The sequence below is a fragment of the Syntrophomonas palmitatica JCM 14374 genome, from assembly GCF_001311885.1.
Classification (GTDB): Bacteria; Bacillota; Syntrophomonadia; order Syntrophomonadales; family Syntrophomonadaceae; genus Syntrophomonas_A; species Syntrophomonas_A palmitatica.
On sequence record NZ_BBCE01000021.1, the window covers coordinates 1 to 40,394 of the forward strand.

Here is a 40,394-nt window from a genome sequence, read left to right on the forward strand (position 1 = left end):
AACGAGAGCCTGCAAAGATTAAAAATGGCTATTACTCCGTACTATGCTATGCTTATGGACCCCGATGATGTGAACTGCCCTATAAGGAAGCAAGCCATACCCACCTTAAACGAGATTAGTGTTTCCGATTCTGACAGTGTGGACCCCTTGCATGAATCCAAGGATTCACCCGTTCCCGGGCTTACTCATCGCTATCCCGACCGGGTGCTGCTGCTGGTTACGGACCAGTGTTCCATGTATTGCCGCCATTGTACCCGCAGGCGTTTTTCCGGACAAAATGATAAGCTCTTCCAATTCGCAGCATCAAGAAAGCTATCGAGTATATAAAACAAAACCGTGAGATAAGAGATGTTTTAATATCGGGGGGCGATCCGTTGTGTCTTTCCGATCAAAGGCTGGAATATATCCTGCAGAATCTAAGAGCTATAGAACACATTGAAATTATCCGTATAGGCACACGTACTCCCGTAGTAATGCCCCAAAGAATAACACCGCAATTATGTGAAATGCTGCGTACTTATCATCCTTTATGGGTAAATACCCATTTTAATCACCCGAGGGAGATTACTCCTGAAGCCCAAACGGCATGTGCCATGTTAGTTGACGCGGGAATTCCTCTGGGTAATCAAACGGTGCTTTTAAAAAATGTCAACGACTGTCCTTATATTATGAGGGATCTGGTTCAGAAACTGGTTAAGATGAGAGTTCGTCCCTACTATTTATATCAATGCGACCTGTCAGAAGGTATTGAGCATTTTCGTACTCCGGTTTCGGCCGGCATAGAAATAATTGAAATGCTTAGAGGACATACTTCGGGACTTGCGGTTCCGACATTTGTTGTTGATGCACCGGGTGGCGGCGGCAAAATTCCTGTTAATCCTCAGTATGTTATTTCCAGTTCCCAGGATAAATTAATTCTCAGGAATTATGAGGGTGTTATCTGCACCTATACAGAGCCATCAGACAAGACCAGGAAATGCCATGAATGTGGTATCTGTAAGAAATACCTGCAGTATGAATATCGTGGCCTGGAAAAGTTGTATCAGAATTCGGAAGATTGTCTGGTCCCCTTGACCAATGTTCGTTTGAAGAGGAGGGAACAGTTTAATGGATTTCAAAGTCAGCCAAACTCCGCAAAATAGTTTGACTTTGCCCAGTTCGTATCTATGTTATCCGGAGCCTGCCAGTAATAGGCTAATCATAAATGATCATCGCGACCTTTCTATACAAATGCTGCAGCAAATTAAAGAGCATGCAAGCCGGCAGGGCATAGGAAAAATTATCAGTAAATGCAGAAATGATCATCTTGATTTATTTCTTGAAAACGGTTTTGTTCAGGAAGGAAAAATAACCTCTTATTTTGCTGGGGAGGATGCTTATTGCGTTTCTTGCTTCCTGCAATCTTCCCGCGCTTTTCCCAGACATGCGGACAAACAGGATAAAATTCTTTCTCAATGTCGAGTTATGGCGGAGATGAAAAGGACCGCTGAAAAGACCGGTTGTGAGTTCATAATAAGAAATGCCTCGACCCGCGATATTCCACAGATGATTAAAATATTTCGCCAGAATTTTGCTTCGTATCCCTCACCGGTTTTTGATGCCAAGTACTTAAGCAAGACCATGCAAGGTAAAATAATGTATAAACTGGCCCTGGCGGACACGCAAATTGTGAGTATTGCTTCTGCTGATATGAATCACATGTATCAAAATGCAGAAATAACCGACTGCGTGACTATTCCTCAATGGCGAGGAAAAGGATGTTTATCGGCATTGATTGGTGAGTTGGAAGAGGATTTACGGCGTTGGGATTTTCTAACTGCCTACAGCCTGGCCAGGGCTGGCAACCCGGGGATTAACCTGTCTCTTTCATCAAATGGTTATTGCTACGAAGGCAGACTGATAAATAATTGCAATATATGTGGAAATTACGAAGATATGAATATCTGGACCAAATGCCTGCTGGATTAATGTATGATATTACCTCCCAATTTATCAAGGGCTTCATCTATAGGCACATATAGCTCGTGAAGGTCTTCTTCATCCAAGAGCCCGTTACGATGAGCGTTTAGAAGAACGCCCTTTTCAGCTATCAGGCCATACGCCACGCTTCATTTTCTTGAGTCTGGTTTAATTGATCATCTTTTTCGTTCAGCAGATTTAATGAATATTCAAGATCGGCAAGACGTTTATTATATTCAGCGCTTATCTTTTCATAGCCTGAAACAGATAAGGCTTTTCTGTCTTTCAAACGGAGCAACTCCTTTTGAGCGGCTTCAATGGCCATTATTTCACTGGCTAACCGCCCGTGTTCAGACTGCGGATTCTTTACTCCGGTAAGCGACAGTTTCTTTAATAAAGGCCTGATGCTCAGACCCTGGGCAAGCAGGGAAAACAGGACTACACCGAAAGTAAGCAGAACTAAATCCGAACGGTTTGGAAAATCCTTACCCAAGCCAAGTACCAGGGCCATGGGAATTGCTCCCCGCAGTCCTCCCCAAAAAAGAACATGCTGCCAGGACAAAGGAATATTCCCGCCCAGCCTGTTGATTAAGGGAGACAACCCGTAGATTGATATTGCACGGCCTATTAGAACTACGAGCGCACCGCTTAGGATGATGCCGATTTTAGGGAAGAAATTTATCAGACTAACTTCAAAGCCTACCAGCAAAAATACGATAGAATTAACTAAAAAGGCAGCATATTCCCAAAATGAGTTTACAGATAATCTGGTGGTGGCTGACATGCCGGTTTGCATCCCATAGCTGCCTACCACCAGTCCGGCGGATACTACAGCTATGACACCGGAAACATGAAACCATTCCGCTAAAAGGTAAGACGCAAATGCCACTATAGTTGTCAACATTATTTCCAGCAGGTGATCATTGAATTCCCTGGTGAGGCGAGATGCCACGATGCCTATGCCGGCCCCCAATGCTGCTCCGCCGATAACCACCGTAAAAAAGGTTTTAACACCTGTTATTACTGAAAGATCACCTCCAGAAGCAGCAGCAACCAGCAGTGTAAACAATACGATAGCCACCCCGTCATTGAAAAGGCTTTCAGCTTCCATTATCAATGACAGGCGTTTACCTACCCCGAGTTGCTTAAATATTGCGATAACCGATATAGGATCTGTTGGAGCGATAAGAGCTCCGAAAACCAGACCCACTTCCAAAGGCAGGCCTAAAAAACGGTGGGCTAGATATCCTGTTACCAGCGCAGACACAGTCGTTCCCAACAAGGCGTAAATGCTGACTGATCGCCAGTTCATGCGTAAAAGGCTTATTCTCATATTTATTGCTGACTCAAATAGCAGCGGTGGCAAAAATATAGTAAATAATATTTGAGGTTCGAGATGAATTTGCGGCAATATGCCGGTTGGGGCAATTATCAGACCAGTTATAACCAGAGCCAAAGCATAAGGGACTCTAATGTAACGCCCGATCATGGCAACCATAGTGGCAATTACCATTAACCAAAAAAAAGCAGTAAAATCAAATCCGGTAACGACTGCGAACAATGGTGAACCTCCTTTACATGGGCATCTACTTATGATATAATACTACAATAAAATAATATATGAAAACGGTCAAAGCTAAACGGGTGAAAACCCGGTGTGTGGGATAGATTAGTCTAAGTTGCAGCAGGCAATATGAGAAATCTATCATGAGAAACCGGCTTACTGGGGTGGGTAGCCTTAATGGTTATACACCCTTTTTATGTTATGAAATAGTATCATAAATTTATTTGCGAGGTGATAATTAACTACATTAATACAACCAACAACATTTTTTGAAGAATTAGTTTAAATGTTACCCCTAATGCCGCTTAATCTCCATTACCCGGAGAGCGGGGGAACCGAGTTTTTGGGGTGAATCCGGAAGTTTTCCGGTAGGGATGTCCCTTGTCCCGAACCCGTCAGCTAACCTCGTAAGCGTGAAAAGGGAAACCGGGGAATATTAGAAATATGTTGGTTTTAACCTTAAATCCAACAAACCATACCCCGGGCCTTTTTCGCATGTTATCTTTCTCCAAATTTATTACAAAGGAGTGGAAAGCATGAAAGAAAAATTGGCCAAAGCTAAGGTGCCACTAAATTCTGCACTCAGAGAAGAGGAACTACGCCAGGATGCATGGGAATACCTTGATCGCGTAAAAGAGGTGTCTACAGGGTACAGAAACCATTCATTGGCACTACAGCAAAAACAAAGAATACTTGAATCGCTGGGTGGCAGCGAGAAAGACTGGCTGGACTGGAAATGGCAACTTAAACACCGTATTAAAGATGCTAATCAATTGGGGATGATACTTGAACTCAGACAAAAGGAAATACAGTTTATAGCTAAAGTCAGTAAACGTTATCGCTGGGCAATATCACCGTATTATTTAAGCCTGATAACCGATAATTTTAGAGATAGTCCAATTTACAAGCAGGCAGTTCCTGATATTCGCGAGCTTAAATCAGGTGGTTGCCTTGACCCTATGGATGAAGAAAATAGTTCTCCGGCACCATGTATTACGAGGCGCTATCCTGACAGATTAATCATAAACGTAACCAATCAGTGTGCTATGTTCTGCCGTCATTGCCAGCGGCGCCGGAACATAGGCGAGAATGACAGTCATTGCTCACGCGAAGATTTACAAAAGGCTTTACTGTACGTGGCAAGAAATCAAGAAATAAGAGATGTACTGGTTACGGGTGGGGATGCGCTGTTGTTAAATGACAACATAATAGCCGGGATATTATCCACCTTGCACGCTATTCCGCATGTGGAAATAATACGTTTGGGGACCAGGGTCCCAGTTACTCTTCCCCAGCGCATTACCCCCGAATTATGCGACATATTGCGTTCTTATCCACCGTTATATATTAATACACAATTTAATCACCCTTTAGAAATAACTCCCGAGGCTAAAGAGGCCTGTGATCGCCTGATTCAAGCCGGAGTAGTTCTGGGCAACCAGGCAGTACTTCTTAAAGGTATTAATGATGACCCTATAGTGATGCGCAAGTTAAACCAAGAATTGTTACGCATTCGAGTAAGACCTTATTATATTTTTCAGGCCAAGGATGTGGTTGGTACTCTTCACTGGCGCTGTAGTATAGAGACCGGTTTGGAGATAATGGAAAGCCTGCGCGGCCATACTTCTGGGTTAGCAATACCTACTTACGTAGTAAATGCTCCCGGTGGGCGAGGTAAGGTTCCGCTAATGCCAAATTATATCTTGTCAAAAGAAGAAGACGTGATTTATTTGCAAAATTGGGAAGGCCGTGCTATAAGCATTTTAAATTAACCCTTGAAAAACGTACTCAGCCCGATCATGCTTAATGATATGTGCATGATCGGGTATATTATTAGTAGATCTACAATGGAGGATTCGTCTTGGATTACTGGTTATCAATAGTCTTTTTTGCGGCAGCTTACGTTTTTATAATCGTGGATAAAGTTCATCGTACTATAGTAGTGTGGGTGGCTGCGGCCATGGTTTTGGCCTTAGGCGTTATTAGCAGGAACAAGCTGTGGAAGCGGTGGATTTCAATACTCTATTGCTCTTGATCGGTATGATGGTGATTGTAGGTATTACTCGCCGGAGTGGTGTGTTTGAATATCTGGCCATCAAATCAGCAAAAATGGCCGGGGGGGAACCCTGGAAAATACTTTTGGTGATTTCTCTGGTTACTGCCGTCCTCTCAGCTTTATTGGATAATGTCACCACAGCTTTGCTGGTCGTGCCGGTAACATTTGCCATAACTGACAGGCTGGAAATATCGCCTATGCCATTTCTCATTGCGGAAATATTGGCCTCCAATATCGGCGGTACCGCCACGTTAATAGGAGACCCTCCCAATATTATGATAGGCAGTGCCACGGGACTAGGCTTTATGGATTTTGTAACCAATTTGACTTTGCCTGTAATAGTGATTCTGCTACTGACACTTGCTATTTTACTTCTGATATATCGCCGTGATCTTGTGGCCAATGACGAAAATAAGGCCCGTATACTTGAATTAAATGAAATTGATTATATCAGGGAATGGTTACTATTAAAAAAATCACTGCTTGTACTGGGACTTACCATTATCGGTTTTTTTATTCACCAAACTTTGCATCTGGAATCTGCGACAATAGCCTTACTGGGTGCCGGCTTACTGTTGTTACTGGTGCGTGAGGACCCTGAGGAGGCTTTACTAAGTATTGAGTGGCCCACTTTATTTTTCTTTGGCGGTTTGTTTATTTTGGTGGGAGCCATGGAGGCCAATGGAGTTATTACAGACCTGTCACATACGGTATTAAAAATAACCGGAGACAGCCCGGTTAAAACAGGTATATTGGTTTTGTGGTTTTCCGCTCTGGGTTCGGCCTTTGTTGATAATATCCCTTTTGTTGCTACAATGATTCCTTTATTGCAAGATATGGGACAAGTTACAGGTATGTCAATGGATTCTGTATGGTGGGCGCTGGCTCTCGGTTCTTGCCTGGGGGGCAACGGTACATTGATTGGAGCATCTGCGAATGTTATTATAGCGGGCATCAGTGAACGTCACAACACCCAGATTCGTTTTATAGATTATTTAAAAGTAGGTTTCCCGTTGATGATTTTATCTATTTTAGTTTCTAATCTTTATTTGTATCTTTTCTACTGGAGATAAATCGTATCTGATTTTACTCTCCCATAACCTTGATGATAACCCGCTTTCTTCTGCGTCCGTCGAATTCAGCGTAGAAGATTTGCTGCCAGGGCCCCAGGTCGAGATCGCCATTGGTGACCGGCACAATAATCTGGTGGTGCACCAGTATGCTTTTAAGATGGGCATCACCATTATCTTCTCCGGTACGGTGATGATTATAATCCGGTCCGAAAGGGGCCAGTCCGTCCAGCATATTATCAATATCCTGCAATATACCTCGTTCATTGTCATTTACAAAAACACCCGCGCTTATATGCATAGCACTGACCAGAATCATGCCTTCGCTTATGCCGCTTTTTTTACATGCTTCTCTCACCTTATCAGTAATGCGGACATACTCACGCCGTTTTTCAGTATTAAACCATAAGTATTCAGTATAAAACCGCATGCGATATACCTCCTGAGTATATTAGTACATATAGTATATTTTTAAAGAAAAAACAAAAAGAATACAACTATTACTTCTCTAATCAGGTAAAATAAATAAAAATAACCTTATTGAGCGGGGGGAAAAACTGTGCCTCTAGACTTTGATGTTGAAGAAGGAGCATATGCCAAAATAAAGGTGGTTGGCGTAGGCGGCGGGGGAAATAATGCAGTTAATCGCATGATTGAAACCGGGGTTAAGGCGGTTGAGTTTATAGCCATGAACACCGATGCACACGTACTTTCTCTATCCAAGGCTTCCCAAACCATGCAGCTGGGAGAAAGATTGACTCGCGGACTTGGAGCGGGCGGCAACCCGGAAGTCGGAGCAGCCTCAGCCGAAGAAAGTGAAAAGGAGATATACAGAAGTCTGCAGGGGACAGATATGGTTTTTATCACAGCTGGTATGGGCGGAGGAACCGGTACCGGTGCGGCCCCGGTTGTAGCCAGAATAGCCAAGCAGCTCGGTATATTGACCGTGGGCGTTGTAACCCGGCCCTTTGGATTTGAAGGCCGCCGCAGGGCTCAGCAGGCTGATGCCGGGATAAAAACCCTTGAACCTGAAGTAGACAGTCTCATCGTAATACCCAATGATAGTTTAATGAAAATAGCCAAAAAGGATACTACATTTACTGAGGCATTTAAGATAGCAGATGATGTATTGCGCCAGGCGGTTCAAGGTATCAGTTCTATTATAGCTCGTCCCGCTTTAATTAATTGCGACTTCGCTGACGTTAAGACAATAATGGGCAACAAAGGTTCAGCATTAATGGGAATCGGACGAGCCCAGGGTGACAACCGTGCCGCGGAAGCCGCCAAGCAGGCTATTTCCAGTCCATTGCTGGAGACCAGTGTTGAGGGTGCACGGGGTCTGTTATTCACAATTTCCGGCGGCAGCAATCTTACCATTAACGAAGTGCAAGAAGCCGCACAGATTGTTTCAGGAATAGCGCATGATGACGCGGATATTATCTTTGGAGCTTCCATAGACGATTCTATGGGGGATGAAGTGGAAATTACCGTAATAGCTACTGGTTTTGGCAGTATTGAGCCGGCAAAACCGGTGCGGGAACCTCGATTAATCAGAGGGGCAGCAACTCCGGTTCAGGATAAACCTGCCACTGCACCAGTACCACCTCCCTTCCTGGAACGCGGCAACATTATAGATGATACGGATATGTCTATTCCTACATATGTGAGGAACACCGAACATAAAAACTCAATTTTGGATGTATTTAAAAAAAGATAGTTGACACGGATAGCGGCTGAATATTGCCTTGAGTCAAGCTGTCACGAAAGTTCAGATATAATTTGGCGCAGTTAACAATAATTCAGCCTTATAAGCGTATATTGTTTATTTATTATCATGGGCAGATTTTTGCCCATGATTTTTATCGCCAGGCAATATTATAAATATCGGTGCGGCGTTGTTTTAATACCGGGAGTTCCTGGCGTACCTTATCAACTATGGCCGTATCCAGCTTAGCCATAATGATTTCTTCTTTATTACCGGCCTGTGCAATAATATTGCCCCATGGATCAATGATTAAAGAATGTCCCCAGGCCTGGTAAACTGCCTTGGGATTAAGGGCTGGAGAGGCTGCCGCTAAATATACCTGGTTGTCAACCGCCCTGGTGCGCATTAACAGTTCCCAGTGCAGAGGTCCGGTAGTGGAATTAAAAGCGGCTGGGACCACCAAAAGTTTAGCTCCTTTTAAACTTGCCATTCTGGCCAGTTCGGGAAACCGTATATCAAAACATATCATAACCGCAAACGGGAATTCTTTAAATGACAGGATGCTTAACTGATCACCGGCGGACAGGGTGGCAGATTCCTGAAAATTGATTCCGCCGGAGATATTTACGTCAAAAAGGTGCATCTTGCGGTGCCGCCCCATAAGTTTTCCCGCCGAATCGAAAACAAAGCTGGTGTTGTAAAGCCTGCCGGAATCATCTCTTTCGATTACCGAACCGCCTACCAGGCAGATATTATGTTTCAGGGCTTTTTGTGATAAAAAATCCGTGCTGGGGCCGGGAAATGCTTCAGCATAATCAGGAAAAAGTTCAGCCTGGTATGGAGCATTAAAGACCTCCGGCAAAACTACCATTTCCGCTCCATTGTTAACCGCATTTTCTATCATTTCACCCGCGCGCTTTAAATTTTGTTGTTTATCATTACCAACACGCATCTGGCAAACCGCAAGCTTTATTTTACTCATCTTATTTCCCCCTCTTTTTTAATATTTGCTTATTAGGGCTCGCAATGACACATTATGGGCTAAGTGTTATACTTATTAGGATGAATGATATCAATTATCAATACAAGCCCAAAAGCCGCTCAAGCGGATTTAAATACGATTCTAAAATTCAAGGTGGTTGCTGATGAGTTCTTTTTATAAGGTTTCTCATGAATATCAGCCGCAGGATACTATAATCGAAATAAATGGGCCTAAAACCATAACTAGGATCGGCACAGGTTACTGTGCTGTAATAGCCGGACCGTGCGCTGTAGAAAGCCGCGAATCCTATTTGGACATAGCACGCTTTTTGAAATCTGCCGGAGCCCATATACTCAGAGGCGGGTTGTTTAAACCGCGCACCTCACCATATTCTTTTAAAGGCTTGGGAAATGAGGGGTTAGATATACTCGCCGAGGCCCGGGAAGTTACGGGCTTGCCGGTGGTAACCGAAATTATGGATGTGAGGGATCTGGAATCTCTATATGACCGGGTTGATATATTGCAGGTCGGCAGCCGCAACATGCAAAATTTTACGCTTCTGGAGGAACTGGGCCGGGTACGCAAACCTGTATTATTGAAAAGGGGACTCTCAGCTACTATTGAGGAATGGCTATTAGCGGCCGAATATATAATGACGGGCGGCAACCGTGAAATAATCCTGTGTGAACGCGGTATCAGGACCTTTGAGCCATCCACCCGCAATACCTTGGATATTAGCGCGGTCGTCCTGGCTAAAAAAATGTCGCACCTGCCGGTAATAGTCGACCCCAGCCATGCCAGCGGCAAGTGGCATATGGTGAGCCCGCTGCGCTTGCGGCGCTATCAGCCGGGGCCGACGGAATTATGGTAGAGGTCCATCAAGATCCGGACCAGGCCTTATCCGATGGGAAACAGTCACTGACTCCTGAGAATTTTTCTAATATGTTTAGAAAATTGAAGCATTAGTGTCCCTGGAAGACAAAATAATGCAAAGAAATAGTGATTGAATTTCTGTCATGGTTAATGCTATTGTATAAGTGTAGTATGGTAGGAACCAATAATAATGTAGTATGGTAGGATGGTGGGAAATATAGCGAGTGGCTAAGAGTGCCGCTGGTGATTTCTTCACTGGTGGTATTTTGTTTTTCTCACCCTCCCGATTAAAGGAGGATGTATTTTAATGATTATCGTAATGGAAAGAAACGCCCCGGAATCACAGATCAGGCAGGTGGAACAGAAACTGCAGGACAAGGGTTTTCAGGTTCACCTTTCCCAGGGGGTGGAGAGGACTATTATCGGCGCCATTGGGGAGAGAACTCAGGCTATTATGGAAGCTTTCGAAACCATGGGCGGAGTGGAGAAGGTGGTCCCCATTGTACAGCCTTTCAAAATGGCCTCTCGGGAGTTCAAATCAGAATCTACCGTGGTTAAAGTAGGCGATGGCTGGGTAGGTGACGGCAGTATGCAGGTAATTGCCGGTCCCTGTGCGGTAGAAGGCCGGGAAAAGTTTCTGGAAGTTGCACAGATGGTAAAAGACGCCGGAGCGACCATGCTTCGAGGGGGAGCCTTCAAACCCCGTACTTCCCCATATTCGTTTCAGGGGCTAGAAGAAGAAGGCCTGGAGATATTGGCCGAGGCTAAGCGAATTACAGGTTTGCCCGTGGTCAGTGAAATAATGGACCCGCGTATGATTCAGATGATGTGTGACTATGTCGATGTATTGCAGGTGGGCGCACGCAACATGCAGAACTTCTTCCTGCTGCGTGAACTGGGTAAATGTGATAAACCCATCCTGTTAAAAAGAGGACCATCCGCAACCATTGAAGAATGGATAATGGCGGCTGAATATATTATTTCGAGCGGTAATCCTCGGGTTATTATGTGTGAACGGGGCATACGCACCTTTGAAAAATACACCCGTAACACCCTGGATTTAAGCGCGGTTCCAGTAATAAAACAGCTTACCCATCTGCCGGTAATAGTTGATCCCAGCCACGGCACCGGCAAGTGGAAACTGGTAGAACCCATGGCTCTGGCGGCAGTGGGCGCGGGTTGTGATGGGTTGATTGTAGAAGTACACCAAAATCCTAGTGAGGCTTTATCAGACGGGCCTCAGTCGTTAACTCCGGACAATTTTAAGCTTATGGTGGAAAAAGTAACGAGACTGAGTGCGGCCATGAATTAGACTGCCGGAACGGGTGTTTTTATGCTTTGGAATATTTATATTATCGGTTTGGGACTTATTGGCGGTTCCTTGGGATTGGCGTTAAAGGACTCTCCCATGGCGGGCAGGATTGCCGGAACTGATACAGATACCAGTACGGTTAAGAAAGCCCTGGAAATGGGGGCCATTGACGAATATATGGGAATTGCGCAAGGAATACCAGAGGCAGATGCGGTTTTTTTGTGCACTCCTCTGGGCAGCTATCCCAAAATTGTGGAGACAATCGCGCCCCTGCTTAAAACAGGAGCTGTTGTCAGCGATGTCGGCAGCACCAAAGAAGGGGTTATGAACCTTTTTCAGAGCTTACCGCAGAACGTTTGGAAAATTGGCGGCCATCCCATGGCTGGAGCTGAAATCAAGGGCATTAACGGCGCTGATCGTTACCTGTTTGAAAACGCGGTTTACATTCTTACACCGCACCAAGAAACACCTCCGCATATACTGGAATCTTTTACAGCTTTACTGGAAACTACCGGAGCCAGGATGAAAATACTGTCTTCAACAAGGCATGACGAGATTGTGGCCAGTATAAGCCATTTGCCGCATCTGGCCGCTGTGGCCATGGTGAACCTGACCGGAGGTGATGACGAACACCTGATGATGGCGGCGGGGGGATTTCGCGATACCACCAGGATTGCATCATCAAATCCTGAACTCTGGGAAGATATTCTTTTCAGTAACCGGGAACACCTGGTCAAACGGCTGGATGAACTTATATTAAGCCTGGATAAAATGAAAGCAGCCCTGCTTGATGGGGATAAAGAAACCATGTTTTATTGTCTTGGCCAGGCCAAAGAAATACGTGACCGCATTCCCAGGGTTCACCGGGGATTAATGCCGGGAATATCAGAATTGGTATGTATTGTTCCTGACAAACCTGGTATAATCGGGCAACTTGGAGCTATATTAAGTAAAGATAATATTAATATTGTGGACATTGAAATATTAAGGGTCAGAGAAGGCGATGGGGGCACAATCAGACTTGGGGTCCCCAGCGCGGATGACGCCCACCGGGCTGTAGCTGCTTTACAGCGCCACTCTATAAAAGCCTGGGTAAGATGAGGAGGAAATATGCAAAAGGTTATAAAAAGGTCAGGACCGCTAAAGGGAGAAATTACTGCTGCTGCAGATAAGTCAATTTCCCACCGGGCGGTTATTTTTTCATCCCTGGCCAGGGGAGAAAGCATAATCCGCAATTTTTTACAGGCTGCAGATACCCTTTCTTCATGTTCCTGTATGCGTCAGTTAGGAGTAAATATTACTCGTGACGGTTCAAACCTGAAAATAAACAGTCAGGGATTAAACGGACTCAAGGAAGCGCCGGATGTTTTAGATTGCGGAAACTCTGGAACCACCATGAGGTTAATGACCGGACTCCTGGCAGCCCGCCCGTTTTTTACGGTTTTAAGCGGTGATGAATCACTAAATGGAAGGCCGATGAAAAGAGTGACCCAGCCTCTTCAGGCAATGGGTGCGAAGATATGGGGCCGTAAAGAAGGCGCTTATCCTCCTCTGGCTGTCAAAGGAAAAGAACTTGAAGGGATTAAATATAGTATGCCAGTAGCCAGTGCTCAGGTAAAGTCGGCTTTACTTCTGGCAGGTTTAAACGCCCGGGGGGATACGGTAATAATTGAACCGGAAAGATCGCGCGATCACAGCGAGAACATGTTGGCGGCTATGGGGGCTGATATAGAAGTTAACGGACATGAAATAAGATTAAAACCTGGCCGGGATTTGCAAGCCACAGAATTTCTGGTGCCCGGTGATATTTCTTCCGCCGCTTTTTTTATTGTTGGAGCAAGCCTCGTTTCCGGTTCGGAGTTATTGCTGAAAGATATAGGGATTAACTTTACCCGCAGCGGCATAATTGAAGTTTTGATAAATATGGGCGGAAATATTAAAATCGAAAACCGCCGCAATATTGGAGGGGAAGAAATAGCTGACCTGGTCGTGAAGAGCGCTGAACTGCATGGAACCAGGGTGGAAGGAGATATAATACCGCGATTAATTGACGAAATTCCCATTCTGGCTGTGGCGATGGCTTTAGCAAAGGGTGAATCCATTGTCAGTGGAGCTTCAGAACTTCGGGTTAAAGAAACTGACCGGATTGCGGCTATTTGTTCAGAGCTTGGCAAAATGGGGGTTAAAATTCAGGAAAGCGAAGATGGTTTCAGCATTCAGGGTAGTCCTGATTGCCTTACAGGCAATAAAGTGAAGAGTCATGGCGACCATCGTATCGCCATGAGCCTGGCAATTGCGGCTTTATGTGCTGAGGGCGAAACCACAATCGATGGCGCGGAAGCAGTTAGCATCTCCTTTCCTGAATACTGGGAATTACTGGAAAAGACATGCCGATGACGCAGACGCTTATGCGTTTCTGGATGTATAGAAAAGTATGGTTTGCAAACGGCTGTGGTTAAGTGTACTCGGGTGCGTGGGTTGGGCAATCGTGAGGTCATCGTGAACGGCAGTTCCGCCCCCCTGTCATTGCTGCAAAATTGTGAAAAGATTGCTTCGCTGTGTTTGCAATGACACAATAAAGGATTAGTTCGGGAACAACCGTACTGTCGTTGCCAGGAGCGCAGCGACGCGGCAATCTAAAACGATAATTCTGATCGCCCGGAAGGGCAAATTTGTTTCTTAAATAAAGCCTTGTGCTTACCTGAAGTTAAATGCAAGAGTGATTTGATAATTTTTAAGTCTTAAAAATCCGCTTGATTCATTGTTTGTAGTTTTACCTCAAGACCAGGTATGATAGAATTATAGAGAATATTTGCAGGTGAGCACGTAATGAAGATAGCGATAGATGGTCCGGCTGGGGCAGGTAAAAGCACCATAGCCAGGCTTTTGGCGCGTAAAACGGGATATATATATATAGATACCGGAGCTATGTACCGGGCTTTAACGTGGAAGGCCCTGCAAAATAATATTAATATTAATTCCGGGGAAGACTTGGAGAGGTTGGCGCGGGAAACCAAGATAGAATTTCAGTACAGTTTAGAGGACCAGAAGACCATTTGTGACGGGCGAGATGTAAGTCAGGAAATTCGTTCCCCAGAAGTTAATGCTGCTGTATCTGTTGTTGCTGCCTATAGCGGGATACGTTCTATTATGGTCAAGTTGCAGCAGCAAATGGCCCGCAATCACTCTGTAGTAATGGATGGTCGCGATATAGGCGAATGCGTCCTGCCCGATGCGGATTACAAATTCTATTTAACTGCCAGCATAGAAGAACGTGCGCGCAGAAGGCAAAAAGAGCTGCTTGCTTCGGGATATGATGCCGAATATGATGATATCAAAAACGAGATTGTGGCTCGGGATTTGAATGATGCCAGCCGAGAAGTAGGGGCATTGAAGGTTCTGCCTGATTCCATCGTTATTGATACCAGTGAATGCCATGTGGGTGAAGTTCTCGATAAAATGCTGGAAATTATGAAAGGAACCTAGTGTGTTATATAAAATATGCCGGGCGATATTAAAGGTTTTTTTGTTTCTTTTTGGTTTGAAATCGGAAGGAATACATAAGCTACCTGATAAGGGACCAGTTATCGTGGCTGCCAACCATGTAAGCAACTGGGACCCGATTTTGGTGGGAGTTGTATTGAAACGCCCGGTGCATTTTATGGCCAAGGCGGAATTGTTTCAAAATCGTTTCCTGTCTGCGCTTTTTAGCGGTTTACATGCTTTCCCGGTTAAAAGGGGAGCAGCCGATAGAAAAGCTATCCGTAAGGCCATGGATTTACTGGACCAGGGTGAGATATTGGGGATATTTCCCGAAGGTGCACGGAAAAAACTTAAACCCGATGCAGCTATACAATCCGGTGTGGCTATGATTGCTTTAAAAACCGGCGTTCCGGTTTTGCCAGTAGCCTGCATCGGTACGGATCGCAATTTTCCACTGGGGTGGTTCAAGCCTTTAATGGTAAGAATCGGCAACCTTATTACCCTTGAGGAATATCATAACCAGAAGGTCAACTCATCCAGCATGGAAGAACTAAGTCAGAAAATTATGCAGGAAATTAACCTTCTTATGGAATTCTAAAGCAGGAATTAACGTTATTGTTCAGAAACACTATATACGGGGTGTAAATTTGCGAACAGTTCTGGCCCATAAGGCGGGATTTTGCTCAGGGGTAAGAAGGGCTTTTAATATGGCCGAAGAGTCGCTGGCGGAAGGCGGCAAATGGTATTCCCTGGGCCTGCTGGTGCATAACGATGAGGTGGTTGACTATTTCAAAGCTCGTGGCTTGGAACCGGTAGAAACGCTCGAACAAATCGAGGACTGCAAAGCGGGCATAATTGTTCGGTCACATGGAATTTCACCAGGAATACTGGAGACTGCGCAACAAAAGGGCTTGAAAATAAAAGATGCTACCTGTCCGCTGGTTAAGCGTATTCATGAAATAGTCAGTTCTTTACGTGACGATAATTATGATATAGTTATTTTTGGAGACCGTAACCATCCCGAAGTTGAGGCTATAGCAGGTTGGTCGGGTAACAAAACCTATATAGCAGGTAATATAAGCGAAGCCCGAAACATTAAAGCCAAGAATTTAGGGGTGGTTTCACAGACCACTAAGGACGAGAGGGATTACCATGAATTAATTGATACCCTCTTATCTCAAAATAAGGATGTAAAAGTCTTTGATACCATTTGTCCGGCAACGCGTCAGCGCCAGCAAGCCGCACGTGAATTATGTCGGCAAGTTGATGTGATGTTGGTTATTGGGGATAGGAAAAGTTCGAACACAACCACTCTATATAAGGAGTGCCAGGATACCGGAGTCAGTACTTTTCAAATTCAAAACGCTGAAGAGATTGAAGAAGAATGGTTTAAGGCTGCCAAAACAGTTGGTATAACTGCAGGCGCTTCTACTCCGGATTGGATAATTAAGGAGGTATTGGATAGGATGACGGACTACCAGGACATGGAGACAAGAGATGCTGCCGAAGATCAGGGGGAGCGGGTGGAGACAAAAGCTGATCACCCGGAGCCAGAAAATATTGAGAGGAGTCAAGAAGAGTCTTTCGCTAAAATGGAAGCAGAAATGGCTGAATTTGTGCCTCCCAGCAAGGGAGATATTATTAAAGGCCTTGTTATACAGGTTTTAGATGATGAAGTCATGGTTGATGTAGGCGGGAAGTCCGAAGGGATTATCCCTCTGCGTGAAATGTCCAATCAGGATATTGATTCAGCACGCGACCTGGTTAAAGTTGGCGATGAAATAGAGGTTATGGTTCTTAAATGGGATGATGACGGAACCATTCTCTTATCAAGGAAAAAAGTCGAAGCGCAAAGGGCCCTGGATTCATTGGAAGAGGATTTCAATGAAGGGCGGGTAATTAAAGGGGTTATTTCCGGCAGCGTAAAGGGCGGTCTGCTTGTAGATGTGGGCATAACAGCGTTTTTGCCAGCATCGCATGTTGAAGATGGTTATGTGCGTAATTTAGATGAATATATAGGCAAAGAAATGCAGTTTAAAATAATTGAATTTAACCGTAACAAACGCCGCGGTTCACAGATAGTGCTATCCCGCAAAGACCTGGTGGCCGAAGAAAAGACCCGCTTGAAAAAGGATTTCTGGGAGAGTATTGCTGAAGGCCAGACTAGAACCGGACGTGTAAAACGGGTTGTTGACTATGGTGCCTTTATTGATTTGGGCGGATACGAAGGGCTTTTACATGTTTCGGAAATGGATCATAAACGGGTGGAACATCCCTCTGATATTATGCAGGAAGGCCAGGAGATTGAAGTATATATTTTAGGCGTCGACCGTGAGAAAGAAAGGGTATCTTTAAGCCGTAAGAAGCTTCTGAAGAGCCCCTGGGAACTGTTTTTAGAACAGAATCACGAAGGTGATATTATTGAGGGTACAGTGGTCAGAACCGCACCATTTGGAGCTTTTGTTGAACTGCAGCCCGGTGTGGATGGGCTCATTCATATATCTCAATTAGCCAATCGCAGAATTGACAAACCCGAGGATGTAGTGAGCATTAATCAGAAAATCATGGTCAAAATTTTGAATATTGATGAAAAAGAAAAACGGGTGGGACTGTCCCTGAGAGCCGCGCAGGAAGATCAAGAACAGCAGGAAGCTAATGAATACATGGAGGAACAGGAAAAAGGAGAATAGGCATAAACCATAAATATGGGGGGTGAGATAAATGCCTATCTTCGATTTTCAATGTCAGGACTGTGGGGAAAAGTTTGATCTCATGATTTCCAATAACGAAAAAGATAGGGTAAAATGTCCCCGCTGCAGTTCATCGCATATTAAACAAATGCTGTCCTTGTTTAATACGGGCAGTTCAAGCAAGTCAAGTCCCGGTCCTGTTTCTGACAGGTGTTCTGGTTGCTGCAAAGCAGGACCTGGAGGCACTTGCGGGTTAAAATATTAAGCCTTGAAGCTGCCGGGGGCAGCTTTTTTAATGTATGAGAAAATATGCTTCACAACAAGCTGTGAACAAGAGCCTCGGGAAAACGGCCGCAAGGCAGCCTAAAGTGTCATTGCCAGCGCAACTGAAGTAATCTTGTTCTTAAGCTGGGAGGGAAAATGGTTTATAAAGCTTGCGGGGCTATATTGGCCGGTGGAAAAAGCAGCCGCATGAAATTCAATAAAGCCTTTGCTAAAATTAATGATAAAACGGTTCTAGAAATAATTATCGATAAGTTTACATCATTTTTTGCTGAAACCGTCATTATCAGCAATCAACCCGAACTTTTCAGAAATTTTGGTCTAAAGGTTTTCGAGGACGTCTATCCTTATTTGGGGCCGGTCGCTGGTATTCATGCCGCTCTTTATTATGCTCGTTTTGATCCGGTATTTATTTTAAGCTGTGATATTCCCTTTATAAATATGGATATGGTTGCTTATATGATTGAGCGCATTGATGACCATCAGGCAGTAGCCATCGAAATGGACTCCTATATACACGCTACAGCCGCGGCATATTCAAAAAGATGTTTGCCGGTTTTTCAGGATTGTCTGGAAAATGACAAACTGAAACTTACTCGTATTGTACAGGAAATGGACACCTTGATATTAAGGGAAGATGAATTGCGGCAGTTTGGAAATTTATCTGAATTATTGCTTAACGTAAATGATCCGGTTACTCTAAAATTAGCCCAAGAAATAGCAGGGAGGTTGCGGCTGTGAGAGACCAACGCAAAACAGACCATATCCATATTGCAGTTAAAACCCCCGATGGCCCCTGTTCAAATGGCTTGCAGGACATGTTTCTAATCAACCAGTCAGTCCCTGAATTAGACCTGGAGGATATAGATCTAACCTGCGATTTTTTAGGCAAGAACCTGGAATATCCGTTAATAATAAATGCCATTACAGGGGGAAACGAACAGGCCTACAGGATAAATCAGGGTTTATCATTATTAGCGGCCAAATATGGCCTGGCTATGGCAGTGGGTTCCCAAACCATAGCCATAAGGGACCCTGGATTGAGAGACAGTTTTAGAGTAGTCAGAGATAATAACCCCGAGGGGATAATTATGGCTAATGTGTCAGCCAACAGTACTGTAGAAGAAGCCCTGGCGGCAGTAGATATGATCGATGCCGATGGACTGCAGCTTCATTTTAACATTCCTCAGGAACTGGCTATGACAGAAGGTGATCGCAGGTTCAGGGGACTCCTGGAAAATGTGCAGAATATTGCCTCAGCCTGCAGAGTACCAGTTATAGCTAAAGAAGTAGGTTTCGGTTTCAGCCGTGAAAGTGTTTTTATTCTTTCTGGTGCGGGTATTAAAACGTTTGATATTGGAGGCAGCGGCGGCAGCAATTTTATTGCCATTGAAGCCCAGAGGGGCGGAAACTTCAGCGATGTTAATGAATGGGGTATACCTACTGCTATAAGCCTGGGCGAAACAGTAAGTACGGGACTTGATCTGCAGGTAATAGCTTCAGGCGGTATTAGAACTGCCTTGGAAACAGCCAAGTGTATAGCTATGGGTGCTGATTTGGTTGGAATGGCGGGAACACTATTAAAAATACTTTTACAAAACGGTCTGCACAGCCTTGACGAATGGTTGGATAAATTTTTATTTAAACTCAAAGCTATCCTGCTCATGACCGGTTCCAAAAACATAGATGAACTGCAAAAATGCCCGCTGATAATCACAGGCAATACGGCTGCCTGGCTAAAAGCGCGCGGAATTGATGTAAGCAAATGGTCCCTTCGTTAGACGGCAGATATAGACTACAGTGGATGCTATTCTCAAAATGATTTTCTTACTGCAGGGTAAGACAAAACCCTTCACTCATCACTCCTCGTGTTTCCCATCCCGAAAAGACATTTTAAATGTCTTGAATTCTGTGTATAATCTCTCTATTCTACATAAAAGGCGCCTGTGCTGGTCAAGCTAAATAAAACATTTTAATGCTGGAAAGGATGGAATGTAGATGAGGACTTTCCCGTTTGGCTTGATCGCGCTCCTGGTAGTATCCATATTGATCTATTTCGGCGCAGCCCACCGGGTCTTGGACCGCATGAGACTTACCGATAAATCAGCTCTGGCAGTAATTGCTGCCATTATTGTGGGCAGTTTTGTCGATATCCCGGTAACCGCTCGGGTGACCATTAATCTGGGGGGAATTATTGCTGTAATCTTGGCTTTCTATGTCCTGCTGGGCGCAGGTACCGCCATGGAAAAAATCCGCGCCGTAGTTGCAGCCGCAGTAACGGCTCTGGTATTGTTCCTGGCTGCGAGATATCTGGGGGCTGAACCCGAAAGCATTTTTATTGACCCTATTTATATCTATCCTATCGTTGCCGGTATAGTAGGTTATCTGGCAGGCCGTTCCCGGCGGGGCGCATTTTTTGCAGCGGTAATCGGCGTTCTGGCTTTAGATATTGGACAATATATCTACCTTGTCAGGACCGGAGTCAGGGGAACCGTGCATATAGGCGGAGCAGGCGCGTTTGACTCACTGGTTCTGGCTGGAATCCTGGCAGTATTATTGGCTGAGTTTATTGGGGAAACCCTGGAGAGAATTCAAGGAGGTCCGCGTACAGAGGACCGCCCTGAAGATTTGGTAAAAAATCTGCGTGAACCGGAACCTGCTCATAAACCCCTGCCGAAAGAATCTGAAAACGGGGGTGAGAATCATGAATAAAAAGAGTTTATGGTTAACGTTTATTATGCTGGCCATCTTTATCCTGGGAAGCTGCGCCCTGGCTGCGGGGCAGGATGAAAGACCGGTGGGACAGTATATGACCCTGGTTGATGAAAACAATCAAATTATACTGCAGACAGGAAGTCAGGTATACAAAGGAGATGAATATATCAGCGCTGACAATTCGCGTTATAAAGTAGTTGAAGTGGTGGGCCGCACCGCCCGCTGTGTCTACAAAGGCAAAGAAACCATGCCGGAAGTAGGATATAACGCGCAAAAAAGTGCCTGGTACTTTAAAGATACAGCCATACCGGCGGTAAGCGGGAAAAAAGCCACGGTAGCTATATACCATACTCACAGTGATGAATCCTATGTGCAATGACGGGAAGGAAAGCATTAATGGCAATGGCGGCATCTATGACGTGGGGCAAAGTCTGTCTAATCGTTTAAAACAGCTGGGTTTTAATGTGATTTACAATAAAAACAACCATAATCCTCATGATATTAATGCCTATAACCGTTCGCGCAGAACTGCCGCGGCTTTATTAAAACAAAGACCCGATGCCATAATTGATGTGCATAGAGATGCAGTGCCAGCCGGTCAGTATCAAGCCAATGTAAACGGTAAAGAAGTTACCAAAGTTAAGCTGGTGGTTGGCAAACAAAATCCAAATATGAAAACCAACCTTGAGTTTGCTAAAAGAATGAAATCCATCATGGATAAAAAAGAACCGGGTCTGTCAAATGGCATATATATTGGCAAAGGCGATTACAACCAGGATCTCAGTCCTCATGCGATGTTGATTGAAGTTGGCGCTCACACTAATAACAAAGTCGAAGCGGAAAAAGGGGTAAGATTATTTGCGGATACCCTGCCTATGGTAATGGGTGTATCAACCAGCAATGCTAAATCTGACTATAACAAAATAAATACCTCACAAAATCAGGCTGCCGCCAAACCCCTGGCCCAAGAAAACAGCTCGGCCTGGACCACTATATTGTTGATTCTGGTGATAGCAGCCGCAGTCGTGGGCGGATTTTACCTTTTGAATCGCAGGAACACGGAAAGGCCATAATGGAAAACTATGGTCTAGTAATCTTATGTGGGGTTGTGGCTGGATTTTCAGCCCGATGGTTTATGTTGCGCAGTGATTACCGCCATTACCCCACCTGCCCCCATGGGCAGCTAACCCATCTCGCTTTGGGGTTTATTGCTGCGGCTTTGGGAGCCGTAGCCGTACCAGCTTTGGCAAAACCTGATTTTGTGGCGGTTACCTTTTTAGTATTGGCAGCTCAGCAATTTCGCGATATACGCAATATGGAACGTGAAACCATGATGAAATTAGAAGAGACCAAGCTGATTAAGAGGGGTACCGATTATATAGAAGGCATTGCCAGGGTTTTTGAGGCGCGAAATTATTTAGTAATAATGACAGCCGTTTTGACCAGTGGAGCGGTACACTTCTGGGGATGGAAATATGCTTTGTTAGTCGGGCCTGTATTAATAATAATCTCTTTGCGTTTAATGACGGGTTCATATATCGGTGATATTGCTAATGTTCAATTGGCCCAAGTACATTTTGAAAACAGTATCTTAAAAGTCGGTGATGTGGTCATTATGAATATAGGGCTGGAGAAAACCCGGGAAAAGATACTGCAGGAAGGCCTAGGGGTTATTATCAAACCGGTTGATGATGATGCCCGGCTCACCTTGGATGCTCCGGGTCAGCGCATGGCTATTATTCATGATGTGGTTTCAATATTGGGCAGTAAAGTGGACGTGGGTGATACTGAACTTATGCCGGTAATCAGGAAACAAATTGACCAGGGTTACCTGGCCTTTTTTCTGTTGGCTAATGAACCCGATGGTGAATACCTTGTGGAAATTATAAAAAGGGTACCGGTTCTGGAAACGGCTCGGGGGACCACACTAAGCAGCTTCTATGGCAGGAAGGCGGCTGATTGAGATAGATATTAGCATTAAAGAGTATATTTTAGCCATAGTAACCCTGGACCGGGAAAAGGTTGTATCCGCAGGTTGTCCCTTGATAGTAGCCGCAGATAAAGCAGAACAGGAAAAAATCAGCTTGTACCTGGCCAGTATACTGGATGGCGTAGTGCACGATCTGGAAAATGGCATTTTCTTTGTATGCAAACATTGAGAAGCGGTCTATCAAAATTTTATCTTGGTTAATTGGAGGTACATTCCTTTGAAAATAATCTATCACTGTTTTGGTGGATCTCATTCATCGGTAATAGCATCTGCATTACACCTCGGCTTAATTGACAAAAACCGTCTGCCCAGCATGGACGAAATGATGGCTTTGCCATATTTTGATAAGACCAGTAAGGATGATTTTGGGTCGATTCGGTTTGTAGGCAAAGATGAATTTGATAACGAAATCTATGTACTGGGCAAAAAAGGATTCGGCAATCGCTTTTCAGCATTGTTGGAGGGAGTGGCCGAAATACTCGGTGTCAGCGGGCAGGTTATGGCGGTTGATTGTATGAATCGTGTAAATCTATTTATGAAACTAGGAGGTTTCACATCGCGCCGGGTGGGGATGGCCAATGTTGGCCGTCCGGTTCTGGGGAAAGGCACCAGGGAGGCCTTTTTCGATTTGGTTAACCTGGTTGAAATTACCCGTCTTAAAGTGCTAAACATAAATAAAACGCAGGTGCAGGTTTAATGAAAATCATGTTTATTGGAACCAGCGGAGTTCATCATCCGCTGTTGGCTGCTTATTCATTTTTAAATATAGCGGTGCAAGATTTAAATGACATGCCTGTTTTTGGTAACGCCAGACTGGATGCTGCCGGATCGCCTTTATATATTGGGGAAGATTCTCGGGGCAACCAGGTTTATACGCTGGGAATGGGCAAGGAGGTGCTGTTGGGGAAGAAAGCTATCGAGGACCTGGTGAAAATACTGGGTTTTTCTTCACGCGATTTAATTGTTGAACCGGTAAGTGTACTCGGAGAAACATGGCTTCCCAGCCTAAATAAAATCTCGTTGTTTTTAGGCGGAAACTTTATACTTCGCCGCCTCTCATATCGGTTTCTAAGAATGCAGCACCGGCATATATTCCGACAGGTAAACGAAATCAGCAAGAAAATAGCCGCGGATTAACAGATTTGTATTATACTATATTTTACAAATTGACTGTGACCTGCGGCCAGGTATAGTTGCAAACGAAAAACTGCTTTCATCAAATAAATTTCCCTTTTCCTGTGGCTTCAGTCTATGAGAAAATGTATCTTGAACTTACGTTTAAATGTGGGGGCAGAAAGTGAAAGCTCTTATCACAGGTATTGCACCTGACAGCATTGCCGCAGAAGTGGGGATAGAATCGGGTGATTATTTATTATCCATAAATGGTCACAGGATTTATGATGTTCTTGACTATCAGTTCTATGCTCAGGAAGATTACATGATTCTGGAAATTGAAAAAGCGCGAGGCGAAGTTTGGTCTATAGAGATAGAAAAAGACTACGATGAAGATCTGGGGTTGGCGTTTGATGAACTGGTTTTTGACCGGATTAAATCCTGCCGAAACCGCTGCGTATTTTGTTTTGTCGATCAGCTTCCTCGCAAAATGCGTAAAACGTTATATGTAAAAGATGATGATTATAGGCTTTCGTTTTTAACCGGTAATTTCATAACCCTAAGTAATCTTAATGAAAAAGACTGGCAAAAGATTACCGGTATGCGTCTTAGCCCTTTATATATTTCCATCCATTGTTTGCGCCCGGAATTAAGGGCTGAAATTATGGGGAATGCAAAGGCCGCACACATTAAAGAGGATCTGCAGCGGCTGCAGGAAGCAGGAATAGAGGTGCATACCCAGGTGGTGCTCTGTCCCGGTATAAATGATGGTGAGGTGCTGGACGAGACTATCGCAGGTTTGGCCGATTTATTCCCCATGGTACGTTCGATTGGCATAGTCCCGGTCGGTTTAACCGGTCACCGTGATAAACTCACTAACTTGAGGGCATTCACCAGTACGGAAGCCAGTGACCTGGTGAAAATGATTTCTGTGCGGCAGCGTGAATTCAGGAAACGCTTTAAAACTGGTTTTATCTATTTGGCTGATGAGTTTTTTATCTTATCCGGCCTGAATATTCCGCCAGCCAGGTATTATGATGATTATTGCCAGGTAGAAAATGGCATTGGCCTGGCCCGGATTCTGCTGGATGAATTTGCTGCCCTGGAAAAATTACTGCCAGATCGGATTAGTCCCAGGGAAGTATACCTGGTCACAGGAGTTTCAGCTTTACGGGTTTTACAGGATATTGTAAATCGACTTGATTTAATCAAAGGTCTTAAAGCGGAACTGGTTCCTGTAAACAACCGGTTTTTTGGAGGCAATGTTACTGTTACCGGTTTGTTAACCGGCAGAGACATTATAGCGGCCCTTGGGGATAAAAAGGGAATGGCTGTTGTTCTTCCGGGGGTTTTATTAAAACACAGTTCCAGTATGCTCCTGGATGATATAAGTATTGAAGATATTGAAAGGGAAACCGGAGCGAGGATATCTATTACGGATGGCAGTGCCCGATCCCTTGTGGAAGCGGTTCTAGGACAAACCCTGTAAGGAGGATTAAGATGGGGAAACCGGTGGTAGCTATCGTTGGACGCCCCAATGTAGGTAAATCAACCCTGTTCAACCGTCTGGTGGGGGCAAGAAAAGCCATAGTTGAAGATGTACCGGGTGTTACCCGGGATCGGCTCTATGATAATACCGACTGGTCCGGCCGGGAGTTCATAATAATTGACACCGGTGGGATTCGTTTTGATGAAGGAGATATATTCTCTAAAGAGATAAAAATGCAGGCTGAAGTGGCCATAGAAGAAGCGGATGTCATAGTATTTGTTGTAGATGCCCGGGAGGGGATAACCACTGAAGATGAAGAAGTGGCGCAATTGCTGCGCCGGTCAGAAAAACCGGTAGTCCTGGCTGCCAACAAAGTAGAGAACTTTGACCGCCAGCTGGAGTATTTTGAATTTTATAATCTGGGTTTGGGAGAACCTATACCGGTTTCTTCTATGCATGGCATGAACACCGATCAGCTGTTGGATGCGGTGATTGAAAAATTTCCGGATGCCGGACAGGAGGATGATGACCCCGATACTATAAAGATTGCTATTGTAGGCAGACCCAATGTGGGCAAATCTTCATTGGTCAATGCCTTTTTGGGTGAATCCCGGGTCATTGTCAGTGATGTTCCCGGTACAACCAGGGATGCTATTGATACTCCATTTAAGTACAACGGCAAAAAGTACATATTGATTGATACTGCAGGGATCAGAAAGAAGTCGCGCATAAAAGAAAGCACCGAAAAATATAGTGTTATCCGGTCTTTAAAGAGCATTGAGAGAGCAGATGTGGTGCTTTTTTTGCTCGATGGCACTGAAGGGGTTATCGAACAGGATAAAAGGATCGCAGGTTATATTCATGAAGAAGGCCGGGCTAATATTATCGTAGTTAACAAGTGGGACCTGGTTAAAAAAGATGAACACACTATGAACCGTTTTGATAAAGATATTCGTGAAGAGCTGAAATTCTTGTCTTATTCCCCGATTATGTATGTGTCAGCCGTTACCAAACAGCGCGTGTTTAAACTTCTGGAGATAGTAGATCTTGTAGCGGAACAGGCTGCTCGCCGTATTACTACCGCAGAACTCAACCGGGTGCTTAATGAAGCAATGATGCTGAATCCTCTGCCAGGCGCCGGCAAACGCAAGGTGAAAATATATTATGCCACCCAGGTACGCATTACCCCGCCCAGTTTTGTCTTGTTCACCAATCATCCAGATTTGGTGCACTTTTCATACCTGCGTTACCTGGAAAACGCGATGCGCAAGAATTTCGGTTTTGAGGGGACGCCGATTCGCTTGATAGTCAGAGAAAAGAGCGGTATTTAGCGTTTAACAAATTATATTAGGGGGAGTTATTAGGTGAAATCGTTGGGGTTGGTTTTATTATGTTATATCATCGGGTCCATTCCTTTTTCCTATCTTTTTCCTCGCATATTTGCCAGGGTGGATGTGCGTTCCCGGGGCAGCGGCAATGTGGGAGCGACTAATGTTTTCCGTACCACGGGCCCGCTGGTGGCAGGTTTGGCTTTAGGCGGAGATTTATTTAAAGGTATAATCGCAGCCTGGATAGGCAATATAACTGGAACTAATATTATGATTATCATGTGTCCGGCTGCTGCCGCTATTGGTCACTGCTACCCGGTGTTTCTAAAATTTCGCGGCGGCAAAGCCGTGGCTACATCCGGAGGTATTGTACTGTTTTTCATGCCCAAAGTTGGTTTTATACTTTTGGCTTTGTTTGGCGGAATTACTCTTATTACACGTTACGTTTCCCTGGCCTCAATTACCGTAGCTTTGTTTCTGCCCCTACTGGCCATGTTCATGTATCAACCCGCGCCGTATGTAGTCCTCTGCTGGATTCTGGCTGTACTGGTTATCTATCGTCATCGCGAAAATATAATCCGATTAAGAGCGGGTACGGAAAGCAAAATAAACGACCGGGCATAGATTGTATCCCCTAAGTATTCTTAAATCAATAGTGGTGGAGGTAGGGATGAAGAAGATTTGCATTTTGGGGGCGGGGAGTTGGGGAACTGCACAGGCTGTGGTATTAAGCCGCAATGTCACCGAGGTTATGCTCTGGGGTCGTATAGAAGATGGCATTGAAGATATAGAACGGGAAAGGGAAAATAAACGCTTTTTGCCTGGCGTGTTCCTGCCGCATAATATTATTCCTAGCAGCGATTTGGAGAAATCGCTCTATAATGCGGAGATGGCGGTTCTGGCGGTTCCCGTGCAATCCATACGCTCCGTTCTGCATCAGATAAGACCATTACTTGACAAAAAGTCTCTGCTGGTCAATACCGCCAAGGGCCTGGAGATTGCTACCGGTATGCGCATGAGCCAGGTTTTTATGGATGTGTTGGGTGTTGATGTTAAGAACCGCTACACGGTGCTATCAGGTCCCAGTCATGCCGAAGAGGTAGGCCGGGATATTCCTACTGCCGTAACTGTAGCTGCATATAAAAAGGAAAGTGCTTTTCAGGTACAGGATTTGTTTATGAATGACAATTTCAGGGTCTACACTAATCCTGATGTGGCCGGAGTAGAACTGGGCGGAGCCTTAAAAAACATAGTTGCACTGGCAACAGGTATTTGTGAAGGATTGGGCTATGGCGACAATACAAAAGCTGCCTTGATGACCCGGGGGCTGGCAGAAATGATACGCATGGGAACGGCCATGGGCGGTGATATCAGGACCTTTAACGGTCTTTCCGGCATGGGCGATCTGGTAGTTACCTGCGGCAGCAGACATTCGCGCAATCATCGCGCCGGATTGATGCTGGCTCAAGGTTGTGGAACCGAGGAAACCCTAAAGGCAATCGGCATGGTAGTGGAAGGTATACATACCACCAAGGTAGTGCATCGTATTGCGGCGGAAATGAAGATTGACATGCCGATTTGCCAGGCCTGCTACCGGGTTCTGTATGAAAACCGGCCGCCTGGAGATGAAGTGGCCCAGCTTATGAAACGTGACCGGAAGAATGAAATTGAAGAGACAGCATTAAGTATAGAAGCATGGCAGACAGAGTAAAATAACACCCCTTGATCAAATTTATTGGAAAAAAGTGTGCAAATAGGTACACTTTTTTCTTTTCTGGTTATATTAGCGAATCTGAATCAATATACTTGTACTGTTATAGCCTGATTGCAAATAAAGGTATCCGTAATCGGAGGGAGGATGCCTGAAAAGTCTAAATCCGAGGGAGGGAAAATGCTAAGTGGAAGGAAACAACATCTTAAGCGATATCGCTGAGAGAACCGGAGGCGACATCTATCTGGGAGTGGTAGGTCCGGTTAGAACCGGAAAATCTACCTTTATCAAAAGGTTTATGGAACTCATGATTTTGCCTAATATTAAGGATATTTATGACAGAGAACGGGCTAAGGACGAACTTCCCCAGAGCGGTGCCGGAAGAACTATCACCACGACAGAACCCAAGTTTGTTCCCAATGAGGCCATTGAAATCACAACTGCCGGCGGATTAAGCCTCAAAGTCAGACTGGTCGATTGTGTAGGCTATACAGTCGAAGGAGCCTTGGGTTACGAAGAGGATGAAGAACCTCGCATGGTAAAGACTCCCTGGTTTGACTATGAGGTTCCCTTCGAAGAAGCGGCCGAAATAGGTACCAGGAAGGTCATTGCCGATCATTCCACCATAGGAATAGTTATGGCTACAGATGGCAGTATAGGGGATCTGGCCCGCTCCAGTTACGAATTACCCGAAGAAAGAGTCATAAACGAACTGCGGGAATTGAATAAGCCCTTTATAATCGTTCTTAATTCTACGCGGCCCTATGACCGCGAAACCCTGGAATTGGCTGAACAGTTAAGCGATAAATACGGGGTCAGTGTCATTCCCAGTGATGTGGCCAAAATGTCAGTTGACCAGATTTATGGCGTATTGGAAGAAGTCCTTTATGAATTCCCGGTACAGGAAGTCAATATCAAGCTGCCCCGCTGGGTGGATGAATTGGATGAAGATTTCTGGCTGCGGGACAATATGGAGACGTCCATTCGAGAAATATTGAATGACATTCGCAAGGTAAGAGATGTAGACAAGGCCATTGAAAAACTAGGCGAAGTGGAAAACGTCAGTTATGTCAGCTGGAGGAGATGAATCTCGGAACGGGTGTAGCCAGTATTGATGTAACTGTTCCCGAAGATCTCTTTTACCGTTGCCTGAGCGATATAAGCGGTTTTAATGTGGAAGGCACTCAGGATATTATGCGGCTGATGAAAGATTTCAGTGTGGCCAAACGTGAATTTGACAAGGTGTCTTCTGCCCTTGACGAAGTCAGGCAGTCGGGTTATGGGGTAGTAACACCCCGGCTTGAGGAAATGCTCCTGGAAGAACCCGAATTGATACGGCAGGGCAGCCGTTTCGGGGTAAAACTGAAAGCCAAGGCTCCATCCCTCCATATTATCAGGCTGATATAACCACCGAGATTACACCAATTATCGGAACTGAAAAACAATGCGAAGAACTGGTCAGGTATATGCTGGATGAATTCGAGGAAGACCCCGCCAAGATTTGGGAATCAAACATATTCGGCAAATCTCTGCACGACCTGGTTCGAGAAGGAATCCAGAACAAACTGCACCGCATGCCTGAAAATGCGCAGCATAAACTGCAGGATACCTTGCAGCGCATTGTAAATGAAGGCAGCGGAGGACTGATCTGCATCATAATTTAACCAACCTTCAACCTGTGTGAGCTGGCTGCAAAAGTCAGCTCTTTTTTTGTTATCATCGTAAATGTAAGCCATTCTCTGTAATTGGAATCAGCGAAGCATTCAAAAACGCCCCGACCGGTCTCATATGCCTTAAAATGCATGCAATGCCAAAAAACAACAAAACATTCCACTAAATGACTATATGCTTGATTATTGGATAAAGTATAGTTTATGATTAAAATATATGGCTTCATTGGGGGAGTAGGATGTCTAAACGAGACCCGTCAACCGCATTCATCTGCCTACAAACACCAAATGATATTTTGTCCTATTGTGCAGCCTTCTTAGAGAAAACCAGTGATGGGGTCTTGTTGATTGATGAAGATGGGCAGATCATATTTTGGAACCGGGCCATGGAAACCATCTTTGCTATTAAAAGCAGTGAAGCTCTTGGGGTCAAAGCATGGGATATACACACGCTGCTGGCAAATCAGTCCTTTGAGAATGAGGACATCATTGATAAAATCCGGACAGACATTACCCGCGCTTTACATAGCGGTGAAGCGAATTGGATGAAAGGAACTCTGGAACAAGAGATTATTGACCGTAATTCACAGCAGCGGTATGTTCAATTCAGTTTTTTTCCCATTGAGACTGTCCGGGGCTTTATGATCGTGTATAGCACGTGACATCAGCGAAGAGCATAGAATGCGCGAACAACTAAAAAATAGTCGCGAACAGTTACAGAGTATTGTGGATAATGCCAATGAAATTATTTATACACTTTCACCCGAGGGGATATTTACCTACTGTTCACCAGGATGGACCCGTATACAAGGACATGAAGTGGAGGAAGTCGAGGGGCATCATTTTGAAGAGTTTGTCCATCCAGATTATATTGAATATTGCTGGCAGGCTATAAACCTAATATTTTCTACGGGAAATCCCATGAGAGATGTAGAATACTTAATCAAATATAAAGACGGAAGCTGGGGATGGAACGTTTCCAGCGCCGCACCTATCAAAAATAACAAAGGAGAAACATCATATATAATTGGGATTGCCACTAACATAACCGAACGCAAGGCAATGGAGAGCGCTTTACGTGAAAGTGAGCGTCGTTTGCGTCTTATCCAGGATAATATGACGGATATTGTACTGCAGGCTGACCTGGAGGGCAGGTATTTGTATGCGTCACCTTCTCATGAAAGGCTGTTAGGGTACCCAGGAAAGCCTGGCGCATCAATGTTTGAATACATGCATCCCGAGGATCATGCCAAGGTGCGTGAAGCCATTAAACAAGGATTAGAAAGCCTGGAAACAGTCAGTGTGGAATTCAGGCAGTACCAGCTAACAACTGGAAAATATATTTGGTTGGAGGCTTTAGGGTCAGTATTATTAGATAGTCACGGAAATCCTTACAGATTGCAAGCGGTTAGCCGTGATATAACCGCCCGCCATTGTTATGAGGAAAAACTCAAATACCTCAGTAAACATGATGCTTTAACTGGATTATATAATCGCGCTGGTTTTGAAGAAGAACTCAAACGATTGGAAGGCGGTCGTTTCGATCCAATTGGTATAGTTATTTGCGATTGTGACGGCCTAAAACTGGTAAACGATAAGTGCGGACACCAGCAGGGTGATAAATTGCTGATATCCATTGCTGAGGTATTGAAAAAGTGTTTTCGCGAAACTGATATTATCGCCAGGGTAGGCGGGGACGAATTCGCCATACTCTGCCCCCTGTGTTCAAGCCATGATTTGATCGCGTGCGTTAACCGTCTGGAACGCCTGGTTCAAGAACATAATCAATCCAGTATTCAGGTTCCATTGTGCTTGTCTTCAGGGTATGCCGGGCGGCATAATTCTGGCATTAAGCTTGAAGAAATCATGCGCCAGGCTGATGTAAACATGTATAAACAAAAAACCGCTAACCGTCCAGTATTTAGGAATACTTTCCAAAAAGCCGGCCTGCTTAATAATTAATACCGCTGAACAGCCTCTAATAGCTTTCCAAACTATGTACTTGTAAGATAATATTATGAGTGGTAACATCCTTGCCATTAATCAGACCTATCTTTACATTAAGCTGATGGCAAAAAGTCAAACTAATAGCTGTATGGAAAAGAACATAACGCCATCTGTTACCAGGTAAAATAACAGATACAAAGCTGAACGGAGGGACGAAATGATTAACGCTGCGCTGTTGGGATTCGGAACGGTAGGTTCGGGTGTTTTCACATTGCTGGAGCAAAATGCTGAAACGATTACCAGGCGGACAGGTGATTCAATAAGGATAAAACGAGTATTCGAACGCGACCGCGAAAAATGTCTGGCATTCGGAGTAGCCCCGGAAAGACTGGCAGCAGATATAGAAGAAATCTTAAACGACCCTGATATTGATATAGTAATTGAATTAATTGGGGGAATAGAACCAGCCGCAGCCTTTATTCTGCAGGCTATGCGGAAAGGCAAACATATCGTGACCGCAAATAAGGACCTCATAGCCAGTCGCGGCCGTGAACTATTTGCAGCCGCGGAAGAAAACCATGTCGATTTCTATTTTGAAGCCAGTGTAGCTGGGGGCATTCCCATAATATATCCCTTAAAACAATCCCTCTCCGCCAACCGTATTCAGGAGGTGATCGGGATTCTCAACGGCACTACCAACTATATATTAAGCAAGATGAGCATGGAAGGCCGCAGCTATAATGAGGTTTTGACCGAAGCTCAGCAGTTGGGCTATGCTGAAGCTGATCCCTCAGCCGATGTGGACGGTCTCGATGCGGCACGTAAAATAGCCATTCTATCTTCTATTGCATTTAATACCCGGATAACTGTTGATCAGGTATATGTTGAAGGAATAACATCAATTACCCCCGCTGATATAAAATATGCTCGTGACCTGGGTTTTGTTGTAAAGTTATTAGCCATTGCCAAAGAGGAAAAAGAACAGATTCAGGTCAGAGTTCATCCGGCTTTCCTGCCGAAAAGTCATCCCCTGGCATCAGTGAATGATGTCTTTAATGCGGTGTTTGTACAGGGAGATGCTGTAGGTGAGATCATGCATTATGGACGTGGTGCAGGCAAAATGCCTACAGCCAGTTCCGTAGTAGGTGATGTCATAGAGATAGGGCGCAATATATTAAACCACAGTAATGCTCGTATCGGATGCACTTGTTACGAGGAACGTGAAATCCTTAATATCGGTGCTTTGCAGGCTATGTTCTATATCCGCATGACGGTTACTGACCGCCCAGGAGTCCTGGCAGGCATTGCCGGAGTATTCGGCAATAACAACGTTAGTATTGCCACAGTTCTGCAAAAAACCAGCCAGCAGGACCTGGCTGAACTGATACTTATAACCCATAAAGTTAAGGAACAAGACCTGCGCGATGCCCTGGCGGTATTAAAAGGGATGAGTATTGTCGGAGAAATAAATAATGTGATAAGGTTGGAAGGGACAGACCGTTAATAGGAGGAATTATGTTTGCAGTAAGGGTTCCAGCTACTATTGCTAATCTGGGACCGGGGTTTGACACCCTGGGCATGGCTTTGCAGTTATTTATGGAAGCCGAAGTAGGTATATCAACAGGTTTAAATGAGTTTATCTATGAAGGTTTAAATGCTTATGAAATAAAGATGGTTGATGAAGACAATCTCTTCATCAGAGCCATGAACCGTGTATTTGAGAAAGCCGGAAGGTCCTGCCCCCCTTGCGGGTGCATATTAAAAATGATATACCGCTCGGCAAGGGATTGGGGAGCAGCGCCGCGGCTATTGCGGGAGGACTGTGCGCGGCTAACTTTATGCTGGGCCAGAGGTATTCCGCCCGGCAGCTTTTGGCCTGGGGTCTGCAGATGGAAGGCCATGCAGATAATATTGTTCCCGCTATGATTGGCGGCTTAACTACAGTAATGATTTATGAAGGGCGAGTCTATTACCAAAAGGTATGTATACCTGATGTAATTAAAGTGGTGGTGGCAGTGCCTGAAATTGCCCTGTCCACTCGTGAATCACGGGCCGTATTACCGGAAAACGTTAATATGCAGGATGCTGTGGCTAATTTGCAGCGTGCATGTTTCCTATTGGCCAGCGTATATAATTCAGATGTGCGTAATATTCATATGGCTATGGAAGACACTATATACCAGCCGTCCAGGAAAGGTCTTATTCCGGGTTTGGAACACGTAATAGAAATGGCTTCTGATGCCGGGGCTATAGGAGTGGCATTAAGCGGCGCCGGGCCTTCAGTGGCCGCGTTTGCCACCGGCAATGAACAGCAAATAGGCCAGGCCATGATGGAGGCTTTCGCTGCCAAGGGGATTGACAGCAGGGTGTTATACCTCACACCATACCAGGAAGGCATCAAAATCCTGGGCAAGAGATTTTGACGCCGCGAGTACGATTTTAAACGTGAGGAATATATATGGAGCAGTCAGTAGAAAATATTGCGTTTTTCAGCGTGTAATATTTAGGGAGTGGTATTTTTGTCATTGTACGTAACTAAATTTGGCGGAAGTTCGGTAGCAAGCCTGGAGAGAATCAGCAGCATTGCAGCGAGGATAAAGACTATGCTGGAAGCGGGCAATGAATTAGTTGTAGTTGTATCTGCGATGGGAGATACTACAGATGATTTACTGGAGATGGCTTCATCTATCGGTGACAACTTATCTTGCCGGGAAATGGACATGCTGCTCGCGACCGGTGAACAGCAGTCTGCAGCATTATTAGCATTGACTCTTAATAAAATGTGCGTTGAAGCCATTTCTCTTACCGGCTGGCAGGCGGGAATAAAAAGTGATTCAAGCTACAACAAAGCTCGAATAAGCGGTATTGATAACGACCGGATCAGAAATGAACTGGCCAAAGGCAAAGTTGTCGTTGTAGCCGGTTTTCAAGGTTTATCACCCGAAGGCGACATTACCACCCTGGGGCGTGGTGGGTCGGATACTACAGCGGTAGCTCTGGCCGCCAGCCTAAAAGCTGACCGCTGTATTATTTTTACTGATGTGGACGGAGTATATACAGCTGATCCGCGTATAGTCAAGGAAGCCAGAAAGCTTGAACGGATTTCCTATGAGGAAATGCTGGAACTGGCAAGCCTGGGAGCGGTGGTGATGCAGCCCCGCGCTGTGGAATTTGCCATGTTGTTTAATGTCGATGTTGAGGTTAGCAGTAGTTTTAACCATCAACCAGGTACAATTATTACGGGGGTAAGTGATATGGAGCACCAAAAAGTAGTACAAGGAATTGCACATGATTTAAATTGCGCCCGCATAGGCATATTTGATGTGCCTGACCGGCCAGGTATTGCCAAAGCACTGTTTTCAGGCCTGGCTGAAGAACGTATTAACGTTGATATGGTAATTCAAGCGGCTATGCGCGATGGTCGCAATGATATCGCCTTTACTATTGAACGCAATGAATTATCACGTGCTTTGCCGGTGGTGGAAAGATTAGTGCAGGAAATCGGAGCTACCGGGATATCATATGCTGATAATGTGGCTAAAATTTCAGTTGTCGGAGCAGGAATGAAGAGTAATCCCGGGGTGGCGGCTTCAGTATTTTCAGCCCTGGCTGATGAAGATATCAATATTCAGATGATCAGCACTTCGGAAATAAAGATTTCATGTATAATTGATGAGACCCAAACTAAGCAAGCGGTTGCCGCACTGCATCGCAAGTTTAAGCTTGCGGAAGATGAATAGACACAGAACCCACAGACCTTTATGGTTGGCACAGACTGTAGCATATTTGGAATGGAACATAAAAAGGGACAGCCTGTTTACAAGTGCTGTCCCCGTAAATTAAACAGCTATTTGGCGCTGGGCGTGAACAAAGCCTTGCCGTATTTGTCTTTGCCAAAATTGGCAATCATGGCCTGGCCCTTTTTGCCGGTCATAAATTCTATAAAGGCATTAGCAGCGTTCTTATGAATAGTAGGGTATTTGGCCGGATTGACAGCGATAACCCCGTAGGGATTCAACAGCAGCTTATCACCCCTTACCATTTCCTTCAGGCCCGTCTTTTTTTGCCAGCTCAAGTAGGTGGCTTCGTCGGTTAACGTATAGGCGTTCATTTCATTGGCTATCATCAGGGTATCGCCCATGCCCTGGCCTGATTCCACATACCAGCGCCCAGCCGGTGTAATCCCCGCTTTGGTCCATATGCTCAACTCTTTAGTGTGGGTTCCTGATTTATCACCGCGGGAGATAAATTTCTTCTTGGCCGCGGCGATCTTTTTAAATGCGGAGGTAACGTCAGCCATGCCCTTTATTTTGGCCGGGTCGTTTTTAGGGCCGACGATAAGGAACTCGTTGTACATGACGTCTTTGCGGTTAATACCGTACCCGCTGGCTACAAAAGCGTCCTCCTGGGCGCGGGAATGTACCAGCAGGACATCGGCATCGCCCTTTTTACCCATTTCAATGGCTTGTCCGGTACCTACGGCTACTACTTTGACTTTGGTGTTATAGTCCTTTTCGAATACCGGGATCAGGTAATCCAACAGTCCTGAATCCTGCGTGCTGGTAGTAGTGGCCAGGACCAATGTACTCTCGACTTTATCTGCGGCAAAGGCTGAAAGCGCCGCGCCCATGCCCAGCAAGATTACGCAGGCAAGCAGAATAGCAACAGATAGCTTGTTTTTATACATAAAAGCATCTCCTTTCGTTATTTCAATTCTGATGGGACCCTGGCCGGATTATTGAATTCAGGCGGCACAATAGGAATTTGCCCCGCGTTACTCATAATATCCTGGCCTTCCTTACTCAAAACCAGTTTAACAAAATCCATGGCCAGGCCACGGTTGGGGGCGTTGCTCGGAACAGTCAATGCGTAGATGATAGGTTGGCCTGTTTGTTCTGCCTTTGTTCCTTTTGCGGCATCGGCGGTCAATACTTTAGCATTTTTATAGAATTCAGCCTGCTTGAGGCTGGAAAGGTTAATAGCTTCAGGCAAAGCAACATATTTAAAACCGTTTTGTTGAGCTACAGAAAGGTACTCAAAGGCGTAATCCAGCTTCCCGTCCTTCAATGCTGCAATCAGGTCGCTGGCACTGTCGTAAACCTTTTCCTCGGGACAGCCTGCTATCAGCTTTTCATACAGCCCCGCTTTTTTATAGTATTTCTCGGCCAGCTGCCAAACCATTAAAGCCCTGTACCCGGCGGGATCAAGATCAGGGTTGGTATGAGAATAGACCACCTGAACGGGCCAATATTTCCGGCCAGTTTTCCGCTTTAATTTCTTCGGCAAACTTGGACTTGTCGGTGTAGCATAAGACCATTTCATTCCTTGCGAACATGGCATACCATTCAGTATATTTAGGTACCATCAGCTGGTCAAAAACCGCGTAATCAGCCGAAGCCACAACGTCAGCCAGACGGCCTTGCTCACTCACTTTGCGGGCACAATCCAACGAACCAGATGGTTCCAAATAAATACGCGCCCGGGGATGGGATTTAATAAACCTGGCTTTTAATTCGGCCATGGGAGCCTTAAGGCTGCCGGCGTGGAATATAGTTAATACATTTTTATCGACGGGGGCGCTTATACCTACGCAATAGTTGGCCCCGTCCCAGGTGATTTGTGCTCCTAAAGCTTCCGCAACCTGGCGCAAGGGAACGTAAATATGCTCTTCATTGGTTATTATTGCCTTCACAGGCGCTGCCACCTGGTTATTAATAATGAATTGGTTTTTAGCGGCATCGACCAGTACTTCACTGTCGTTTTTTGTCAGTGTAATGGTCCCGTCTTTCGAATTGGCTTTCGCGTCAATATCCAGGCAGTCGGTAATAACCGATACCGGCACTAAAGTAACGCCGTCCTTCAATATGGCATTGGGATAGGGCGTATATAGCTGGCCATCGCATTTAAAACTAAGGTCGGCGGCCATTGCTTTACCACCGCACAGAAATCCTACCAACAATATAAAAAATAAAAGCCTTTTCATAACACAATCCTCCTTGCTGTCCCAAATTATAATTTAAGCTTAAACTAGCGCCCTGTGTTCATTTATCAGCAATAGGTTAATTAATAGACCATAGTACCATCCAGAAAGGCCCTGCTGCGTTCATCGCGGGGATTATCGAAAAAAATCGCGGCGTCGGCCTGTTCCACCAGTTCGCCGTTAACCAGGAGAATAACTTCGTCGGCCATCCTCCTGGCCTGGAACAGGTTGTGCGTTACTACCACGACACTGGTACCGTATTCCTCATGGTGTTTGCGCACTATTTCTTCAATAATCTGGACACTATGCGGATCAAGGTTGGCCGTAGGTTCGTCCAGGAGGAGGACTTCCGGCCTGGTGACCAGAGCCCGCGCCAGGGCTACCCTTTGCATCTCCCCTCCGGAAAGCTTCAAGGCGGGATAATGCATAAAATCCGTCATACCGACAAAGTCAAGCGTTTCCCGTACCGTTTTGTCTATCTGGCGGCGCGAGTATTTGCGCAATTTCAGCCCGTAAGCGATATTATTATAGACGGTGGTTTTGAACATCAGGGGGCGCTGAAAAACCATGCACATCCGCCTTGATATTTCCCAGCTACGGAACCCAGGAGTGAATAAGCTGCCCATAAACCTGATATCGCCTGTATCGGGCCTGTCCAGAAGATTTAGTATGCGCAAAAGCGTAGTCTTACCGGCGCCGTTGGGACCCAGAATAGCATAGATACGTCCCTGCTCAAGGACCAGCTTATCAATGCTAAGAACAGTCCTGTTGCGAAAGACCTTACTTACATTGTCAATTTCGTATAGGTTCATGGCATCATCCCCGCTTGAGGTCAAAATCATCGGCGTTTATCAAAACAATAGCGCTAACAACAAAAGATAAGACCAGTAAAATAAGGCCCAGAGCGATACCCATTTCAAAATTGCCCTGCCGGGTTTCCAGTACGATTGCGGTAGTCAGCACTCTGGTATAATGGCGTATGTTTCCGCCGACCAGCATTACTGCGCCGACCTCGGCGAAGGCCCTGCCAAAACCGGTCATTATCCCGGATATTATACCGGTACGGGATTCATTTAAAACTGTCCAGGCGGCCTGAGTCCTGGTAGCGCCCAGGCTGCGGGCCTGGTCATAAATGCTGCTTTCCCTGGCGGCAATCGCGGCGGCGGAAAGCCCGGTTACTATCGGAGTTACCAGCAGACATTGGGCCATAATCATGGCCCTGGGCGTGAAAAGCCACTCCAGGTTGCCCAGGGGACCGCTCCGCGACAACAACAGGTAAACCAGGAGCCCTGCCAAAACAGGAGGCAGAGCCATAAGGGTGTAGATTAGTTGCAGCAGCGTTTTTTTACCAGGAAAACTTGATAAACCGATACATGCTCCGAGAGGAATACCTATTAAAGCGCTGATAATGGTAGCCGTTCCTGAAACTAAAAGTGATAATTTAATTATTTCAAGTATTTCAGTTTGTTGGCGCATCAATATTTGCAGCGAATCCATTACGACCTCCGATGAGTTTAACTGACCAAAATAATAATCAGGTAAAAAAAAAGCCAAGCCCAAAGGGCATGGTACTAACCGGAATGCAAATAATGCATGTAGTTGTTGCCCTCCTTTCCAACGGGAGGCATAAGAGTTTCCCCTCATACCCTATCGGCCTTAAAACCATGGCATTTGCTGTAGGTTACAAAGGCTCGGTGAGCATAGATATTCATTTCGATTTAAGAATTCTCCCTGTTTAGATAAAATCCTGCAAATAAATCTTAAAAGTGACTATAAGAATAATATAATAGCCTGGACATTGAAGCAAGCAGCAAGACCTGTCAGGAAAACCAGGATATTACCGCAACCGGGAATATAAAACTGACACGGAAAATACTGATTTTAATGGATTATCATGATACATTCCCAATGTCTTATGTATCAAAACCGGGAAAGATTGCTTCGCTGTCGCTCGCAACGACAGAGTAAAGGTGTTTGCTTTTGAGGAGCGAAGCTACGCAGTAATCTTCCCCGGTCATTGCCCCAAAGGGGCGTGACGGGTTAACCACCTGTGATAATTGCGAGGCGTTCAAGGGCCGCTGTAAATTATGACACATTATTATTATAACCCGGCTTGACGGGAAGGCCGCGCTAATATACAATATATTTTGCGTCGGGGTGTAGCTCAGTTTGGTATGAGCGCTACGTTGGGGACGTAGAGGCCGCTGGTTCAAATCCAGTCACTCCGACCATTTAATAACCTAATCTTTGATACAATAGGAAGCCCAGAATTTGCTGGGCTTTTTGGCGTTTCTGAGGATTTTATGGAATGTATGTCTAATAGGGTATTTTCACCATACTACCTTATGATATTATTCCTAACTATGCTTATAGTTCGTTGGTAATCAGCAATCGATGTTTAGCGTCCTTCCTTTTCAACATCCAGACGTAATTAGGATACGCAATCAATGATGGCTTCTCTTAGCCAGATTGTTT

The 40,394-nt window shown here is 45.1% G+C and carries 37 protein-coding genes, 1 tRNA gene, 4 pseudogenes and 2 riboswitches; of the genes and pseudogenes, 33 read left to right on the forward strand and 9 right to left on the reverse strand.

The window, feature by feature from the left end; translation table 11 throughout:
• Both kamA and ablB read left to right on the forward strand, forming a co-directional pair.
• Positions 1-1,142: pseudogene (kamA, locus tag JCM14374_RS11280) on the forward strand (lysine 2,3-aminomutase); the annotation flags it as partial.
• Positions 1,108-1,968 (forward strand): putative beta-lysine N-acetyltransferase, encoded by an 861-nt coding sequence (gene ablB, locus JCM14374_RS11285; RefSeq protein WP_054697370.1) that lies wholly within the window; start codon positions 1,108-1,110, stop codon positions 1,966-1,968. The pseudogene kamA and the gene ablB, both read left to right, overlap by 35 nt.
• Here ablB and JCM14374_RS13655 read toward each other — a convergent pair.
• On the reverse strand, positions 1,965-2,105 hold the full coding sequence (locus JCM14374_RS13655; RefSeq protein WP_157049094.1) for a hypothetical protein: 141 nt from the start codon (positions 2,103-2,105) through the stop codon (positions 1,965-1,967). The two genes, ablB and JCM14374_RS13655, sit on opposite strands and share 4 nt — an antisense overlap.
• Positions 2,090-3,520, reverse strand: a complete 1,431-nt coding sequence (locus tag JCM14374_RS11290) for a Na+/H+ antiporter (protein WP_054697373.1) — start codon at positions 3,518-3,520, stop codon at positions 2,090-2,092. The genes JCM14374_RS13655 and JCM14374_RS11290 overlap by 16 nt, the downstream gene beginning before the upstream one ends.
• A gap of 295 nt (positions 3,521-3,815) precedes the next feature.
• Positions 3,816-3,951: riboswitch (cyclic di-AMP (ydaO/yuaA leader) on the forward strand.
• A 108-nt stretch (positions 3,952-4,059) separates the two neighbouring features.
• Here JCM14374_RS11290 and JCM14374_RS11295 point away from each other — a divergent pair.
• Together JCM14374_RS11295 and JCM14374_RS11300 are read left to right on the forward strand one after the other, a co-directional pair.
• Positions 4,060-5,295, forward strand: coding sequence for a KamA family radical SAM protein (locus JCM14374_RS11295; protein ID WP_054697375.1), 1,236 nt, complete (start codon positions 4,060-4,062; stop codon positions 5,293-5,295).
• Between the two features lie 89 nt (positions 5,296-5,384).
• Positions 5,385-6,652: pseudogene (locus JCM14374_RS11300) on the forward strand (ArsB/NhaD family transporter).
• Between the two features lie 13 nt (positions 6,653-6,665).
• Here JCM14374_RS11300 and JCM14374_RS11305 read toward each other — a convergent pair.
• A complete protein-coding gene (locus JCM14374_RS11305; protein WP_054697378.1) occupies positions 6,666-7,079 on the reverse strand; it encodes a secondary thiamine-phosphate synthase enzyme YjbQ in 414 nt (137 codons plus the stop codon).
• Positions 7,080-7,208: 129 nt separating this feature from the next.
• Between JCM14374_RS11305 and ftsZ the strand changes: the two genes are divergently transcribed.
• Positions 7,209-8,366 carry a cell division protein FtsZ gene (ftsZ, locus tag JCM14374_RS11310; protein ID WP_054697381.1) on the forward strand — a complete coding sequence of 386 codons (1,158 nt, stop codon included), beginning with the start codon at positions 7,209-7,211 and terminating at the stop codon, positions 8,364-8,366.
• 142 nt (positions 8,367-8,508) lie between these two features.
• Here ftsZ and JCM14374_RS11315 read toward each other — a convergent pair whose 3' ends face one another.
• The gene (locus JCM14374_RS11315) at positions 8,509-9,336 is read right to left on the reverse strand and encodes a carbon-nitrogen hydrolase family protein (RefSeq protein ID WP_054697385.1); all 828 of its coding nucleotides are present in this window, start codon (positions 9,334-9,336) and stop codon (positions 8,509-8,511) included.
• 163 nt (positions 9,337-9,499) lie between these two features.
• Between JCM14374_RS11315 and aroF (JCM14374_RS11320) the strand changes: the two are divergent.
• The 27 genes and pseudogenes from aroF (JCM14374_RS11320) to JCM14374_RS11455 all read left to right on the forward strand — a co-directional run bounded on the left by aroF (JCM14374_RS11320) (position 9,500) and on the right by JCM14374_RS11455 (position 35,679).
• Positions 9,500-10,302, forward strand: a pseudogene (gene aroF / locus JCM14374_RS11320) (3-deoxy-7-phosphoheptulonate synthase).
• A gap of 214 nt (positions 10,303-10,516) precedes the next feature.
• Positions 10,517-11,521 carry a 3-deoxy-7-phosphoheptulonate synthase gene (aroF, locus tag JCM14374_RS11325; RefSeq protein WP_054697390.1) on the forward strand — a complete coding sequence of 335 codons (1,005 nt, stop codon included), beginning with the start codon at positions 10,517-10,519 and terminating at the stop codon, positions 11,519-11,521.
• 21 nt (positions 11,522-11,542) lie between these two features.
• Positions 11,543-12,622 (forward strand): prephenate dehydrogenase, encoded by a 1,080-nt coding sequence (locus JCM14374_RS11330; RefSeq protein ID WP_054697393.1) that lies wholly within the window; start codon positions 11,543-11,545, stop codon positions 12,620-12,622.
• A 9-nt stretch (positions 12,623-12,631) separates the two neighbouring features.
• Positions 12,632-13,918, forward strand: coding sequence for a 3-phosphoshikimate 1-carboxyvinyltransferase (aroA, locus tag JCM14374_RS11335; protein WP_054697395.1), 1,287 nt, complete (start codon positions 12,632-12,634; stop codon positions 13,916-13,918).
• Between the two features lie 432 nt (positions 13,919-14,350).
• Positions 14,351-15,007: a (d)CMP kinase gene (cmk, locus tag JCM14374_RS11340; protein ID WP_054697398.1), complete on the forward strand. Its 657-nt coding sequence runs from the start codon at positions 14,351-14,353 to the stop codon at positions 15,005-15,007.
• Positions 15,008-15,062: 55 nt separating this feature from the next.
• Complete coding sequence (locus JCM14374_RS11345; protein WP_242848984.1) at positions 15,063-15,602, forward strand: lysophospholipid acyltransferase family protein; 540 nt, start codon at positions 15,063-15,065, stop codon at positions 15,600-15,602.
• A 49-nt stretch (positions 15,603-15,651) separates the two neighbouring features.
• Positions 15,652-17,694: a bifunctional 4-hydroxy-3-methylbut-2-enyl diphosphate reductase/30S ribosomal protein S1 gene (locus tag JCM14374_RS11350; protein WP_083454067.1), complete on the forward strand. Its 2,043-nt coding sequence runs from the start codon at positions 15,652-15,654 to the stop codon at positions 17,692-17,694.
• A gap of 31 nt (positions 17,695-17,725) precedes the next feature.
• Entirely contained in the window at positions 17,726-17,959 is a 234-nt protein-coding gene (locus JCM14374_RS11355; RefSeq protein ID WP_054697404.1) for an FmdB family zinc ribbon protein, read from the forward strand.
• Between the two features lie 155 nt (positions 17,960-18,114).
• A complete protein-coding gene (gene mobA / locus JCM14374_RS11360) occupies positions 18,115-18,717 on the forward strand; it encodes a molybdenum cofactor guanylyltransferase (RefSeq protein WP_054697407.1) in 603 nt (200 codons plus the stop codon).
• On the forward strand, positions 18,714-19,757 hold the full coding sequence (fni, locus tag JCM14374_RS11365) for a type 2 isopentenyl-diphosphate Delta-isomerase (protein WP_054697410.1): 1,044 nt from the start codon (positions 18,714-18,716) through the stop codon (positions 19,755-19,757). The genes mobA and fni overlap by 4 nt, the downstream gene beginning before the upstream one ends.
• Before the next feature lie 217 nt (positions 19,758-19,974).
• Complete coding sequence (locus JCM14374_RS11370; protein ID WP_054697414.1) at positions 19,975-20,688, forward strand: DUF1614 domain-containing protein; 714 nt, start codon at positions 19,975-19,977, stop codon at positions 20,686-20,688.
• Entirely contained in the window at positions 20,681-21,070 is a 390-nt protein-coding gene (locus tag JCM14374_RS11375; RefSeq protein WP_054697418.1) for a hypothetical protein, read from the forward strand. The genes JCM14374_RS11370 and JCM14374_RS11375 overlap by 8 nt, the downstream gene beginning before the upstream one ends.
• Positions 21,051-21,764, forward strand: coding sequence for a stage II sporulation protein P (spoIIP, locus tag JCM14374_RS11380; protein WP_242848987.1), 714 nt, complete (start codon positions 21,051-21,053; stop codon positions 21,762-21,764). The genes JCM14374_RS11375 and spoIIP overlap by 20 nt, the downstream gene beginning before the upstream one ends.
• Positions 21,764-22,654 (forward strand): YIEGIA family protein, encoded by an 891-nt coding sequence (locus JCM14374_RS11385; RefSeq protein WP_054697424.1) that lies wholly within the window; start codon positions 21,764-21,766, stop codon positions 22,652-22,654. Before spoIIP ends, JCM14374_RS11385 begins: the two co-directional genes overlap by 1 nt.
• Positions 22,632-22,850 (forward strand): capping complex subunit for YIEGIA, encoded by a 219-nt coding sequence (locus JCM14374_RS11390; protein WP_242848985.1) that lies wholly within the window; start codon positions 22,632-22,634, stop codon positions 22,848-22,850. The genes JCM14374_RS11385 and JCM14374_RS11390 overlap by 23 nt, the downstream gene beginning before the upstream one ends.
• Before the next feature lie 48 nt (positions 22,851-22,898).
• The gene (locus tag JCM14374_RS11395) at positions 22,899-23,378 is read left to right on the forward strand and encodes a DUF3189 family protein (RefSeq protein WP_054697427.1); all 480 of its coding nucleotides are present in this window, start codon (positions 22,899-22,901) and stop codon (positions 23,376-23,378) included.
• A complete protein-coding gene (locus JCM14374_RS11400; RefSeq protein WP_054697429.1) occupies positions 23,378-23,818 on the forward strand; it encodes a DUF3189 family protein in 441 nt (146 codons plus the stop codon). Before JCM14374_RS11395 ends, JCM14374_RS11400 begins: the two co-directional genes overlap by 1 nt.
• 160 nt (positions 23,819-23,978) lie before the next feature.
• Positions 23,979-25,283 carry a DUF512 domain-containing protein gene (locus JCM14374_RS11405; RefSeq protein WP_172674217.1) on the forward strand — a complete coding sequence of 435 codons (1,305 nt, stop codon included), beginning with the start codon at positions 23,979-23,981 and terminating at the stop codon, positions 25,281-25,283.
• A gap of 11 nt (positions 25,284-25,294) precedes the next feature.
• The gene (der, locus tag JCM14374_RS11410; protein ID WP_054697435.1) at positions 25,295-26,614 is read left to right on the forward strand and encodes a ribosome biogenesis GTPase Der; all 1,320 of its coding nucleotides are present in this window, start codon (positions 25,295-25,297) and stop codon (positions 26,612-26,614) included.
• A 33-nt stretch (positions 26,615-26,647) separates the two neighbouring features.
• Entirely contained in the window at positions 26,648-27,235 is a 588-nt protein-coding gene (plsY, locus tag JCM14374_RS11415; protein ID WP_054697438.1) for a glycerol-3-phosphate 1-O-acyltransferase PlsY, read from the forward strand.
• A 46-nt stretch (positions 27,236-27,281) separates the two neighbouring features.
• Complete coding sequence (locus tag JCM14374_RS11420; RefSeq protein WP_054697440.1) at positions 27,282-28,322, forward strand: NAD(P)H-dependent glycerol-3-phosphate dehydrogenase; 1,041 nt, start codon at positions 27,282-27,284, stop codon at positions 28,320-28,322.
• A gap of 187 nt (positions 28,323-28,509) precedes the next feature.
• Positions 28,510-29,986: pseudogene (gene spoIVA / locus JCM14374_RS11425) on the forward strand (stage IV sporulation protein A).
• Between the two features lie 245 nt (positions 29,987-30,231).
• Complete coding sequence (locus tag JCM14374_RS11430; RefSeq protein ID WP_054697443.1) at positions 30,232-30,654, forward strand: PAS domain-containing protein; 423 nt, start codon at positions 30,232-30,234, stop codon at positions 30,652-30,654.
• A 19-nt stretch (positions 30,655-30,673) separates the two neighbouring features.
• The gene (locus JCM14374_RS11435; protein WP_054697446.1) at positions 30,674-31,954 is read left to right on the forward strand and encodes a sensor domain-containing diguanylate cyclase; all 1,281 of its coding nucleotides are present in this window, start codon (positions 30,674-30,676) and stop codon (positions 31,952-31,954) included.
• 202 nt (positions 31,955-32,156) lie between these two features.
• Entirely contained in the window at positions 32,157-33,443 is a 1,287-nt protein-coding gene (locus tag JCM14374_RS11440; RefSeq protein WP_054697447.1) for a homoserine dehydrogenase, read from the forward strand.
• Positions 33,444-33,684: 241 nt separating this feature from the next.
• Entirely contained in the window at positions 33,685-34,362 is a 678-nt protein-coding gene (thrB, locus tag JCM14374_RS11450) for a homoserine kinase (RefSeq protein ID WP_278279279.1), read from the forward strand.
• A 96-nt stretch (positions 34,363-34,458) separates the two neighbouring features.
• Positions 34,459-35,679, forward strand: a complete 1,221-nt coding sequence (locus JCM14374_RS11455; protein WP_054697459.1) for an aspartate kinase — start codon at positions 34,459-34,461, stop codon at positions 35,677-35,679.
• A gap of 107 nt (positions 35,680-35,786) precedes the next feature.
• On the opposite strand, the gene JCM14374_RS11460 is transcribed toward JCM14374_RS11455, so the two are convergent.
• The 5 genes from JCM14374_RS11460 to JCM14374_RS11480 all read right to left on the reverse strand — a co-directional run bounded on the left by JCM14374_RS11460 (position 35,787) and on the right by JCM14374_RS11480 (position 39,416).
• The gene (locus tag JCM14374_RS11460; protein ID WP_054697462.1) at positions 35,787-36,626 is read right to left on the reverse strand and encodes an ABC transporter substrate-binding protein; all 840 of its coding nucleotides are present in this window, start codon (positions 36,624-36,626) and stop codon (positions 35,787-35,789) included.
• A gap of 17 nt (positions 36,627-36,643) precedes the next feature.
• Positions 36,644-37,174 (reverse strand): extracellular solute-binding protein, encoded by a 531-nt coding sequence (locus tag JCM14374_RS15405; RefSeq protein ID WP_054697465.1) that lies wholly within the window; start codon positions 37,172-37,174, stop codon positions 36,644-36,646.
• Positions 37,149-37,922, reverse strand: coding sequence for a stalk domain-containing protein (locus JCM14374_RS15410; protein WP_054697471.1), 774 nt, complete (start codon positions 37,920-37,922; stop codon positions 37,149-37,151). Before JCM14374_RS15410 ends, JCM14374_RS15405 begins: the two co-directional genes overlap by 26 nt.
• Positions 37,923-38,002: 80 nt before the next feature.
• Positions 38,003-38,731, reverse strand: a complete 729-nt coding sequence (locus tag JCM14374_RS11475; protein WP_054697474.1) for an ABC transporter ATP-binding protein — start codon at positions 38,729-38,731, stop codon at positions 38,003-38,005.
• A 4-nt stretch (positions 38,732-38,735) separates the two neighbouring features.
• Positions 38,736-39,416: an ABC transporter permease gene (locus JCM14374_RS11480; protein WP_083454071.1), complete on the reverse strand. Its 681-nt coding sequence runs from the start codon at positions 39,414-39,416 to the stop codon at positions 38,736-38,738.
• A gap of 94 nt (positions 39,417-39,510) precedes the next feature.
• A riboswitch (molybdenum cofactor riboswitch) is annotated at positions 39,511-39,628 on the reverse strand.
• Between the two features lie 444 nt (positions 39,629-40,072).
• Here JCM14374_RS11480 and JCM14374_RS11490 point away from each other — a divergent pair.
• Positions 40,073-40,150: transfer RNA gene (locus tag JCM14374_RS11490), tRNA-Pro, on the forward strand.
• Positions 40,151-40,394: the final 244 nt, after the last annotated feature.

Coding starts and splice junctions, on each gene's coding strand:
- mobA (WP_054697407.1), top strand. CDS start 18,115: ATGGTTTATAAAGCTTGCGGGGCTATATTGGCCGGTGGAAAAAGCAGC.
- JCM14374_RS11370 (WP_054697414.1), top strand. CDS start 19,975: ATGAGGACTTTCCCGTTTGGCTTGATCGCGCTCCTGGTAGTATCCATA.
- JCM14374_RS11315 (WP_054697385.1), bottom strand. CDS start 9,336: ATGAGTAAAATAAAGCTTGCGGTTTGCCAGATGCGTGTTGGTAATGAT.
- JCM14374_RS11420 (WP_054697440.1), top strand. CDS start 27,282: ATGAAGAAGATTTGCATTTTGGGGGCGGGGAGTTGGGGAACTGCACAG.
- JCM14374_RS15410 (WP_054697471.1), bottom strand. CDS start 37,922: ATGAAAAGGCTTTTATTTTTTATATTGTTGGTAGGATTTCTGTGCGGT.
- JCM14374_RS11435 (WP_054697446.1), top strand. CDS start 30,674: ATGCGCGAACAACTAAAAAATAGTCGCGAACAGTTACAGAGTATTGTG.
- JCM14374_RS11400 (WP_054697429.1), top strand. CDS start 23,378: ATGAAAATCATGTTTATTGGAACCAGCGGAGTTCATCATCCGCTGTTG.
- JCM14374_RS11375 (WP_054697418.1), top strand. CDS start 20,681: ATGAATAAAAAGAGTTTATGGTTAACGTTTATTATGCTGGCCATCTTT.
- JCM14374_RS11385 (WP_054697424.1), top strand. CDS start 21,764: ATGGAAAACTATGGTCTAGTAATCTTATGTGGGGTTGTGGCTGGATTT.
- JCM14374_RS11305 (WP_054697378.1), bottom strand. CDS start 7,079: ATGCGGTTTTATACTGAATACTTATGGTTTAATACTGAAAAACGGCGT.
- der (WP_054697435.1), top strand. CDS start 25,295: ATGGGGAAACCGGTGGTAGCTATCGTTGGACGCCCCAATGTAGGTAAA.
- JCM14374_RS11475 (WP_054697474.1), bottom strand. CDS start 38,731: ATGAACCTATACGAAATTGACAATGTAAGTAAGGTCTTTCGCAACAGG.
- cmk (WP_054697398.1), top strand. CDS start 14,351: ATGAAGATAGCGATAGATGGTCCGGCTGGGGCAGGTAAAAGCACCATA.
- JCM14374_RS11390 (WP_242848985.1), top strand. CDS start 22,632: ATGGCAGGAAGGCGGCTGATTGAGATAGATATTAGCATTAAAGAGTAT.
- aroF (WP_054697390.1), top strand. CDS start 10,517: ATGATTATCGTAATGGAAAGAAACGCCCCGGAATCACAGATCAGGCAG.
- JCM14374_RS11295 (WP_054697375.1), top strand. CDS start 4,060: ATGAAAGAAAAATTGGCCAAAGCTAAGGTGCCACTAAATTCTGCACTC.
- JCM14374_RS11330 (WP_054697393.1), top strand. CDS start 11,543: ATGCTTTGGAATATTTATATTATCGGTTTGGGACTTATTGGCGGTTCC.
- JCM14374_RS11480 (WP_083454071.1), bottom strand. CDS start 39,416: ATGGATTCGCTGCAAATATTGATGCGCCAACAAACTGAAATACTTGAA.
- ablB (WP_054697370.1), top strand. CDS start 1,108: ATGGATTTCAAAGTCAGCCAAACTCCGCAAAATAGTTTGACTTTGCCC.
- JCM14374_RS11460 (WP_054697462.1), bottom strand. CDS start 36,626: ATGTATAAAAACAAGCTATCTGTTGCTATTCTGCTTGCCTGCGTAATC.
- JCM14374_RS11355 (WP_054697404.1), top strand. CDS start 17,726: ATGCCTATCTTCGATTTTCAATGTCAGGACTGTGGGGAAAAGTTTGAT.
- aroA (WP_054697395.1), top strand. CDS start 12,632: ATGCAAAAGGTTATAAAAAGGTCAGGACCGCTAAAGGGAGAAATTACT.
- JCM14374_RS11440 (WP_054697447.1), top strand. CDS start 32,157: ATGATTAACGCTGCGCTGTTGGGATTCGGAACGGTAGGTTCGGGTGTT.
- spoIIP (WP_242848987.1), top strand. CDS start 21,051: ATGAATCCTATGTGCAATGACGGGAAGGAAAGCATTAATGGCAATGGC.
- JCM14374_RS11430 (WP_054697443.1), top strand. CDS start 30,232: ATGTCTAAACGAGACCCGTCAACCGCATTCATCTGCCTACAAACACCA.